The organism is Bradyrhizobium lablabi (assembly GCF_018131005.1).
Classification (GTDB): domain Bacteria; phylum Pseudomonadota; class Alphaproteobacteria; order Rhizobiales; family Xanthobacteraceae; genus Bradyrhizobium; species Bradyrhizobium lablabi_D.
On record NZ_JAFCJK010000006.1, the window covers coordinates 1 to 57,671 of the forward strand.

Sequence of the window (57,671 nt, forward strand, 5' to 3'; positions counted from 1 at the left end):
ATCGCATCGCGCCTGTCCCGCGAACGGCAGGCGCCTGAGCCGCCCGAGACCATCGCCGGTACGCTTGCCTACATGGCACCCGAACAAACCGGGCGGATGAACCGCTCGATCGACGCCCGCAGCGATCTCTACGCCCTCGGCGTCTCGCTGTACCAGATGCTCACGAGCGTTCTGCCCTTCACGGCGGCCGATCCCATGGAGTGGGTGCACTGCCATATTGCCAGAAAGCCGGTGCCGCCAGGGGAGCGGATAAAGAGTGTCCCAGCGCCCGTCTCGGCGATCATCATGAAACTGCTGGCCAAGACACCCGAGGATCGTTACCAGACCGCTGGCGGTGTCGAGCGCGATCTACGGCGTTGCCTTGCTGAATGGGAAGCGCGCCGCCGCATCGATGACTTCCCGCTTGGTCTGCAGGACACGCCGAACCAGCTGCTGATCCCCGAAAAGCTGTACGGACGAGATCGTGATATCGCGACGTTGCTTTCCTGCTTCGATCGCATCATCAAGACCGGTGTGCCAGAGTTGATGCTGGTCTCAGGATATTCCGGCATCGGCAAGTCCTCAGTCGTCGACGAACTGCACAAGGTGCTGGTGCCGCCGCGCGGCCTGTTCGCGTCCGGCAAGTTCGACCAGTACAAGCGCGATATCCCCTACGCGACACTGGTGCAGGCTTTTCAAAGTCTCGTCCGGCCTCTCCTCGGCAAAAGCGACACCGAGTTGGCAAGCTGGCGCCAGGCGCTTCTAGAGGCGCTGGGATCGAACGGGCGGCTCATGATCGACCTCATACCCGAACTCAAGCTAGTCATCGGAGACCAGCCACCGGTTCCTGAGTTGCCGCCACAGCAGGCACAAAACCGTTTTCAACTCGTATTTCGGCGCTTCATTGGTGCATTTGCCCGACCGAACCAGCCACTGGCGCTCTTCCTCGACGACCTGCAGTGGCTCGACGCGGCGACGCTTGATCTGCTGGAGGACCTGTTGCGGCCAGATTTGGAGCACCTCATGCTGATCGGTGCCTATCGCGACAACGAAGTCGCTGCGGCCCATCCGCTAATGAGAAAGCTCGACGCCATCAAGACCGCCGGCGGAAAGGTCGCGGAGATCAAGCTGTCGCCGCTCGCCCAGGAGCACCTTGGGCAGTTGGTTGCGGACGCACTTCGCTGCGAATTAGAGCGCGCTGCGCCGCTTGCGAAGCTGGTGCAAGCGAAGACTGGCGGCAATCCGCTTTTCGCCATTCAGTTCCTGTCTTCGCTCGTCGAGGAAGGATTACTCACATTCGATCATGATGGCGCGCGCTGGTCCTGGGATATCGACCGCATTCACGCCAAGGGCTACACCGATAACGTCGTTGATCTTATGGTCAGGAAGCTCACCCGCCTGCCGACCGAGGCGCAGAATGCATTGCAGCAGCTGGCTTGTCTTGGAAACATCGCCGAGAGCACAGCACTTTCGATGGTCCTCGGGATTCCGGAGGAGCAGCTCGATACGACTCTGTGGCCGGCCCGCCATCAGGAGTTGGTCGAGCGTGCGCCAGGCGCTTACCGGTTCGTCCACGATCGCGTTCAGGAGGCCGCCTATGGGCTGATCCCGGAGCAACTGCGCGGCGAGGCGCACCTTCGAATAGGGAGACTGCTCGCGGCGCGGACATCTCCGGAGAAGCGGGATGAGGCGACCTTTGAAATCGTTAATCAGCTCAACCGAGGTCTTGGTTTGATTACATCGGTCGATGAACGCGAGCAGGCCGCGGAATTGAACCTGGCAGCAGGCCGGCGCGCCAACGCATCGACTGCCTACGTTTCGGCGCTCAGCTACTTTATCACCGGTCGAGGCTTATTGGCAGAGGATTGCTGGGAGCACCGGTGGGAGCTCATCTTCGCACTCGACTTCCATCGCGCCGAGTGCGAGCTCTTGACTGGCGCGCTCTCGGACGCAGAAAACCACTTGGCTGCATTATCTGGTCGCGTCACGGATATGGCTGATCGAGCGGGTGTGGCGCGCCTTGGAATCGACCTTTACCTCACGCTCAATCGGCCCAGCCGCTCGGTCGCCGTCGGTCTCGAGTATCTAAGGTACCTCGGCATCAGCTGGTCGCCGCATCCGACGGATGAGGAGGCGCGCCGTGCGTATCAGCGTGTCTGGTCAGAGCTAGGCCGGCGCGCGACCGAGGAGCTGATCGCCCTTCCCTTGATGACCGACCCGGCATCCCTCGCCGCGCTGGATGTCCTGAACCGGCTCTGTTCGCCGGCACAATACACCGACCTCAACCTCTACACGCTTGTCGTCTGCCAAATGCTCCGTCTTACCTTGGATCGTGGCAACAGCGACGCGTCTGCCGTCGCCTATGCCCGGCTTGGAATGATCGCCGGGCTGCGGTTCGGCGAGTACGAGGGCGCGTACCGCGTCGGGCAACTCGCTTATGAGCTCGTCGAGCAGCGTGGACTATGGCGTTTCCAGGCGGGTGTGTACCTGAATTTCGGAAATATGGTTATGCCTTGGACAAGGCATATCAGAACATGCTGCGAGCTCATTGGCCGCGCATTTAATGCGGCGCAAAAAACTGGCGACCTCGTGTATGCTGGGATCTGCTCCGGGCTGAGGGTCCTGAATCTTCTTACGGTCGGTGATGCGCTTGCCGACATCGAACGTGAAGCTGAGAGGGTACATTGTGGCCACATACAGCTTGGCACCAACCTCGAAATCATCAGTGTGGCACTCGCTATAGTGCGAATGCTGCGCGGCGCGACGGCAAGATTCGGCTCCTTGGATGACGGGCAGTTTGATGAGCAACGAATCGAACGCGATTTCGCGAACACTTCGGACGTGACGGCCGGCCAATGCTTGTATTGGATCTGTAAGTTGCAAGCCCGCTTTATGGCTGGTGACTATGCGACGGCGGTTGATGCTGCATCGAGGGCGCAGCCGCTCTTGAGCATGTCCCTCACGATCATGGAGGCGGCCGACTATCACTTCTACAGCGCCTTGTCGTACGCGGCGTTCTGCGGTTCGATGCCCGCTGGCCAGCGGACGTCGACTCTGGAGGCCTTGGCCCCTCATCACCGTCAGCTCGCCAGCTGGGCCGCGGCCTGTCCGGAAAACTTCGAAGACCGCGCAGCGTTGGTTCGTGCGGAGATTGCCCGGATTGATGGCCGCGTGTTCGATGCCATGAACCTCTACGAGCAAGCCATCCGTTCGGCACAGGCAAACGGTTTTGTCCACAATGAGGCGCTTGCCAAAGAGTTGGCGGCTCGCTTTTACAACGCGTGTGGCTTCGATCAAATCGCGCACCTATATCTGCGAAACGCCCGCGACTGCTACCTGCGTTGGGGCGCGGACGGCAAGGTGCGCCAACTCGATGCGATGGATCCGCGCCTTAGAATGAAAGAGCCCGCACCTGCTCCAACAAGCACAATCGCAACGTCTGTAGAGCACCTCGACCTCGCGACCGTGATCAAGGTGTCGCAGGCCATATCGGGCGAGATCGTGCTGGAGAAGCTGCTCGAAATGCTTATGCGCACGGCGCTTGAACAGGCCGGCGCCGAACGGGGCTTGTTGATTTTTTCACGCGGGGCTGAGCAGCGGATCGCCGCCGAAGCCGCGACCGATGGCGATTTCGTAACCGTTCATCTGCGCGACGAGGACGTTGCTGCGACAATGCTGCCGAGGTCGATGTTCCACCATGTCCTGCGCACCCGAGAAAGCGTTATTCTCGACGATGCGTCATCTCACAATCCATTTTCTGCCGATCCCTACATCGTTGAGGGTCATCTCCGTTCTATTCTCTGTTTGCCGTTAATCAATCAGGGAAAGCTTACAGGCATTCTCTACCTTGAGAATAATCTTACACCCAGAGTCTTTACACCCGATCGCGTCGCTTTGTTGAAGGTGCTTGCATCGCAGGCGGCGATCTCCTTCGAAAATTCGCGGCTTTATCGCGACGTCGCGGATCGCGAAGGGAAGATTCGGCGTTTGGTCGACGCCAACATCATTGGGATCTTCATTGCCGACCGCGAAGGTCGAATTCTCGAAGCCAATGACGCGTTTCTACATATCGTGGGATATGACCGTGAGGACTTGGTTTCGGGCCGCGTGCGCTGGACCGAGTTGTCTCCGCCCGAATGGCGCCAGCGCGACATACTGACTCAGGCAGAACTGAGCTCAACTGGGACAGCTCAGCCCTTCGAGAAGGAGTATTTTCGGAAAGACGGCAGCCGCGTTCCCGTGCTTGTTGGCGCCGCGATGTTTAAGGAAAAAGGTGACAAGGGCCTTGCGTTCGTGCTCGATTTGACAGAGCGCAAGCAGGCGGAAGAGACGCTGCGGGCGAGCGAAGCGAAGTTTCGGGCGGCCATTGACGGGATAGCCGGACTCGTTGCGATCATGGCCCCGAGCGGCGAACTCGAATCCGTTAACAGCCCACTCACCGAGTATTTCGGCCGGACTGTCGAAGAGCTGAAGAGCTGGGGGACAAGCGATGCAGTACATCCTGAAGACCTTCCCCGTGTCCGTGAAGCTTATGGGACGTCGGTCGCCGCCGGTACTCCCTTCCATCACGAACTGCGCCTGAGACGCTCCGACGGCGAATATCGGTGGTTTGAAAATCGCGGCGCCCCAATTCGCGACGAGTCCGGGCGTATCACGCGTTGGTACTGTCTGCTGACAGACATCGAAGATCGCACGCAAGCGCTGGCGCGATTGCAGCAGATGCAATTAGATTTCGCCCACATGAACCGCGTGAGCATGATGGGAGAATTGGCCGCCTCGCTGTCTCACGAAATTCTGCATCCGATCGCTACCGCCCGTAACAATGCCCGTGCAGGGATGCGCTTTTTGGAAATGAATCCGCCAAATCTGGATGAAACCAGGGAAGCGCTCGCTTGCGTTGTCAGGGACACGGACCGAGCCAAGGATATTGTCGGACGGATGCGTGATCACATCAAGAAAGCGCCTTTGCGAAAGGAGAGTTTTGATCTCAATTCGGCTACCAACGAAGTGATTTTGCTAGCACAAAGCGCGATCCGCAGGAACGGCGTTTCGGTCCAAACTCGGCTTGCAGATGGACTGCTTCCGGTTATGGGGGATTGCGTTCAGCTGCAACAGGTCTTGCTGAACTTGATTCTGAACGCGGCTGAAGCAATGGGCTCGGTTGAAGAAGGGGCAAGAGAGTTGTTGATCAGCACCGAGGAAGATCAGACAAGCGCCCTCGTAGCCGTACGCGATTCGGGGCCGGGTATTGATGCGAAGCATCTCGATCGAGTCTTCGACGCCTTTTACACCACGAAGTCCGGTGGAACCGGGATGGGGTTGTCGATATGCCGCTCCATCATCCACGCACATGGGGGCAAGTTGTGGGCGGAAGCGAACGAACCTCGCGGCGTAGTATTTCAGTTCACCCTGCCGGCGGCGTAAGGTCAGGCTTGGCGCAAGGATCGCGATCCGGTATGCCCCCGACCCACCCGGGCTTAAGCCCGGCTGCGTGGTCTCTGCGACGTCTGCATCGCTGCCCGCTCAGCGAGCCCCGAGTTCAGTTCGCGCGGCGACGTTCGGGAGACCCATTGCCGAGGCAGGCCAAGTGCCATCAACGCGGCGGCCACCGCGAGCGCCGCCGTGGCCTTCATCACGCGCCGGTCCGTCTCGACAACCGCATCTGCCAGCGGTCGATACGCTCAGGTAGCTCCACGGCGTCACCGACGAGTGCGGCGTTGAGCTCGCCATCCAAAAGCATCGCAACCAGCCCGTTGGCATCCGCCTCGCGCAGATCGACTCGCAGCTCAGGGATGATCCTGGCGAGCTCCAAGAGCGAGCAATTCAGCGATAAGTGCGGCCGAGACTGACGGCACTAGCCCGATCTTGAGCGGGGCGATTGTTTCCTTTTGACTGCCTCGCGGCAGTACCGCGTCCGCGGCGGCAAATATTTTCTCCAGCGTGGGCAAAATCATCCTGGGGTGATGGACGGAACTCCGATTGAAGATACGGCGAGGTGGTGACGGCAGCCACGGCAGGCAAAAGCCGCCGCGATGCGATCGCATCTGAACTAAGGTCTAGGATAAATGGTTATCGGATAGATAGTCACAGGGAATTTCCCTTTATCCGCCGGCGGCGGCATCCTCCAACTAATTCGCAGTACGCGTTTAAGGCTGCTGTGCTGTGGCACACAGCCTCGGGTAGGTCGCCCGACTCCAGAGTTGGGAGCAATCCCCTGGAAAGAGCAACATGGTGAGCTCGACGTGAGGAGGCGGATGTATGCGACCCATCGCGGCGCACCGTACTGAAATAGGCGGGGCAGTGCTAGTCGGGGCTGCTACGTTCGGCTTTATCCGCGCTCGTTCGACTCACGGAATACGCTGACGTGTTTCAGAACTACGAGAGGTTCATTGGTGTCGCTCAAACATTTGAAGACACTGGCGCGGCGGCCTTCAAAGGGCAACTGCTCAGTTTGAGCGGCACGGGGAGGTGTTCACGACGGTCTTAAGATTCATTCGGTCGAGGAGGCACGCTGCCGAGGTGAGGCATCTGAGTGCCGAAAGGGCCTGGGCTGGCGCGTTCTACAAACCAATGACGAAGCAGCAAGTGCTGGCCGTGGCGAAGCCCTTCTTCGCGCATTGATTGATAACAAGCATTGGCCAGGTATGTCGGCCACACCTCAACTAAGGGCATCAAAATGCGAGCATCTGTTTATCTGGACATTGCCGAGAGAACATTCGGACCTCGTGGGTCTCTTGCCCTTCTCCGCTGGGCGCTTGCGATCGTGTTCCTTTGGTTCGGAGCAATGAAGTTTACGAGTTATGAGGCTCATGGCAATGCGCCGCTCATCGACCACAGCCCTGTTGTGAGTTGGCTTAACGTCGTGTTCGGCGTGCAGGGAGCAAGCGATGTAATCGGTGTGATTGAGCTGTCGACGGCGGTGATGCTTATACTTGGGGCTCTTAATGCAGCCGCGTCCGCGCTCGGGGCGGTGATGTCCAGCGCGACGTTTATCATTACGCTTTCGTTTTTTCTAACCACACCGCGAGTAGCGGAGCCGACCGCAGGTGGGTTCCCGGCGATATCCGCGCCGATCGGGCAGTCCCTACTTAAGGACCTTGTGCTTTTAGCGGCCTCCGTCAATCTTTTGCTCGCCTCGATCCGACGGCTACACCCGTGCGACATACTATGACGAGAGTTCAAGGCGCTTGAGGGCCGTTGTGAGGTTGGCGATGGACTTTGATCCAGTCTTGTTATCCCGATTGCAGTTTGCTTGGGTAATCGGTTGGCACATTTTGCTTCCCGCTCTCACCGTCGGTCTTGCTGCCTACATCACGTTGCTAGAGGGGCTCAACTTTGTAACGGGGCGCCAAGTCTATGTTCGCGTTTCGATGTTTTGGATCAAGATATTCTCGATTTCATTCGGGATGGGCGTCGTGACGGGTATCGTCATGCCTTTCCAATTCGGCACGAACTGGAGCCGCTACTCGGACGCCACGGCAAACGTCCTTTCGCCGCTCTTCGCCTACGAGGGCTTGACGGCGTTTTTCCTCGAGGCCGCATTTCTAGGCGTGCTTTTGTTCGGACGGAAGCTGGTGCCACAATGGGCCCATTTCGTTGCGGCGTTGATGGTGGCGCTGGGTACGTTGTTATCTTCGTTTTGGATATTGGCGGCCAACAGCTGGATGCAGACGCCGGCCGGCTACGAGATCATCGACGGGCGCTTCTTTCCGACGGACTGGCTGCAAGTCATCTTCAATCCGTCATTTCCGTCGCGGCTCGCGCACACGGTGGTGGCATTTTTTATCACCACGGGTTTCGTCGTGATGGGCGTCGGAGCCTATCTGTTGCGGCGTGATAGGTCCGCCGAAGAAGGTCGGACTATGCTCTCAATGACGCTGTGGCTCTTGACCGTCTTGGTACCGCTGCAGATATTCCTCGGTGACCATCACGGGCTCAACACCCTAAAGTACCAACCGGCCAAGCTTGCGGCGATCGAGGCGCATTGGGAAGCCGGCCGCCGCGTTCCGATCACGCTCTTTGCCATCCCCGACGAGAAGACCGAAGCGAATCATTTCTCGGTCGACGTGCCTTTCGTGGGGAGTCTTATTCTGACTCACGAGATCGACGGAGAGGTCAAGGGTCTGAAGGACTTTCCTGCGGATCAGCGGCCGCCGGTCGCGATTCCATTCTTCGCATTTCGCATTATGGTCGGATGCGGCCTCGTGATGCTTGGTATTGTACTACTTGGCGGCTGGCTCCGTTGGCGTGGCCGGCTCGATGACGCGCCGCTCTTTCTCCAACTGTGTCAGCTCGCAATTCCAATCGGCTTCATTGCCGTCATCGCCGGATGGGTCGTGACGGAAGTCGGACGCCAACCTTGGACAGTCTACGGCTTGTTGCGCACCGCGGACTCGGTATCGCCGTCGTTGACCGGCTCCGACCTACTGATCTCTCTGCTCGCCTATGTTGTCGTCTATCTGTTCATGTATCCGTCTGGTGTGCTCCTCATGTGGCGGATCGTGCGGATAGGTCCGGCAACTGAAGAGCCAGACGCGGCCATCGAGGCTGGACGACCCAAGGCCCCGGTCTTGGCCGGAGGACATGTTGGCGTGGGAGACGGCGCATGACCCAGGTCCTCGACTTCGTGCCAATCTGGACACTGATCCTCGGGATGGCGGTGTTCTTCTACGTCTTGCTCGACGGTTTCGATCTCGGTGTCGGCATGCTCTTTGGCTTCGCGCCGGACACTGCCTCCCGAAATACGATCATGAATTCGATCGCACCGATCTGGGATGGGAACGAGACGTGGCTCGTGTTCGGTGGGCTCGGCCTGCTGGCAGCCTTCCCGCTCGCCTTCGCCATCATCATTCCGGCTACTTATTTCCCGATCCTCGCGATGTTGCTTGCGCTTGTGTTCCGCGGCGTCGCCTTCGAGTTTCGCTTCCGCGATGGCGAGCGTAAAACGTTTTGGGATCACGCCTTCTCGTACGGCTCAGGTATTGCGACGTTTGCACAGGGTGTGGTGCTCGGCAGCTTCATTCAAGGATACGAGGTCACGGGGCGGGCGTTCTCAGGCAGCTCATTTTCTTTCTTGACGCCATTCTCGATCCTCACCGGCATCGCCCTCCTGTTCGGCTATGGGCTTCTCGGCGCGGGATGGCTGATCCTAAAAACCGAAGGCGACATCCAAAGCGCGGCTCGTCGGCACGGCCGTGTGTGTCTTGTGGCCGTGCTTGTAGCCATCGCCATTGTGAGCATTTGGACCCCTCTTACAAATTTGGCCGTCGCCGATCGATGGTTCGCTTGGCCAAAAACCCTCCTGTTGGCGCCGGTGCCGATCGCGACCGCCGCCGTCGCGATCGTCACGTGGCGCGCCCTCGGCAACAGCCAGGCTCAAGTCATGCCTTTCGCTGGGGCGATCCTGCTTTTTGTCTTATCCTATTCGGGCATCGCCATCAGCCTCTACCCAATGATCGTTCCGCATCATTTCACTCTGTGGGAGGCCGCCTCCTCGGATCGAACCCAGGCGTTCCTTCTGGTCGGAACACTCGTCCTGATACCCGTGATCTTGATGTACAGTAGTTGGTCCTATTGGGTATTTCGCGGCAAAGTTCGAGCGGACATCGGTTATCACTGAGAGTATCGGTTTGCCGGGTCCCCCGCCTGATCCATGCGGCCATCCACATGTACGGGTTGCGGTGCTTGACGGCTACTTTGTTCGAGTGTCGCAGTGGCGGCGTAAGGCAATGCTGCGCCGCCGGTATTGGCAGCGGTCGGCGATAGGACGCATCGGCGCATGTCCTCGATGTGCGAGCCGGTAACGCCGGTGATCAGTCGCATCCCGCGCCGCGGCGTCAGGTAGTTCCACACCCAGTTCATCGCTACGATGCTGCGATTGCGGAAGCCAACCATATAGTAGATGTGTGCAACGCTCCAGACGAGCCAGCCCAGCAGACCGCTGAGCTTTAGCCAGTGGATTTGTACAATTGCGCTCTTGCGCCCGACGGCCGCGATCGAACCGAGATGGCGGTAGCGAAATGGCGGGAACGTCTTCGACTTGTCGCGAGCAACCAGTAGCGTCGCGACATATTTGCCCTGTTGCTTGGCGACTCCCGCGTCGCCAGGCATCGGCCTGCCGTTCGCGCCGAACATCAGCGCGGCATCGCCGATGACAAAGATATTCGGATGGCCGGGCACCGAAAGGTCGGGCTCAACCTTCACGCGGCCGGCGGGATCGTGATCTGCGCCGAGCCATTGCGCAGCGGGCGTGGCCCTGACGCCAGCAGCCCAAATAATTGTACGGGACTCGATGCGTTCCAAGCCGATCGAGACGCCACTGCCATCGCATTCGGTGACGGCCGTTCTGAGACGCACCTCGACTCCGAGCCGCCCGAGTGAGCGCCGTGCCGTCTCGGAAAGTGACGGGTCAAAGGTCGTCAGCAGCCTCGGCGCCGCCTCGACCAGGACGATGTGGGCGGAACGCGGGTCGATGACTCGGAAGTCCGACGCAAGCGTCCGATTTGCGAGTTCCGCGATAGAGCCCGCCATTTCGACGCCGGTCGGGCCGCCACCCACCACGACGAAATTCAACAGCCGCCGTCGCTCGTCCGGGTCCGACTCCGTCTCGGCGAGCTCAAAGGCGAGCAGAATTCGGCGACGAATGTAGATGGCGTCGTCGATGGTCTTGAGGCCGTGTAAGAACTGCGCCCAGTCACTCCCGAAGTAGGCATGCTCGGCGCCAGTGGCGATGATCAAGTAGTCGAACGGAATGCGGCGCCCGTCGGCCACGACCTCCTGACGTGCGACATCGATGCCTGAGACCTTGGCCAGAATGACCTTGACATTGTCGACGTTGCGAAGAATGCCTCGGATGGGAGAGGCGATGTCGGCCGGTGACAGACTAGCAGTTGCCACCTGATACAGCAGCGGCTGGAACAGGTGATAATTGTGTTGATCCACGACGGTGACGTCGAGCGGCGTGTTCGCCAGCCGTTTGGCGGCGGTTAGGCCTCCAAATCCGGCTCCGACGATCACTACCCGTGAGTGAGACTCTGTCGGGGCCTGAGACATCGCTCCTCACTCACGTTCCATTGACGCCGCTATCAACTCCCTGCCCATCTCCCCATTTGGGGCGATCGCGGCAACCCTGCCATGCTGATAGCCACAGCGTTGACGCCCCTGATCTCTTCATCCGTTTTTTGGGCGAAACGAATCCAAGTGCGCGGGTGCAAGCAGGGCGAGCCGCACTTTCCTGTTTTCGTCGGCAGGCGATGCGCAGTCGACCGCTCCCGAGGGAGTGGCGCGGCCCGCTATCTGCCGGAATACACGGCGAACGGAGATCCAATTCTCCCGAAAAACTGGCGCCATTGTGTTCGTGGGATCGCCACTCACGCCGAATGTGCTCTATGACGGCAAGGCGAACTCCCCTGAGTTTGACAATGTGTACATCTAGCAGGGCTCGTTGGCGATTTACAAGACGGGGAGTTCCATTGCCGTCGACTACGGGAAACGTCCTCTGTGGGATCTGTAAAAGGTGCGTCAAGGTTCAACCTGATCGCCTGGAGGGCTCCGACCCGCGGCTAAAGGACACGCCGCGAAGAAGCCGGCGACGAGGCAGCGGAAGACGGCGTAGCGATTCCGGTGCGTACTTCTAGGCCGACATCGACCTCAACGGAATCTTGCAGAGCTCCTTGCCGTCTTCGTTAGCGACCTCGATGTAGTTGTCGTCGCCCATCATTCGAGGTCTGTCAGTACCTACGTTGCGCGCAAGCATCTTTCCGTAGGCCTCGGCGTCCTTATCGTTCGCGCATTCATGGCCGAGCAGATCACGCGCTGGAACGTTGCCCATCAGATGGAAGAAATATTTCGGCATGGTCGACAACTGCCTGTGATGGCGTGTTCTTTCAGTGTTGTCTCCTGCTTGACGGGATGCTTCGAAGACAAACCAGATGAACGCTCTGCCTCGTTGATGAAGTTATCGAGCAAGCTCTCGTTGTCGCCACGTCCTCGTATTCGTCGGACAATTCGTGCACCCTCCGCATGGCAGCAGCGACCTGCATTCATAAGTTCGCGAGGCATCGCTCGTGGAGCATCGTAGGATTCGTCGGTGTCGGTGATGGTCCGCAGCCTAGCGATCTGTCCAACCGAGCGGATCGTGACGCCGCTAATCTCGCGCACGCGCTCGGCAAGCCGGTCCGTGGTCGCGAGGATTGCGTCGGCCTGCTCGTCCAGCAGCAAATGACGATCGCGAAAATGGCGTCCGCTCATGTGCCCATGAAAGTTCCTGGTTTTCAGGAAGAGCGCGAAGTTGTCCGCAAGAAGACCGTTGATGGCGGCCGAGACCGCATTCACGCCGGCCGTCGACATGCTGCTGAGCGCGTCGAAATCGGCGGCGAAGTCGATGGCTTTGTTCATACCGGGCACCTCCGGGCTTGCGCTTCTACGGTGAGTTGTCCCGCTGGACTCAAGTCGAATTCTCGATAAGGCGGGCGCATCGAAACGATGCCGTCCGGGAATTGCGCGTTGTCTGTCCGGCAGAAGGGCTTCCGATATCGGACACATGCTGGCGTTCCCACGCACGTCTTCGGACGGTGCACCGACGAGGAGATTCTGGCGGAGGCGGCGCAGGAATTTCCGAGCAGCCGGATCGCTATGGACTTGGACCGCATCACCGTCTGATTTCAGGTCGTGGGCGAGTGGCCGGCGTCGAGGCGAGATCAACCTACGACCTGAGGTCTGATATGGGTCGACTCTGGCCTCCGGACGACTGCTCTCCAAAACGTTTGTCTCTCTGAGAGGGGGGACATGCCAGCAACACCAAAGCGATCATTGCTGCTTTCGCCATCACCACGATGCCTTCGGCTGCCATTTAGGTGGCGCCTGGCGGCTTTCTCTGGAATTGTATGTCGCACTTCTTTGCGATCGAGCCTGCTCAATATGGAATAAGCTTGCCCCGCAAGCTTCCATTTTGCCGAATCGAGAGTTAGCAGAAGCCGTCTTGATTGGGCACGGATACCCAGACCGTCGCTGGATCACGTCATGGTGCAGTTCTCAAACTTATCGGCCTGATAGGTTGTCGCTATCGTCCAAGGACCGACGGCAATCGTCTGAGCCTCAGGCGGCCGTCGTGTTGGCCATCGTCTCTTTCGCCACCAGAATCGTGTCGGTTGCCCAGATTATCTACCAATTCTCTATGCGAATTGGGGGCGCGGTCTACCCTTCTCGTGTGGGCGCCGACCGGTTTGGCAATGCTCCGGTGTCTGGCTAGTTCACAGGTCGGTAACGACGGCGCCCAAAAGCAGGGCGCCCATAAGTACTCGCCATGGGGTCTTAGATACGCATTCCGATGAGGCATGGCATCTGAAATTGAAAACGCGCGTGGATCAAAGCGGGCAGGGGAGGTTCTCCGCTAAGGCGGATAGGCACAATTGCCCAACGTCAAAAGCCGGATGATTGCTTTCCAGGTCCGGGGGCGGAGTCGGGCCTGAGCGAACGCAGCGGAGCTTCGGTGAATGCATTCCTGCCCGTGGGCAATTCAGGTGGAGCAAGGCGTCGGCCATCATGTCTTGCAGACGGCGTACTGACGGGAAGGCGAAGGAGCCGAGAGCACGCCGTGCCCTCCGATCGTCTTGCAGAGCGTTTTGGTCTGGCGAGAAGCTGGGCTAGCATTCGAGCTTCATCTCGTGTGGGAGGTGATGGTGTGGTCGGAACGCGAAGCTCAAGCGCGGAAGACCGGCGGCGCGGCCACCCTGGGCGGCGATGGGTCACCGTGGACATGGACCGTGCTGGCATGGGTGGCGCTGCTGGTGGTGATCGTCGTGTCGTTCGCGCCCGCGGTCCCGGTTATCTGGGGCGACACGCCATCCTTCGTGGAATCTGCTTTTCGTACGCTCGAGGCCGCACAGCCGACCGTGGCGGGTGGACGCGACCCGGGCTACCCGGCTTTGCTGGCGGTGACGTTTGCGTTTGGGGGCGACCTCGGGACGGTGGTGCGCCTGCAACAGGCCGCGTGGATCATCCTGATGCTGGCGCTTGCAGCAACCGCCCAGGCGGCGACGCGCAACGCCAGTGGACTTGTGCCGATCATCCTCGTAGCGACGTATCCGGGCCTTCTGCTGTTCAGGAATGTCGTCACCTCAGAGCTTCTCTTTGCGGTTTTCCTCAATCTCGCAATGGCCGGATTGCTCGTTGCCACCTGCGTCGGCAGAACGGCGCGGTGCTACGCGGTCGCTGCCGCCGTCCTGTGTGCTGCGCTCGCGGCGTGCTTCAGATCGCAAGGGGTCTTGGTCCCAATCGTCGCCGTCCTGGTGGGCGCCAGCCTCGCCCGGCCAGACACGTCCGCGCGCGTTGCCGTGGTTGCCGTGTCCGTCACGGCAGCGCTGGGGCTTCTCGCCGCCGGTTCCCGGTTCGCCGCTTCCGCCTCCGATCAAGCCTCGGTCGTGTTCGTCCCCAAGACGCTGTTCTGCAATCACCTGAACATCGTGTTGGCAAGCGATGCGGCGCGACGCGAGATCGTGTCGGCGGCTGGCGCCCGCGCCGACGCCACGATGCTGCGGCTTGCCGCCGACTTCGCCGCTGAGCCGGATCGTTGGCCCATGCTCGGGTTCTTCGGCGACGCGTGCTTCTTCGACACCGCACTGGATCGAGACGTCGCCGGCGATACCGGGAATGCCGTCAGCGCGGCCGCAGGCTACCGGCGCATCTTCCTGGCTGCCGTGCGCGACCGGCCGCTGGCCTACGCGCGCAAGTTCGTCCGTCAGATGGCCTACGGGGCCGTGGTCGCATGGCCGCCCTACGGGCTCGACCCGGCCATACCGGTGTCGACCGACGACGTGCCGCACGTGTTCGACATCATGACGCGGCATGGCCGGGCGGCTCAGCCGATCGATCTGCAAGGCGGACCAGTTCGGATCGGCCTGCTGTCCGATCTCCCAGGCATTTCCGTCCATCTGTACCGGGCCTTGTCCACCGCGTTCGTCATCGCCGTCATGGTCTGGACGGTGACCGCTGTGCGGCGTCGGCGCCCCGGGTTCTTGACGCGCGCAGGTATCGTGATCGTGATGTGGGCGGCTTCGATCGCGACGGCCGCCGCTGCCCACACCCTCGACGTCTGGCGATATCTGGTTCCCTCAGTGCCGATGGTGGGTCTCTTGCTATCCCTTTTTGCCGTCGAACTGGCCGAAACTATCGCAAGCCTGCGGAGGGGCTAACCGCATCATTCGCGAACTCTCGTGCGGAGAAAAGCGCATCGCCCTGGCGCCGCAATGTTGGCGCCTCCTGAACCCGGGAGCTGTCTTGAGATGAAGGCCGTCCGTACGGAGCGAAGCTCGAGACGGGTTCAGTGACATCTCTCTTATTCCGGGGGCCGCAGGGACAAATAAGCGAGCCGTCGCAACTCGCGGCGGCCGCGCGCGACAGTGTCGAGAATCATTCCACTGAAAAAGCTAAGGAAGGCGAGTATCATGAGTCCTGTGGCAAGAAGCGCGGTGGGCAAACGCGGCACTAACCCGGTCTTAGCATACGTAATAGCAAGAGGTGCCGCGATCACGGTCGAGACGACCCCGAGCAACGTGCCAATGATGCCAAAAAAAAGCATGGGTCTTTCAGTTCGAAACAGCGTCAGGATGTTTATCAAGATGCGCCAGCCGTCGCGGAATGTAGAGAGCTTGGACGTCGAACCGTCGGGCCGTGCTTTGTAAGCAGTCACGATCTCGGCCACTGGCATGTGCAACCCCAAAGCATGGATGCTGATCTCCGTCTCTACCTCAAAACCTTCCGAGAGGGCTGGGAAGCTTTTTACGAACCGGCGCGAGAATACGCGATAACCCGATAGGACATCGCTGAACGAGCGACCGAAGATACGCGACAACATTCCGGTGAGGATCGCATTGCCGAGGCGATGGCCTGGCCTAAAAGAGGCATCAGCGACCAAACTTCGCACCCCTACCACCATGTCCAGTTGGCGCTCGATCAACTCCCGTATCATCGTCGGAGCAGCCGCCGCGTCATAGGTCGCGTCGCCATCGGCCATCACATAGACATCGGCATCAATATCTGCAAAACTCCGGCGGACGACGTTGCCCTTTCCTGGCGTCAGTTCGGTTCGAACTATCGCGCCGGCAGCACGAGCTACATCCAGGGTATTGTCAGTCGAATTGTTATCGAAGACATAAATGGCAGCGTCAGGCAAAGCCGCACGAAACGCTGTTACCGTAGCGCCGACGGCCGCTTCCTCATTGCGACAAGGTAGGATTACCGCCACACTTTGTTGCTTCATAGCCGGACCATCGAGCCTGCAGCGCGCGCTCAACCGACAGTGAATAAAAGCTGCCGAGGGCCAGTGCAGGCATCACCACATACAGCTCGGGCTGAACGCTGCTTCGTAGCTCAATTTTTTTTCAACCTGACCTTGTCCCCAGTCTTATCGAGTCTTGACTCCGCCCGGTCGCTGGATTTGCGTTAGCAGCGGAACTTGCGCGGAGCCCTAGCGGCATTCATCACATGAAACTCCTCCCCAGCGTGACGGATCCCTCGCCAGCATCTGGTTCGCTGGGGTCTCGGTAAGGGTGGGATTGGTCACATCGACCAGCAGCACCATGATGCGTGCCTCGGGAAGCAGTTGCCCACTACACGCTACCACGTCGCTGAATAGAGCGCAGCGTTTTGTATCACGGCAGGATTGGCCTCATCAGCACCACGGGCGCGGTAGCGCTGGACAGCTTGTTGCGCCAAATACAAAACGAACTGCCAGCCCTTCCCCAATCAAAGTTGCTCCCACATCCACGTCATTGACTCGGAGCGTTCCGCAGCGACGGCCAAAGTTGCACGCATCCGTGCCTTCCGCCCCCGGCGCACACGAACACGCAGTTTGCTGAAAGTCCGGACGGCCGCTGCTGACAAGTTCGCGGAGGCGCCGTTTGGCGGCTTCACCCTTCTGGCGCTCTGCGTCGCATCGCGCCCGGCTTCCTGTTTCGGGCGCGTTGAATCCCACGAGACGGATGTTCGGCTGACCATCATCCAGACTGATCGTGTCTCCGTCGACGCGTACCGAAATCGAGGAAGGGGCAGGAACCGACTCGGTTGGGACCAACTTGAGTTCAGTAGAAAGCCTCGGCCAAGCTTGGAAGGCTACGAAGCCAATAAGGGCGCAAAGAACGACCAAGCCAGAAGTGTACCGCGAGCCACGCCGCTTCGGTTTGAAGTCGGCGATCATCTTAAACCGCTTCGGATCGGCCCATTTGATTCGGCGAAATTTGTAAACGTTGTCTCGCATACTTAATGATTAGGCGCGGCGCGTTAAATTCGGATGAACCCAGAAAATCCAGGGATTTCGTTCGCCCCAACGCGCGAACCGAACCCGAGGTTTTTCGGCCTTATCGGTCCGCTATCCGTTTTGAAAACATTTTCTAGCTGCGAAAGGCCCGCGCACTCCGTTTGTCCGTACGATGCAATCGCGCCGGAAGGACCCGTTGCTTTCAAAATATTCCTGACAACACTTCAGGTCGACAAGTCGGAGACAAAACTATTTTCGAATGGAGCAGAAGGATCACAGCCAATTTCTCTTTCTCTAATCTTCAATGCGTTATTGCGCCGGTGCTTCGTGCTTCACCCCCTAGAGAGGGGGGTGAAGCGAAGCAAGACAGCACGGTGTTGCTTCAGATCTGCTCCACGTGAAGCACGTGAAAAATCAATGTGTTAGCTTCTTCTTGCTTCACCTTCGCACTCCGTCCGCGAAGCAAGCTTGCTTCACCCATCCGAAGTAGGCTCATCCGCTTCGCCGACGAGTTCTTTAGCTTTGCGGGTCAACTTGATTGGGTCTTTTTCAACGAGACCGTCCTTGAAAAGCTGCGTGATCTTGCGATGCACCTTAGAGGAAGACCAGCCGGTTTCCTCCGCCAATGATCGTTCGGTGACCGCGCCAACTGCGTCGCGAATGTAGACCAACAAGTTGGTGGCATCGTCGTAGCCATCGTTGCGCTCGGTCGCGGGCCTTTTGTCGGTAGGCACAAGCACCACCTGGTCAAGCCAGTCATCCTCCGGTGTATCGAAATCATAATTGGTGCTCGGGATCGGATAGTTGACGAGTTCGAAGACGAGCTCACGTCCATCGGGAGTGTGGCGCGACAACACCAACTCCGCAACCCGTAAGTTTCCATCGCGGCGGACGCGGATAGCAAGGTCGAGGCCGCCATCGAGTGCAACCGATCCGGCACCGCGTGTCTTGGTCCCATGACCAGAGTGGTGCACCACCCCGACCGCGGTCTTGTCTCCACGCATGAAATCGACGCCTTGAATGAACTTCGCTATTGCCTCCTGGTCGTTCATCGCGCCCGAAAAGTTACGGACCAGAGTGTCGATAACGATCATACCCCAGGGTCCGGGACCTCCTGCCAAGGCCTGCTTCACCCCCTCTGGCGAGTCGACCATCACGGAGCGGCCGATCAAACGCCAGTTGTCGGCCAGGTCTGATCGGATCTTTCGCTCGATTTCCGCCTTGTCACCGTTAGAGGCGGCGGCTTCATCGCTTGCGGTTTTTAGGATCCATGCTTCAACCCGTTCGGCGAAGCGGCGTCGTCCGCCTTCCGCAATGATGTAGAGCACGCGGCTCCTTTTCACCTTTAGCCCGGCGAAGTCCCGGCCGGTCGCGATGCAAAGGCCCACGGTCATCATCAAATAGCTCTTACCTGCCTTCGGATCGCCGAAGACTTGGAAGAACGCACCTTCCGGCACTAGTTGCTCAATGAGGTACGGCTGTTCGGGCTCCCCCATAATATCGGCGTGCGTCTCGTGCCTGTATAGGTTCACGGCTGTTTGCTTTGTTCCCGCTTTTGCCATCTTCGCGGCGCCATCAATGTAAGAGAAGTCATCTCCAAAACCCGAGTCGATCTCTGCCTTCACCTTGGCATTGATACGCGCAACTTCTTTGCGCGCGTAAGCCTCGGGATTGTCGCGTTCGAGCGCGCGTTCGCTGATGGCAAAACGGGGATCCGTGAGTATGCCTACGATTTCCTCGGATGAAACGCCGGAGCGCAGCATCCCGCGAACCGCGGCATACACCCAACTTGAGCGATCGTTACCTTCGCCTTTTTTGGGCTTGCCTGACCGACCCGTTGCAATGATCTCGTTGGTGCGTTCGTCGAGATTCAATGCATCGAGGTCGTCAACCCGCTCAATGGCGCCGATGCGATCCTCCGCCGATAGATGTCCCGCGATGTTCGTGCGAGGAAATACGTCTATGCTGTGCACGGCGCCCGTGCGCATGAGAAACTCGCTTGCGCGAACGGCCTTGAAGCCTCTCTCGCGTTTTTGTCGGTTCGGCAAATTAATGGTGCACGGGATACGCAAGAGGCGGTCGACGTTGTGCGTGTGGTCCCCGCCCAAAGCCTCTGCAAGACCCGCGCCTGCAGCCTCGGCATCACTTTTCGACACCGATGCGTTGAGTAGCCAAAGTGCTGCGAGCCCATTGCCGCTTGACCAGACGAATGACGGCGTAGCCACAGCTCCAGACTTCAAGCTTGCCAAGTGCCGATTGCGTGCGTCATCGGCCGACTCTCCTTCGGTACGATCAAGGTCGGCGTGAAGGTAGACAATCTTGGCAATGTCTTCCTTCCTCGATTTTCTGGGCGTCGAGGAGCGGGGAATATTCGGCTCGAAATAGAGGTTCGTGGACCCATCGTTTGCCTGGATCCACCGCTTCAGTTGCGGTTTATCGGCGGGCATGTTGAACACGCGAAAGCTTGGCGCGGCGCCCTCGCGGATGGCAGCAACCTTCAGCAGCCCAGTTGGGCGGATCTCCGCCAGGGCATTCGCCGCCAGTGCAGCGTTCGCTTCTCCGCTTGGCGAAGGGAATGGTTCAGCGCCAGGGGCTTCACTTAACACCTTCATGAAGCGATCTCCGCAATTTCTTTGTCGTATTGCAAAATCAGAGATACTTGCTCTTTGCTCCACGCCACATACCGTGACCAAATGTCAGCGAGCAACGCGGCATCGAGGTGGTGATGCCCGAAATAAGTAATGAACTGGCAAAACGATACGAAAAGCTCCGGCATTGCCCGATAGCGCTTGTCCGATGCGACGCATCGCAGATAGTCGAGCGCGTGCTGGCACGTCTCATCGGGTGAGCGGGCCTCTTTGAGGAATTGGCGAAAGCTCGGCGCTTCGTTCGCGTGGACCGAGAAAGGGGAGCTCGCCTCCTCCTGCTCTGGCAGCCATCGCACAGGAAGGCGCTGACGCGAGAAGACCAAGAATTGGCGTCGGCCTGGGTCCAAGATGCTGGCGTACGCCGCCGGGGGAGCGTTCGCGTAGAGACCCATGTCCGCGGCCAAACCCAAGAAGCCATCAAGGTAGCGGCGATCTTGAGGCAGTGGTTGTGACGCAAAGGCCACCGGCACGCCGCGTTCATCCACAAAGAGCAATGGCTCGTAGACAAGACCGCGGACTTGCTCGCCCCAACAGTTCGGGGCGACCGCCTCGAGCTCGTGCCAATGCAACCATTCTGGCTCGAATTGCCAACCATTGTAGGCAGCGAACAATTGCGCGGCAGTCTCTTTGAGGGCCTCCGAACGCCATATCGCCCCCTTGGGGAGACGTGTCGACCGGCCGCTTTGCTCAGAATTGCTCCGGAAGATCGATCGCAATATCTCCCGCTGAAGCTCTTCGTGATGATGGTTCCAGCTCATGATTTGGTTGCTCCTCGCAAGGTAAAAGCTGCTATGACGACGCTAGGTGGTGCTGGCGGCGCCATCAGAACGGTACGTTTTTCGAAAGCGCGCGGGCGGACCACTGCGGGGCCCGCATCAGCGGAATACGCCGCTGCGGTTTTGCGCCGCAGCCTCATCGTTCGGACGCAGCGACGAGCGTCACGGTCTGACATGGTTGCAAGCATTAGTTCGGGATGGAGCACCCAATCTTCGTCCTCAGTGCCCGCCAACAGAAGTAGGGTGCGCGCGATAGCCTCAGGTGCAAAGCTCCCGGGATGGCTCATCTGATAGTGTTGAAGGCCCGTGCATACCATGTACGCCAATGGCTCGGACCACTCCGATTGAGCCAAATTCAAGTGGAACGCCCACCCGTTCTCCAGCCAAAGGCGCGTAAACGCCATTGCAGTCGGTGAAAACTCCACCTCATAAAGCCAACGCAAGCGCTCGATGTCCGATTCAAAATCAGGATTGGCGCTGCGATCACGGGTGAGAGCGAAGTCTGCTTCGACGTCGGCCGCCAGCCAGCGGGAGGCGAATGCGGCGTCTCCAGTGGACGGACACTGCACGACGACGAACGGATCCTGGTCGGTGCAAATAGACATCTCAGTGACCTCGCAGTTCCTTAGAGGGGATGGTTCGCGACATCTCGATTTTCTCAATCACCGAAACGGTCCGAAATGCGCCTTCTTCCGTCATGGTCGTTAGGAGCGACTCGGGATGCATGTAGAAATCCTCGGCGCTGGCCAATCGAAGTAGTGCGTTCGCGATTGTTTTAGGTAACAGTACAGTAGGGCGTGTCATCCGATAGTGTTGGCCGAAGAGCGTGAAGAGCCCGATTCCCTCAAAATAAGCGAACGCTTCGGCCAATCCGGATTCGAATAGGTTCACCGAAAATGCGGGCCAGCCATTTGTCCAAAGCGAGACGAACTCCAAGGAGGCCCAAGAAAACTCGACAGCGTGGACGTACTCCAATCCCGCGATTGCGCGCTCGAAATCGGGGTGGGATTTGCGGTAACGCGTGAGAATGTGGTCCGCTTTGGCCGCATCGGCCAACCATCGGGACGCAAAAGCCGCGTCGCCACAAGGCGGGCACTCCACGACGAGGAAGGGGACCTTTACTGAATGCATGGACATAGCGTGCCTCAACAAGTTTCCTGCGGACCCATCGCGCAGTCCGGTTGTTCGATTGCGGTGCGAAGATGCTTGCGCAGTGCGGGCCACCGGCTTTCGATGAGCTGTGAAACTAGGTCATGCCCAAGCCGCGTATGCAGCTCGCGAGCCAGACGAAGCGTGCTTTCATCATTAGCCGTCGTCGGTGCTTCGGTAGTTTCTTTGTCGGTCTGGGACGCCGCCAGGATCAAACTGATGATTTCTAGTTCTGTGGGAACAGCGCCTGACTCGAGCATGACCAACACGCGAGCCACCACATCGGGCAGCGTTGAAGGTTTTGCCAACCGATAGAGCGCCGCGGGGTTCAAAAGCGAAACGCTTTCGCTTTTGTCGGCAAGTTCGGCTGCTCGCATGTAGTTTTGTGCCGTCCGGATCGTAAAACCGCATTCAGCGACGACCCATTCGCCGAACTTGCCATGTTCCAAATGGTCTTTTGCATCGCGAAGCGCTTCGCCGATCGCGATGATGGATTTGCTTGACGACCGCGAGTGTCTCCGCACCTGCTCAGCAAGAGCGCGCAATTGACGGTCGGTCGTCGTTTCCTCCGGACGAGGCGCAGGACGGTCCAAAAGGATGACGTTCGAGGTTTCAGGGTTGGACATCGTTTTCACTTTCAAGTTTTCCACCCTGGCGCGGTCACGATCGCACCGCGCATTCGCAATCGTACGCTTCTAGCTCGCTTTCCAGCCAAGAACGCCGACTTGAGCCGAACTTGTAGGGACGCGGAAACTTCGGATCGTTGCGAAGCTTGCGTTCAAGCCAAGTGCGGGTTCGGTCGTAACGTTCTAGAACTCTCGGTGTTGATAGATAGCGCTTTGTTTTTGTACCAATTGACATGGCAACACCTTTCGATGTTGGACGAGGTCCATTCCGCGATTTTGGGAGTCTCTCTACAAGGAAGCCCGACGAATTGCGGACGGAGAGTCCCTCACACTGAATTCAGGCCATCCGAACCTTAGCCGCTAGGGTCCTAGGACGTACCCCTAGCATTAGCCGCTAATTGTTCGGAGGCGGCAGCCCGTCGCCGATCAGGACGGGATAACGCCCAAGAACACTTTTCTTTCGTGCATTTCCAGTAACGTATCTCCCGGACGATGCGCGCATGACCTTGCCGTACATTTCCGCGAACGAAGCTCTCCAGCTTCAAGTGGAGCGGAGCGGGACCACCTTGGGGTCATCGTGGCAGTTGACGACGGACTCCACATGGTAAGCCCATCGTTCAAATGCGATCTTTGTTTCAGCCGCGAAGTCGTGCTTCTGGTAGGTCCCGACAATCCCGGCGAAAGTGCCGGACCTATGATTGATGGCCTTTTCCACGGTAGGAATCGCAATGCCGAGTCGCGCCATGCCGCTTACCATCGTGCGCCGCAAGTCGTGCAGCCGCCACGCTGGGATCGGTCCAGTGAACGCGTCAATCTTTTCTTTGCCACTGCTGTAGCCACTTGAAGGCGTCTTATTGTTCATCGTGAAGAGAAAGCCCGAATCGGTGGGAAGCTCTTCAATGATTTTCACCGCAGCGTCGGAAAGGTAAACGTCATGGGATTGGCGATTCTTGGCGCGGGCTCCGGGGATGATCCAAATCCGGCCTTCGATTTCGCCGTAGGTCATCTTCGCTACTTCGTCGCGGCGTTGCCCTGTCAGAAGCAATAGCTTGAACATGGGGCCGAACGGATACCCAACTTTACTGCACGCATTCCATACCTTGCGGATTTCGGCGTCGCTCAAAATTCGATGGCTGTTGGACTCCCGCGCTTCTGGTTCGATTAGCTCGATTCCCTCGCAAGGGGAGCTCTTGATGATGTCCCGGCCGCGCGCCCAATTGAAGAATTTGCTCAGGACTGCCTTGGCCCGGATCGCGGCGGCTGGATAGCCGGCGTTAGTGATGGTGTCGAGGATGTCCAGAATATCCCGGCGGCTGATTTCACCAATCCAACGCGCGCCCCACGGCTTCAGGTGCCGATTGTAGACCCGTTGCGCCGACTTAACCGTTGCGGGGCGGCGCAAGGCAAGATGACGTTTCGCATAGTCGGTCCAAATGGCGTCGATGCTATTGGCAACGTGTTCCGGCTCCGGCTTTTGGAATTCGGGGTCGCGGCCTTCGCTGGCGGCGCGCACAATGGCTTGGGCGGCCGTCCGGGCGGTGGGTAAGTCGATGCGCGGCCATGGTCCTATGGTTGTCTTGCGAGGCCTGCCATTAAGCCGATAACGCGCCGCCCAAGAACGCCAGCCGGACGGCTGAATCACAAGGTAAAGCCCAGGCTGGCCTTTGTCGGGCACTTCGCGGCGCTTCTCCGGATCGGGCTTGAGTTTTTCGACTGCGGCCGCCGTCAGGGTCTTCGCCATGGTGGGCTCCGGGGTAACGGGGTAACAGAAAGGGGTGTTTACGCGGCGTAACCCCTAGACTGTGCTCCAGCGTACCAAGGCGCAATAACTCTTCAGAAATAAGGATTTGACGGTTAATGAAGGCACCTGTCGTTACCCTTGGATACGTGCCATCTCATATTTCGTAATGACGGGGTCGGGGGTTCGAATCCCTCTTGCGGCACCATTAACCCCTTAAAATCCCTTGTAAATCTTTGCCTGGCCTACTGCTCGAAGACAAACCGAGCGGAATGGAACCACCACATGACCACAGGCGTGTTATGTCGCGGCAAGCGGCGGACTGATCAATCGCCGATTTGTCTCATCAATGTGCGCGAACGGCTCGCCCCGAATGATCGCGATCAGTTGCTGGTCGGTCATCGCCTCCACCGGGACATCGCTGCGGTCGATTGCCTGCACGGCCTTGCCGTCTAGCCGATGCGCGATCTCGACGGATGACCTGTACGTCGCCGTTCTCCGTCTTCTCTGCCAACTTGTCGGCGATCATCCGCAAACGGCGTCCCCGCCGCTTAGCAGCGCGACCCGAAGCGCATCAGTGAGTGGCTTCTCTCGGTTCACCGAGCCAATCGGCCTGGCGATATTCGTCTCCTGGTGGTGATCGCAATACCACCAAAGACACATCGAGTGCGCGAGCGCGCGTCGTCAGCGCACCTCTGGCTGTATCACAGCCGACACACCCGTTGGAGAAATCACGCCGCGACTATACACGCCCAGATTTTGTGCTGGCGGCCGACCGGCCGTATTGCCTACCTAAAAGAAGATTTCGAATGCCGGGGTGCGGCCATGCGGCCGACCTGCGCAAATGCGGGAAGGCAAGTTGTGGCTCGGGGCAAATCTTCCGTGTGGCGGCCCGTCGCCGCTGATGTCGTCGATCATTCGAACTCGTGTTTTGTCGATCTGCGTGCGCGGGCTTGCTGGCCTGAATCGGTTTTGCGGCCGGACGGCGCGCGGCGATCATCGCGGCTGCGCCACGCGCTGCTGGCCTCGACCCTCCTGATCTCGGGGGGCACCACTCTGAGCCTTGCGCTTGCCGGACCGGCGCTGGCGGATGGTGGCGCGGGCGGCCAGGGGTCGACCTTTGATTCGCATGGTGCTGGTGGCGCTGGCGGCACCGGCTTTAATGGCACGGCTGGCGGCGATGGCGGCGGCGGCGTCTTTTATGGCGGCGGCGGCGGGGGCGGCGGAGCCGGGGGTGGCGCCGGCGGCCTCGGCGGCCTTGGTGGCGCCCCAATTTCAAATGGCGGCGTCGGCGGTGCCGGTGGCGCGCACGGCTTCGTCGGCGCAACCATCAACAACGTCGCGCCGCTTACGGGCGGCAACGGCGGAAACGGAGGAGCCACCGGCGGCCCGGGTGGCGGTGCGGGTGGCGGTGGTGGCGGCGGTGGCGCTGGCGGTTACGGCGCAGTCATTACTGACGCAGGCGTCAACAGTAACGGCAGCACGGTCTCCGGGGGCAATGGCGGAGCCGGCGGGACCAGTGGCTTCGGGACCGACGGCAGCGGCGGCGACGGCGGAGTTGGGTTGTTTTTCAGCAATGCCGGCGGCGTCACCCTGAACAACAGCGGGAGTATTTCGGGGGGCAATGGCGGCGCGCCGGGCGCGAACTTTGGTGGTGATCCAGGCCAGGCCGGCGTCGGCGGCGCGGGCATTGTCGGCTCCGGTCTCACCATCAACAACAATGGCACGATCAGCGGCGGCCTCGGCGGAGACGGTGTGACGCGCGCCGATGCCATCATGCTCACGGGTGGGACCAACGTCATCAATTTCGGAACGGCCACGTCCGGCCTCATCGGCGACGTTGAGGTCACGGCCGGGACCGTTCAGATGAATGCGGCGTCCGGCGGCACGACGGTCGCGAACACCATCACCGGCGGCGGCGGGTTGATCCAGAACAGCGCCAACACGCTGACGCTGACCGGCATCAACACCTACACCGGCGCCACCACCGTCAGCGCCGGCACGCTGGAGTTGGGTAGTTTCAGTGCGGCCGGCACCGGCCAGCTGAACATCGGCAACGGGACCGTGCGCGTGACCGCAGCCGGAAGCGGCACGCTGGGCAATCCACGTATCCTGTTTCAGCCTGGTACGACGGGCGCCCTTGCCGCGGCGGCGGGGACAACCGTTTCCCTTGGAAACCTGGGTCTCGACGTCGGCTCGACTGCGGTGTTTGGGTCAGCGACCGACACGGGCACCCTTGTTTTGGACTGTAACTGTTCCGGCTCCTTCGTCACCGATAATTCGCGCATCATCGTCGCAGGTGGGACTCTCACAACCACAAGTGCGGTCCTGTCGTTTTTCACCGACTTTGCCGCCGAAACCCAAGTGCAAGCCGGCGCTACGCTCGATTTCAACAGCCAGACAGCTCTAATGCGCCGGCTGACCGGCGGCGGCACGGTGAAGCTCGGCAGCAGTACGCTGGAGGTTAACGAAGGCATTTTCGCCGGCGGCATCCAGGGCACCGGCGGCGTCACGGTCGGCAGCAGCCCCCTCCTCAATGCCACTTTAATCCTGAGCGGGACTGGACTGAACACCTACACGGGGGCGACGAGGGTTATCGCCAATCACACTTTGCAGGGCGGCGCTGCCAACGCATTCTCTGCGGCCAGTGCGACCACCGTGACCGGGACGCTCGATCTCGGAGGCTTCGACCAAACCATCGGCTCGCTCGCCGGAGCGGGCACCGTTACCAGCAGTGGCGCGACAAACGCGACGCTGACAGCGGGCGGCGATAATACCTCCACGCTTTTTTCGGGCGTGATCAAGGATGGCGCCGCCGCAACGGCACTGACGAAAACCGGCCTCGGCACGCTGACGCTGTCGGGTGTCAATACTTACACCGGCTCGACCATCGTCGAAGCCGGCACGCTGCAATTGTCCAACAGCGGGACGCTCGGTGCCGCGACCGCAACGACGAAGGTTTTCGGCGGCACACTCGACCTCGGCGGCACCACGCAGACGCAAGCCGCACTGATGTTGACCGGCGGCGTCGTGCAGAACGGCGCGTTGAACGCGCCGATCAATTCGAGCGGCGGCACCATCAGCGGCCTCGGCGGCACCGCGAGCCTGACCACGACAGCCGGAACGACGATCGTCGCCGGCATCGATAACTACAGCGGCGCGACGGCCGTCAATGGCGGCATCCTGCAGGTGGATGGAAAGATCACCGGCACCTCGGGCGTGACGGTGAATTCGGGCGGCACCCTCACAGGCACCGGCATCATCGATCCGCCGCTGCCGGTCATGATCAACACCGGCGGCACGTTCATGCCGGGCAATGGGACGCCTGGCACATCGACCACGATAGAAGGCAATCTCGCGTTCCAGTCCGGCGCGGTTTATGTGGTGCAGCTCAATCGATCGGCGACATCGTTCGCCAGCGTCACCGGCGGCGCGGCGCTTGGCGGCGCGACGGTGAAAGCCTCCTTCGCGCCGGACGCTTACGTCGAGAAGCAATACACGATCCTCACCGCATCCGGCGGTGTGACCGGCGCCTTCAATTCGATTGTGAATACCAACCTGCCGTCGGGCTTCCACACCAGCCTGAGTACCGATCAGAACAACGCCTATCTGAATCTGGTCTTGAACTTTGCACCGCCGCCGAACAGCGGTCTTACCATCAACCAGCAGCGCGTCGGCGACGCCATCGTCGGCTTCTTCAACGCCAATGGCGGAATTCCGATGGCGTTCGGCCGCCTGTCGCCCGCGGGCCTGACACAAGCCTCGGGCGAAATCGCGACCGGCAGTCAGCAGACCACCTTCGACGCGATGGGCCAGTTCATGGGCGTGATGACCGATCCGTTCGTCGCCGGGCGGGGCGAGGGCGGTTCCGTGAGCGGCGGCGCGCCGGGCTACGCCGACGAGCCAGCGCTCGGCTATGCGCGACAGCGCAAGCCAAACGATGCGCTGGCGGCGATCTACACCAAGGCGCCGCGAACTGCATCGTTCGAGCAACGCTGGAGCGTGTGGGCGGCGGGCTTTGGCGGCGCGCAGACCACCGATGGCAATGCCGCGACCGGATCGAACAATACCTCCAGCAGCATCTACGGCACCGCGGTCGGCGCGGACTATCATTTCGCGCCCGATACACTCGCGGGCTTCGCGCTGGCCGGCGGCGGCACCAATTTCTCCGTCGCCAACGGCGGCAGCGGACGCTCCGACCTGTTCCAGGCCGGCGCGTTCATCCGGCACAATATCGGCGCGGCGTATCTGACCGGCGCGATCGCCTATGGCTGGCAGGACGTCACCACCGATCGCACGGTGACGGTTGGCGGCGCCGATCGGCTGCGTGCCGAGTTCAACGTTAATGCGTGGTCGGGCCGGTTCGAGGGCGGCTATCGTTTTGTCGCGCCGTGGGCGGGCGGCGTCGGGATCACGCCTTATGCGGCGGGCCAGTTCACCACCTTCGAGTTGCCGGCTTATGCCGAAGGCGTACTCTCCGGCGCGAGCACCTTCGCACTCAGCTACGCCGCCAAGAGCGTCACCGACAGCCGCAGCGAGCTTGGCCTGCGCGCCGACAAATCCTTCGCGCTGCTGGACACCATCCTCACCTTGCGCGGCCGCGCCGCGTGGGCGCATGACTTCAATCCCGATCGCGCGATCGCCGCGACGTTCCAGACGCTGCCCGGCGCGTCATTCGTGGTCAACGGCGCGGCGCTGGCGCCTGACTCGGCCCTCGTCACGGCATCCGCCGAAATGAGATGGACCAACGGCTGGTCGGCGGCGGCTACCTTCGAGGGCGAATTCTCGGACGTCACCGAATCCTATGCCGGCAAGGGCGTGGTTCGCTATGCGTGGTGAGTAAGCGCCAGCGTCAGCCCGATAACGCTGCGCCTGTCTCGGTGAGCTTCACATAGGTGCCGCTCTCGTGCAGCCAGAGCCAGCCGCGCTCAATCGCGAGCTTGAGACCGGCGCCGTGCTCGTCCAGCGTGCCGCGCTCTTTGGACAGGAACGGCTCGTCGATCTTCTCGATATGGCTGCGTCCGTCTTGAATCGGCTCTACCGCCTTGGCGATCTCAAGGGGCTTGCAGGCGCTTCGTCGGGGTCGGCGTAAGGCCAGTCGATGGTCAGTTTCATGCAGAGATCTTGTCTTCCTTATCGGCGCCGCGCATGACGGCCGAAAAGAGCCATGCTTTCCGGCGATTCTTTCCGTCCCCCGGTGGGTTGGACGAGGCATGCTCGTCGGGGGGCGCGGCAGAGCCAGTTACTCCGCGAGGGCACGATAGACTGATGCGCGAGCGATCTTGAGTGCCGCCGCGCCAAGCGAACGCGCTAAGAATTCACATTTGCGACGGCTTACGACGCGGTCGAACCCCATGCGCCACGCTTACGACAAATCGTAACGGGCAGGCCCCGCGATCAAGGAGCGGTTCCATGGCGTCGCAACGTCATTGGCGCGCATGTGTCAATTGTTTTGGTTTGTTCTTTAACGGGCATCCTACCAAAGGCGTCTGTCCCGCCGACAAAGCATTCTTCTCACCACACGCAACATCGCTGGGGGCATCCGTTGATGCGAAGACCTATCGGCTGGAGTTCGCCGACACCACCAACCCGCCCAAGACGCAACGGCATTGGCGCTGATGTCCGAAGTGCGAAGGCTTGTTCTTCGAAGGCAACGGCACCAAAGGCGTGTGTCCCGCGGGCGGACCTCACTCGACCGAAGACAGTGGTGAATATCGCTTAACGTTCGGCTTCGTCCCGCCAACCCCCTTCAATGCGTTTCCGGGTCAGTTCCGCTGGTGTTCGCAGTGTCAGGGCCTATTCCGCGAATTCGACATGGCATGGGGTGTATGTCCCGCTGGTGGCGGAAAACACAATGCGTACGGAGGCGGCGGCAGCGGCCTCTACGTTCTGAAGCGGGGATTTGATGCGCCGTTCGACACGGATTAGCCCCGGCGATTTGGACGCGGAGCGGAGGCGACGAATACCTGCTCACGCGTGGATTGAGCAGCAACAATTTGGGCGCTCGTTGCTCCTGTTCATTGTCACGGCTAGCGGCGATGCGCATCGGTTCGGCATCGACCATCTAATTTGTAATGACGGGGTCGGGGGATCGAATCCCTCTTGTGGCACCACTACCCCGACTTCGGTACAGCCTTGCTGCGGCTCATGGCGAGCAGGCCTTTCAGCGTTCGGCAGACCGGGTCGGAGGACTGCCATTTGGCAAGCCTGAATGCCGTTCCGTCAGGATGTTCGAACGCATCCATGCCAAAGGCTTCCGGTCCGACCTGCAGCGCGAGCCGGCAGAGCGCAAGGGGAACGTTCGGTATCGCCACGCGGACGCGGTCAGGGCCGGACTCGATGATGGCCGAACTGTTCTCGGCCGGCTGGCCGACCTGGAAGGGAGCTGCGGAGCCGACAAAGGATGTCTTCTGAGCGGCGTTCGCCGGTACCGAAGCAACCGCCTTTTGGACATCTGCTGTCAGCCTGTTTAATTCGATCAAGGGGTCGATGAGCGCGAATCGCACCTCCATGAAGTTTTCCTGGCAAAACCGCTTCGGATCGATTTGATCGGGCGGCTTCGGCGGGTCGCCTAATGTTGTCAGATACGCGGTGCGCGCCGGATCTTCGGCCGCGCGGAGGGCAATCTCACGGCAGATCTTCTTCGGCGTATTGGTCAGTTCCACCCAGATCATGGAGTCGCGGGCTTCGATCAAGAAGATGTTCGACCATGGTCCGCGTCGCACGAGACCCAGCGCCGGCTGACCCTCGGCACCCTTCAATGTGCCTGCCAGGGCCTGCATCCTGGCCGGCAAGGCGTCGACACTGGCGATCCATGCGGTGGACAGATCGCCCTGCTGAAGGATGCGACCGCTTGTATCGCGCGGAACGCGGACGCCAATCGTCCGCAAATCGTCGAGGAATTCATTCGCGGCCGACGCACTGACGCGGTCGCGGACAAGCCAGTCACCCACGTATCCGGCAACGATCCCCACCATGAGGATCACCGCGAGGAGGCGCAGGCTACGGCGCATTGCAGTCCGAGCGGTATCGGTCATCGGTCGGTCGCTGATCCAGCCTCGGCGCGGTTGCCGGCGCCGTTTTTCTCGCCGATGGCGGCCCACGAGATCTCGTTGACCCATTGCAAGCGCACATTCTGCAACCCTGCATCTTCCATCAACTGCTGAACGGTCTCACGGCGCCAATAATGCGCAATCCGCGGCAACATCTGGTCGAACACGATGGAACGGATGTGGCGGAACGAGAAGGTCCGCAGCAGCTGGAAATAGGTGAGCCGTCCGAAGCCCAGGCGCAGCAGAAGCCACAGCAGCGTGGTTGGATAAAGCGAGAGGTGATGGACAACGCCAATCGGAAGCCGCGAGAACAGCGCCTTGCGCAACGGGTCGGCGAAGCGGACGATCCATTCATTGTTCTCGTAGCCGTAAACCCAGATCAGCACGTTCCCCCCAGGCTTTGCGGCCTTTACCATCTGCTTCAGGGCGAGCGATGGAGTTTCGAGGTGATGGATCACACCGATCGAGAAGGCGATATCGAAATGATCCTGGAATGCGATCTCATAGGCGCTTTGCCTGAACACCTTTGCGTTTGGAAACGACGACAGGTTACGGCGCGCGACCGCCAGCGATTGCTCATCGATGTCGATTGCGACTGCTTCGCGGGCGCCGAACTTCAGCGGCCACAGTGAATTGCGTCCGGTGCCGCAGCCAACGTCGAGCACGCTTTTGCCGCGCCAGTCGTCCGGTTGCAGAAACGGCGTCCACTTCAGGAACTGTGTTTCGTAATCGGCGCGGATCTCGTTGTATTTGTTCCACTCGTAGCCAAAGCGTTCGGATGAGCCGACGGGTTGAGACATGGGGCGTTCACTCGTGATCATCAGAATCTGCCGGTGGGTGCGACGCGCGCTTTCAGGCGCGCCAGGCGGTCGCGGGTTTCCGGCGACAGCAATTTCACGACGCCCTTGCGCATCCTGAACCAGCGGGGCGACAGGTCCCGGATCGGTTCGCCATCCGAAACCCGCGTCGCCTGCACGCGCTGGTTCAGCGCTGCCTGATGCGACCGATGGACGTAGAGAATACAGTTGTAGCGGTACCAGAACGAGATGCGGGCATCGTTCATGATTCTGGGCCGGACGAAGTCATAGGCGTCGAAACCGTGCGGCTTCAGGCGCATCCGCCAGTAATCATAGGGCTGCTCATTGACGTGATACTCGCCACCCTGTCCGGGCACCGCGGCCGAGAACAGGATATACTTACCGGCGTGGCTGACGAGGCTTGCGACGAAATTGTCGGCCGACGTCTCGTCGATATGTTCGGCGACTTCCAGCGATTCGACGAGATCGAATGTTCGCCCCAACTTCAGCGGCCGCGACAGGTCGGCCGACGTGAAGAGATCAGGGCCGATCTCGAGATCTTCAAGGCGTACGTAGTCGCCGTCGACGCCGCGGATGTCCGCGATGCCTTCTTGCTGCCAGACCGAGAGCCAGCCGCCACCGGCGCAGCCGATATCGACGACGCTCGCAATGTCGAGCGACGACCGTAGGATCGGGATCACCCTGGATGCAGCGTAGCGAGACGACGTAGCCGCATAGCTGATGAACTTTTCGTCGTAAGGGCGGGCCATCACACCGCACCCTTGGCGCCGGCTGCCGCGAGCGGAACAAGCCTTAGATAGGCGACGTCATGCAGCGGCCCATTCAGTACGCGCTGGCGCGCGACGTGGCCGCTGTACGAGACCACGCGCTGCAGTTCGTCGAGCCGTCGCGGGAAACGTCCGCGATCCATCCGGAAAAACCTCTCTTTGAACAACTCGCGTGGGTTCATCGGAAGGATCGCATCAATGATGTGGAAAGCGCCACCCGGCCTTACGACCCGCAGGGCTTCCGCGGTCATCGCCTGAAGCTGGGAATCATCGAGGTGATGCGTCGTCGCAATCGACATCGCCTGATCGAAGCTGTCGTCGGCAAAGATCAATTTGGTGCCGTCCATTGCCGTGAAATCGGCGTCGGCATGGTTCCTGCGCGCCGCCTCGATGTAGCTCGGGTTGATGTCGATGCCGTGGTAGCGCGCGTTGATCACGGCTCGCGATGCGCCCGTGCCGCAACCGATATCGACCACGGACATCTCCGCGCCGACAGGAATTTCCTCGGAGACGAGCTGAACGTAACGGCGCACGGTCGGCTGGCCGATCATCTGATTGAGGTTGTAGATGGCCGGGAACTCAAGCACCCGCTCCAGGGCTTTTCTCAGCATACGAATCTATCCTGCCGGGATCGGGCGACGAAATGCCTGTAGGCTCAGCCATACCCACAAGGCGATGGCGTAATTAGCGCGCTTGCGCCGGTGTTGTTGCCATAAATCGCTGATTTCCGCGAGGTTTATCCCGGTCATCTTGTCCATGGGGACGCGCTGCGGGATTTCCCTGAGCCAGAGAGCTAGAGGAATGCCAAAGCCCTTTTTGGGCCGAGACACAAGGTTGCTCGGAATTTTCCTGGCGAGCACCTTCTTCAGGAGGTATTTGCCGACGCCGTTACGATATTTGAGTGCCGTCGGCAACCGTCGGCAGAAATCAACCATGTCATTGTCGAGGAAGATGGCGCGGGTTTCCAACGAATTCAGCATGGCCGCCCGGTCGACCTTGGTCAGGATGCCGTCCTGCAGATAGTACCTGGTGTAGAATTCCATGGTCTTGTCTACCAGGTTCAGCTTTGGCGAAACGTTCCATAGCCCGATCGCCTCCTCATACAGTTCGCCGGTATCGATCTTCTCACCAAAAATCCTCTCGATGTCCGGCGGCGGCAGCGGTCCTAGCCAGGTCGGGTTCCATAGCTCAGGACCATAGGACAATCCTGTCAAGGTCCGTTTCAACTTGAAGTCCAGCCCCATATTGCGGGTCGAGACCGGCAGCCGCGAGATGAGCTTGCGCAGCATTCGGTGCAGAGGAGCTGGAACGAGGTGTTGGTAGAGCGCGGCGGGCTTCAGCGCATGAAACGGATCATAACCCGCGAAGAGCTCATCGGCGCCGTCGCCGGACAGTGCGACCGTCACCTGCTGACGGGTAAACTGACAGAGCAGATAGGTCGGCAACAGCGAGCTGTCGCCCAATGGCTCTCCAGCCTGGGCGAGGAGATCGGGGATCGTATCACGCGCCTGCTCCAGATCGAGTTTCCGAAGCGAATGTCGCGAATGGAAGATTCCTGCAACGCACTCGGCATATTCGGATTCATCAAACGAAGGCTCGTTGAAGCCGATCGTGAAGGTCCTGAGTTGATCCGCTCCGTGAAGCTCCGACGCTGCCGCAAGCACGGCGCTGGAATCGATGCCACCGCTGAGGAAGATTCCGAGCGGCACGTCGCTGATCAGCCTGCGACGTACCGCTTGGGTCAGCAGGGCATCGAGCTCGTCGGCCAGGTCCTCTTCGCTCCGCTCGAGCAAGGCGGAATCCGGCTCCAGTGCGAACTGCCAGTACTGGGCGACGCGGACGCTATCGGAGCGAAGATCGTAGCAAAGCGAACAGCCGCCCGGCAGCTTTGCTGCGTGACGATAGGGCGTGCAGGGCGCCGGAAAGAAGCCGTAGGCGAACAGTTTTTGCAGCGATCGCTTATCGAGCGCTGGATCGAACGCTGGATGGCTGGCCAAAGAAGGAAGCTCGCTGGAGAACGCGAAGAAGCCCGGTGTCTTGGAGTAGAACAGCGGCTTCTCGCCAAACCTGTCGCGGGCCAGGAACAGCTGTGACCGCGCCGTGTCCCAGATCGCGAAAGCGAACATGCCGTTGAGGCGGCGGGGCAGGTCGTGTCCCCACTCCTCGTAGCCGTGGACCAGCACCTCGGTGTCGGAATGGTCGGACTCAAAGCGGTGGCCGCATTGTTGCAGCAACGCCCTCAGCTCCAAATGATTGTAGATCTCGCCGTTGAAGATCACTGCAACGGTCTTATCCTCGTTCCACATCGGCTGGGCGCCGCCTGCGATATCGAGGATGGCAAGACGGCGATGGCCGAGGAAAACATGCCTGGCTTTGTCCACGTGGTAGCCGTGCCCGTCGGGCCCGCGATGCGCCAGCGCGTTTGTCATCGCCTCGATGTGGTCGATATCTCCAGGTCCGCAGAATCCGGCGATGCCACACATCTTGACTACGATTTCTCTGAAGGCGTTTCGGTCGGCGAGGAATCGACGAAGTTGATCAGCTCGCGCACGAGATAGGCCCGCGCACCCTGCGATTCGTAATATGTCCGTACCAGCATTTCAGCGACCAGACCGAGCAGGATGCTGATGATGCCGACCAGGAACAGCAGCGCAGCAAGTAGCGGCAACGGTGTCAGGATCAGCGAGATCCTGGCGAACAACCTCAAGGCGATCGCCAGTGTGATCGTCGCGATCGAGGCAATGATGGAAGCGATCCCGAAGCCGCCGAACAGATAGATCGGCTTGGCGAAATATCGCCTCAGGAACATGACGACGAGGAGATCGAGCACGACCTTGAAGATGCGTTCCAGGCCGTAATTCGATGCGCCGAAGCGGCGAGCGTGATGCGTGACCGGAATCTCGGTGATGCGCGCGCCCTGCCACTCGGCATAGATCGGGATAAAGCGGTGCATCTCGCCATAGAGGCGGACGCCACTGACGACGCTGCGGCGATAGGCCTTCAGCGTGCAGCCGTAATCGTGTAGCTTGACGCCCGAAACCTTGGAGATCAGCCAGTTGGCCATCCGGCTGATCCTGTTTCGCCTGAACTCCGCGTCCTTGCGATCCTTCCGCCAACCTGAAACGACATCATATCCTTCGTCGAGCCTTGTGAGCAGCCGGGGAATGTCGACGGGATCGTTCTGCAGGTCGGCGTCGATCATCACAACGATCTCGTTGGATGCATGATCGATCCCAGCCATCAGCGCTGCCGTCTGGCCGTAGTTGCGGCGGAAATCGACCACTTTGACTTCCGGATTGTCACCGCTGAGCGCACGTAGGATCGATAGCGATCTGTCCTGGCTGCCGTCATTGACGAGAATAATCTCGAACGGGTTCGGCAATTTGCGCAGCACGCTTGTCAGCTGCTCGATCAGCAGGGGTAGCGACCGTTCCTCGTTGTAGACCGGCACAACGATGGAAAGACTGGGTGCAGGAACATCACTCATCGGCAAATCATTCATAATCCAGATCGGCAAATTTCGCGGAGCTGACGGCTAAACCTCACCATCGGGGGTCAGGTGACGCCAAGAAACGTCGTAATGTCCTTGCCTCCGATGATCGCCCTGCGGAGCATCAGATAGTACCACGCGGTTTCTTCGCTGCCGAAAGATTGCAATGGTCCCGAATGCGCATTGTTTCGCACGGTCACTTCTTCGAAGCGCTGGGAACCGTTCCTCAGATTGTCCAGTGCAACCCAGCCCTTCGTCGATTGGCTCGCCGTGACGGCCAGTGCGACAATTGTGATTGCGGCCATGGCGACTTTCTGCCTGTCCACCCGGTCGCGCAGCAGTGCATCCCAAGCGGGGTAGGTCAGGCCTACGATCACGGACAGTTGGAACATGCCGATGTAGCGCGGCGAGAGCTCGGACCAGAAGTAGATCACGCGGTACCAGACGTCGTTCTTGGCAACGAAGTAACTGATCAGGAGAATTCCGAGCCAAAGGGTGATAATGACGATCGTGTCCGTCAGCGGCGCGGGCGCCTGTTCAAGCGTCGTTCGGCGCCAATCGGCGATACGTGCCGAGACACCTCCGACCGCGCGCCGTACCGCCGGCAGCAGGAGGAGGATCCCCAGGCCGAGCGCGATCAACAGAGCTGTCGTCGCCGCCGACCAGTTGAGCCCCAGGATTGCAAACATTCGCTCTCGCGCACCGATCAATACGATGGTTGATGCGATAGGCACGATGCAGGCCGCTCGTGCGAGCGACTTTGGGCGAATGGCGATATCGCAGCACAGCATGACGACAAGAAGAATAAGAGCCGTGCTTTGGTGCACGACGCTCACCAGCAGCGGTATCCAGTAAGCCAGGCCTTGCCGGCCAGACCAGCGCGTCGTGAATGCACCGAACGAAAGCATCGCGCAAAGGCAGCGGGCGAAATTCGAGAAAATACTGTTTTGAGGGGCGGGATTGAGCCAGGAGTAAAGGCTTACGCCAAGGATGTTCGACCAGTTAACGAGTCGGTCCGGCGGCGACGGTGTCGTTTGAACAAACAGCCAGTTCAGTATTGGTGGCGGGACCACAACGTAAAGCAACGCGCCTATTGCAAGCGCGGCAAGTGTCGCCACCCTGAGCGTTCCGGAAGTCATTCCGAACGAGACAACGAGACACGCCACGCCAAGCAGCAAGCCGGACAGGAGCGTGCCCCACCACATCGCGCGGGACAGAAAGGTGACATAGTCCTTGGCCGGGTCGGCGAAACCAAGCACCGTGAGCAGATTTCCGGCCGCATACATCGACAGCGACGTGAAGGGATAATTGTTGCAGTAGTTTGCCCTCAACGTCGCCCGATAGACGAACTGATCGGGCGCCGAGATTGAGACAAGTCCCTTGACCAGATCAATCTGTTGGTCATGCAGCGTGGGGTGCATGATCTCGGCTCCACAGAGGTAAACGTATAAGTAGTCCTTATCGACCGAGAGATTGCGATCCGTCATACGCGCGAACAGGACGGCCCAAAGCAGCACACAGGCAAAGATCGCAATGGCCGAAACGGCCGGAGTTCTCTGCAGGATGGTTCTGGCCGCGGAGATGGAAGCTGTCGTCACGAAACTGGCTCTCGCGTCAATTGGGCCGCGCCACAGGCCGGTGTCGGGCGACGCGCTGCGCCGCTCTTGGCACATTCATGGGTAGCGATCAATCGTGGGTACGTATGGGGAACGTCTCGGTGCGGCTGCCATCCTGGCCGCAATTGGCGTCAAGGATCGCGCCATTTCGTCGCGGCGCGCGATCGCCAGCCGAGGGGATACGCCGACGATTTCCCAGCACATGGTCGACAGCGGCGATTATCATTGCCGCATTCCATTGTGATCGCCGTGGCGCTGGTCTGATGATGTTCGGCTGTCGTCGGAACTTGGCCGCTGATCATGGCCGTTGCCATGCTTCAGGCGGCGTCCGATGCTTCCGGGAAGCTTCACGCGAACAAAATGGCACTCTCGGGTATGGCCCCGACATAGCCAACGAGGAAAACTTCCACGCCGCCAGCGCTGACCACAGTGCTACTGCCATCATGGGCAATCCAGACGTGGTTCGCGTGTCCGGCAATGCCGAAATCGAACTGGATCTGATCGCCCACGTTGAAATCCATGATGAAGTTGTTCTGCCCACTGTGGGCCCCGAACACGAACGTATCGAGACCGGCGAGTGCCGTCGGCTCCTTGTTGACCGCATCGCCCCACATGAAGTTTTCGACACTGCCGATCCAGCCGTAGTCCTGCCCGGCGAGGAGAACATCGTTGCCGCCGCGCGCCGATTCCGCAAGTGTCGTGGCGTCTCCGACCAGCACGTTGATCACATCGCCCCTACCAAAACTGTCGCCACCGCGGAGCACATCTCCCTTTGCTGACGCGTGACCTTCCATCAGTCCTGCATTGCCGATCAGCACGTTCTCAATCGATCCGGAGCCCAAGCTCGAGCCGCCAACGAGAAGATTTCCTCCGCCGCGACTGTGATCCGTCATGGTGGCGGCGTCGCCGAACAGCGCCTGCTGCATACTGCCGGAGCCATAGTTCCAGCCCCCGACGATCAGGTTTGACCCGCCGGAAGCAAAACCAGTCATAAGCGCGGCATCGCCAAAGAAGGCGTTCTGAACCCAGCCTGCTCCGAAATTGCTTCCGCCGGCCAGAATGTCGTGTCCACCCTGGGAGTGACCATCCATCCAGGCCGCGGTCCCGAAAAGCGCATTTTGCACGAAGCCGCCGCCGCGATTGTCTCCGCCGATCAGGCTGTCGTACCCACCCCTCGCATGGTCGGCGGTCGTAATGCCATCACCGTACTCCGCGTTCTGCACAAATCCGGAGCCGTAATTTGAACCACCGACAAGCCTGTCCTGACCTCCGGTCGCGTGGCCTAGCAGCTGAAGAGCGTCCCCAACCAGCGCGTTCTCGATCCCGCCAGCCCCGATGTTTCTTCCACCATTGAGCGTGTCATTGCCGCCCGCGGCGTGATCAGCGATGATGGCTGCATCGCCCAGTACGGTGTTGATTACCACTCCTGTCTTGGCGTTGTTTCCGCCATAGAGGTGATCGTTTCCACCTCGCGCATTCCCGCCAAGACCGTCGTAGTCGCCGATCGCGGCGTTAAATGTCAGTCCACCGCTGCCGTCCGTCTCATGCAGGACCTGCTTCTTTCCGACGCCAGAGGTGACATCCGCTGGCCCGTCGCCAAAGAAAGAGTAGCTGGCGACGGTGCCGTCGCCAGGCAAGCTGCCGTTGCCGTTGAAATTGCCGTTGAAGGATCCGATGTTGCCATTGCCGTTTTCAGATCCGGAATCGAAGTTTCCGTTGAAGGCGCCGATATTGTCATTTCCATTCGACGTTCCGCTGTCGAAGATGCCGTTAAAGGCGCCAATATTTGAAAGTCCGATATTTGTGCCTTGATTCCACTCGCCGTTGAATGCGCCCGCGTTCGCAGTACCCGCCGCGGGATCGGAGCCTTGCCCATTGAAGGCGCCTTTGGGATTCAGATTGAGATAGCTCAGGACAACGGCGGAACTGGATGACAATACAAACTGCTGGATACGCATGTTCCGCCCTCCATTCATCGCGCATACGCTACTGGTCGTTCGAGGCTGAAGGTCATCCCGATAAGCCAACCGATGCTTGCGGGGCCTGGATCTTGATCCGGTGCCCGCTTATGAACGCCACCATCTCATCGCGAACTTGAAGGTTGCGGTCGCGAACGAGCCCTTTGACTTTGAAATAAAATCTCCGTACCGCGCCAAAACGTGCGCGGCGCCATCCTACTAGAAAATTGGGCAACATCAACTCCAGGCAGCAACCGAAGCCGGCGCCACCTTAGGATATCAGCCGGACGCCAGGGTTCGGCGACCGCCAGCGCCGCGCTTCGAATGCGCGGCTTGAATTTCCTTCGATCATCATGGAAGAGGGGAGCGCCACGTCGGCGCCGCTGGAAAAATCCAGCGGCGCCTTTTTGCGCGCCATGGCGGAGGAGTTCGCGATGGCTTAATCCGAGACCGTCTGCACCACGCTGCTCACGGGACGACCGGCCGCCGCGGTCGGCAGTTTCTCGTTCTTCACCAGCATCGCATCATATTCGGGCAGCGTCTCGAGCGTGCCCTTGGCCTTCATCGCCACGACCTTGTAGCCGCCCGCCTTCAGCCGGCGCAACAGCGTCGGCAGCGCCTCGCCGGTGTGCTTCTGGAAGTCGTGCATCAGGATGATGCCCTTGCCGAGCTTGTCGAGCTTGGTCATCACGTTGTTGACGATCTTGTCCGGGCCATCCGCCTTGAAGTCAAAGGAGTCGACGTCGGTCGAGAACATCGCGACGTTGCGGGTGCCGAGATAGGTGACTGCGCCGGGATTGTGCTGCAGTTGCGGGAAACGGAAGAAAGGCGCGGGATTGGTGCCGAGCGCCATCTTCACCGCGGAAAAGCCCTTCTCGATCTCATCCTTCACCTGCTGCTCGTTCATCTTCTTGCTGTTGAGGTTGACGTGCGACCAGGTGTGGCTGCCGACGGTGTGGCCCGCGGCGAGCACCTGCCGCAGGATTTCCGGATGATAGGTCGCGTGCTTGCCGACCGAGAAGAACACGCCCTTGGTGCATTCGTCGGCCAGCGCCTTCAACACGGTGGGCGTATTGTTCGGCCACGGACCGTCGTCGAACGTCAGCACCACTTCCTTGTCCTGCAGGAAGTCGAGCTGCTTGAAATGTTCGAAACCGAAACCCGGTCCCCCCGCAGTGTCGACCACCACGGTGCGGCTGACGCCGAGCGCATCCGCGTTGGCGCAGGCCGACTTCAGCGCCGCGGCCACCGGTGCCGGCGCCGTCAGGGCGGGAGACGCCTCGGCGCGCTTGGATAGCGCGGCCGTGACGTCGACGTCGTTCCTGCCAGCCGCCGCCGTTTGCACAGGCAGCGGATCGGCCGGCCGGGCAGCTACGGTTTGAGGAGGAGCCGCGTCGGCGCGCGGCGAGGGGGTCCAGAACCACACTCCGGCGATCACGACCGCCGCTACAACACTGGCCACCATCAGGCCCAACGTATTACGCATCGCTACACACTTTCTGAGAAGGCGGGGCACGCCACATCCGTAACGAGCGATTAGTGCCAACAAGGTCTTAACGTGGTCCCAACACGGCGCCGGGAACCCAAGAAAAAGAGCGCCTTGCCAGCATGATTGCAGTCGCAGTCGGCTGGTCGCGCTGGCGGGCATCATCGGACCGTCAAACAATGGGTTCGCCTCTCCCGGCGAACGGGAGCCGATCATGACCCCCGCTCAAGGCAAAACCGTCGATCAGTGACAGCACGGCGAAGACGGCCGCAAGAGCCGGCGCGCAAAGGTTCAAGCTTCTTGGCTGAGCGGAAAGGCTATATGAACATCGTCACGTTCATTAAAGGCTTGAGAGATGACCAGATTTCTAATTGCTTTCATTCCGCTGGTTCTGGTGGTATCGGTAGCGTTGGCCCAGCAGGGGCGTGATGCCTGCACGCGCGACGCATCACGGTTCTGCCGCGCCCATCTCAACGAGGGTGACCAGGTCGTGCTGGCCTGCCTGAAACAGAACCGCGGCCGTCTCAGCAAGGCCTGTCAGCAGACGCTCATCGATCACGGGCAGTGATTTCGTTCCGGGCTCGCGTCCCGGAATGACCGCCCAAAACTACGTGCTGCTTCCCGCCGCGGTCGCGACCACTGGGATCACCTCGTTGGCGGCGCGGTCCGGCGTCTCGTCCTTCCAGCGCACCGACCCGAACGGACGCTCCAGCATCCGGCGCACCCGCACCGGGTCAGGTCCGAGGTGGAAGGCGATGGCGTTCTGGTGCAATTCGCGTTCGGATTGCGTGGCGCGGTTGCGCTGGCGCAGATAGTCGAGCCACGTTGGGCAGTGATAGCGCTCGGTCCACAACTCGGGATCGGCGATGTCGCGCGCGATCGACCAGCCATAGGCACCGTTGCGTTGGCGGCTGAGCTGCACCTCCTGCATCACATTGTGGAAGGCGCGGGCGTTGTCCTGCGACACCCTATATTCGATCTCTACCACCAGCGGCCCGCTGCGCCCGGTCAACTGCAACTTGACCTCGGGGTCGGCGAGCGCTTCGGTCGCGGCCTCGTTGCGGGCGCCGATCGGCGGCATCCTGAGCCAGATCCCAAGCAATGGTGACAGAAACATCAACGCGGCGGAGACCAACAGCGCCGTCTCCACACCGGCGAGGTCAGTGAGGCGGCCCCAGCCCCAGCTTCCGATCGCGATGCCGCCGGCGATCGAAGCCTGGAACGCCGCGAGCGAACGGCCCGCGACCCAGCGCGGCGCCGAGAGCTGCACGCCGATATTGAACAGCGCCACCGCGAGCATCCAGACCGCGCCGGCAATCACCAGCGCGGCGGCCGTGATCACGGGTTCCTTGCTCAGTGCGACGGCCGCGATCGCACCGGCCATCGACAGTGCGCAGGCCCGCACCGCGGCTTCGCCGCTCAAGCGGCGCCTTATCTCGCTGATATTGAGCGCGCCGACGACCGCACCCATGCCGAAGGCGCCGAGCATGATGCCATAGGTCTGCGCACCGCCATGCAAGAGGTCGCGCGCCACCAGAGGCATCAGCGCCGAGACCGCGCCGCCGATGATGCCGGTCACCATTGTACGGGTGAGCACGATCTTGATCGACGGCGAATTGGTGATGTAGCGCACGCCGGAGACGATCGCGCGGCTCAGCCGTTCGCGCGGCAGCCGCGACGGCTCGCTGACCCGCTCCCACAGAAACAACACCACCAGGAGCGGAATATAGAGCAGGGCATTCGCCGCGAACGCTGCGACCGCGCCGGCAGTTGCGACCACGATGCCGCCTATCGCGGGGCCAAAGCTGCGCGCAATGTTGTAGCTGATGCCATTGAGCGCAACTGCCGCGGGCAGCGTCTCCGACGGCACCTGTTCGCTGACCGAGGATTGCCAAGCCGGGCCGAACAGCGCCATGCCGCTGCCGACGACGAAACACAGCGCGAGCAGGATGTTTGGCGTCACGAGGTTGAGCCAGGTCAGGATGGTAAGGGTGGTGGCGCCGGCGAGTGCAATCGCCAGCGATACCATCGCGACGATGCGCCGGTCATGCATGTCGGCGATGGCGCCGGCGGGCATCGCGATCAGCATCACCGGGAGCATCAGCGCGGTCTGCACCAGCGCGATCTTGTCCGCCGCCGACGTCATCTGCGTCATCGCCCAGGCGGCGCCGACGCCCTGGATCAGGATGCCCAGATTGGAAAGCAGGCTGGCCAGCCAGATCCGCCTGAAAATCGAGTGCCGCAACGGTGCAGAGATACTGTCGGCGCGCTTCGGCGGTTGGGTCATATGCGGTTCCGTTACACTGCGATGGCTTGCCGGCGATTTCCGGCTCGCGTTCCCAGATGCCTGCGAAAACCTTGTCCTGTCCAGTCGTTACGGCACTGTTTGCAGGTGCAGGACACAGCTAAAGTATTGAAAGGATTGGGGGGAATGAATGAACCCGACCTTTGGCGGACAATCTTGGAGGCGGCAGCGCCGCCTGGCTGGCGGCAATTTCGGTATCGCGGCCTTGGCGCAGTGGCATCAGCCGCCGGCCGGCGGCATGCTGCCGCTCCTGTTCTTACGCCCGGCAAATGCCGATCAGGCGCAAAATGGTACCGATCTTGCGGAAGAATCAACTTCCAAACGAAAGATGAAGCGCGTGATGATGCGAGGAAAGGTCATCGCGCTCCAGGCGCCTTCATGGTGCCGGGATCGTATGCGTTGATCGGTTTCGCGGGAGAGGCCGGGGACCATGAGCATCGCCGAACTCGATGACATGACGGCCGGCCGGCGTCCGCTGGTGCCGCCGACCCCGCCGCGCGCCCCCGACAACATGACCGCGTTCGGGCGGATGATGGCGATCCGCAACAGCCCGATCGAAAGCTGGGGCCGGCGCGCTTACGAGGACGACGTCGTCCAGGGCTCCTTCTTCGGACACTCGAGCTTCATCCTCAACACGCCGGATGCGATCCGGCACGTGCTGGTGGACAATTACGAGAACTATACCCGCACGCCCGCGGGCTTTCGCGTGTTGCGGCCTATGCTCGGGGAAGGGCTCCTGATTGCCGAAGGTCGCGCCTGGAAGCATCAGCGCCGCACGCTTGCGCCGGCGTTCACGCCGCGCGCGGTGACGACGCTCGTGCCCTACATGACCGCGGCGATCGGCGAGACGATCGACAAGCTGCGAGCGGCGAGCCATGGACCCGTCGATCTGCGCGAAGCGATGCAGCGCATGACGCTCGAGATCGCCGGCCGCACGATGTTCTCATTCGGCATGGACCGTCATGGCGCCACGCTGCGCGACTTCGTGATGGAGTATGGCGAGACGCTGGCGCGGCCACACGTCCTGGATCTGCTGTTGCCGCTTGGCTGGCCGAGCCCGCAGGATTTTCGCCGCGCCCGCTTCCGCAAGCGCTGGACCGCGTTCGTCTCCATGCTGATCGCAGAGCGCCGCGCCGCCGGCAAGGACCACAACGCGCCCGCGCGCGATCTGTTCGACCTGATGGGGGAGGCGCGCGATCCCGAAACCGGCGATGCCTTCACCGACGCCCAGCTCGGCGACCAGGTGGCGACCATGATCCTCGCCGGCCATGAAACGACCGCGACGGCGCTGTTCTGGACGCTCTATCTGCTTGCGCTCGATTCCTCGACCCAGGAACAACTGGCGGCGGAGGTGACAGGGATGGCAGCAGCTGGCACGCCTGAGATCGAGCGGCTGAAGTTCACCCGCGCCGTGGTGGACGAGACCATGCGACTCTATCCGCCGGCATTTCTGATCGCGCGCGCGGCCGCCGGACCTGATACAATCGCGGGCCTGCGGGTCAGGAAGCGCGACGTGATCATGATTGCGCCGTGGCTGTTGCACCGGCACGAGAAGCTGTGGCGAGATCCGAACGCCTTTGTGCCTGCGCGCTTCATGACGGGAACGCCGCCGGACCGTTTTGCCTATCTGCCGTTCGGTGTCGGCGCGCGCGTCTGTATCGGGGCGCATTTCGCGCTGGTCGAGGCGACGCTGGCTCTTGCAAAGATCATCGGCGCGTTCCGCGTCGCGTTGGTGGACAAGGAGCCCGTCGTGCCGGTTGGCGTGGTGACGACGCAACCGAACCGCTCGCCGATGTTTGCCATCACGCCGCGCTGAAAGCCCTTGCGTGATTTCTCCCGAGTAATCATTTAGTAACTTACCATGAGCGACGTGCAGGCACAGTTTTCGGTATTGCGGCAGACCACGGATCCCGCGGTCGCCGACGCGATTATGCATTTGGTTGAGAAGGGCGAGGACCACGAGCTCAACAGGGTCAATGTGCTGGACTTCTCCAAGCGGAGCGGACTCGATGAAGAGAAGGTCATCTCCGGCTTTCTGCACGCGTCGCGGCTCGGCGTGTTTGAATTGACCTGGAACGTGCTGTGCCCTGGCTGCGGCGGCGTGCTCGATGCCCACTCGACACTGAAGTCATTGCGCCATGACGACTATCAGTGCGGTCTCTGCGCTTGCGGCTACGAGGCCTCGGTCGACGAGCAGGTGGAGGTCGCCTTCACCGTCAGTCCGCGCGTTCGCCGCATCGCAGCGCACGATCCGCATACACTGCCGATCTGGGAATATTTCAAGCAGATTTTCTGGAGCTCCGGCGTCGACTTCAACAAGGATTCTTTCGGGGAGCTTGTCAGCGAGGTCGTGCTGGATGCGCTCGAATTGCCGGCCGGCGACAAGGCGGTGCTGTCGCTGCAGTTGCCGAAGCAATTCATCATCGTGTTCGAGCCGGTGACGCATTCGGCGCACTTCATCGACGTCCAGGGCGAGCCGACCAAGGACCGCCAGCATTTGTCGCTCATGTACAACAAGGTCCACGCACCGGTCGGAAACATGACCCTGCGGCCCGGCCCGCTGCGGCTGTCGCTCGACAACCAGGCCGGTGTACGGGTGCTGCCGTCGGTGTTCATCGCCGCCGAGGGGCTGCATCACCTGATCGGCAAGCGAAAGCCGTTCCTCACCGCGAAGCGCATATTGAGCAACCAGACGTTTCGCGACGTCTACAAAGCCGACAACCTCAATGTCGACCAGCGGCTCAAGATCACTTCGCTGACCTTTCTCTTCACCGATCTCAAGGGCTCGACTGCTCTGTATGAGCGTGTCGGCGATCTCGCCGCCTTCGACTTGGTGCGCGCCCACTTCCACGCGCTGCTCGACATCATCGCGTCCGAGCGCGGCGCCGTGGTGAAGACCATCGGTGACGCGGTGATGGCGACGTTCATCCGCGCCGAGGATGCGCTTGCGGCGGGCTTGCGCATGCGGATGGCGATGCAGAAGCTCAACGCCGAACGCGGCAAGGAAGATTTGATCGTCAAGATCGGCATCCACGAAGGCCCTTGCCTTGCGGTGATGCTGAATGAGCGGCAGGACTATTTCGGCCAGACCGTGAATATCGCTGCGCGGGTGCAGAGCCTTTCGACGTCCCAGGAAATCCACCTCACCCAGCCGGTGATGGAATCGCCGGAGGTTGCGCGCATCCTGAATCGGGCGGAGATCAGGCCGATCCAGAAGGAAGCGGCGTTGCGTGGCATTGCCGACAAGCTCGTGGTGTACGAGATACCTTAGGCGCCCCCGGATCCGTTCGGGTTGTTTCAAATTTGTCGTCGGCCCGAAAGCGCAAATGGCAGGATCAAGCCTGGCCGCGACCAGCAGAGATTGCCAAAACATAATGCTTGCCGCAGAACCTGCGCCGATTGCACGGGCGCTGTTTCCGCGCCATATAGGCGTCACACCGGACACGTTTCAGGCTTCATTCGACAGAGACCTCGATGCTCGACGGACTTCGCCAATTCATTGCCGATATCGTCGCTCCCGACGCGCAAGTCGATCGGATGTTCGACGACAATGACTATCGGCTGGCCGCGACCGCGCTGCTGGTTCACGTCATCTCACTCGATGGCGAGCCGACAGTGGTCGAGAAGCGCAAACTGCACGGCCTGATCGAGAGCCGCTTCAAGCTCGATCCCGGCACGGCCGATCGGCTGATCGCATCGGCCATGCGGGTCGAGGGCGAGGCGGTCGACCTCTATCGTTTTACCAGCGTGATCATGCGCTCGGTGAACGAGGAGGGTCGACTGCGCATCGTCGAGATGATGTGGGAGCTCGTTTTTGCCGACGGTCAAGTCAGCGAGTTTGAGGACAATGTGGTTTGGCGCGCCGCCGATCTGCTGGGTATTTCCTCGCGCGATCGCCTCGATCTTAAGCATCGTGTCGCCCAGAGGCAGGCCGCCCTTCCCAAGGGACCCTGGGGTCCAGCCGACGCGGCAATCTGACACGTCCGCCGTGCGGAGGCCGCCACCGTCACGCCAATATCGCAGATGACGAAACTTTAATGTGCTGCGGTCATGGTGAGCGATTCGTGTGAAAATCTCGCGTTTCACTCAAAACGGCGCAGCACCGCATGCCAGCATGTGTACGCATAGGCTTGCGCGGCACCGCAAGCCTATGCTCTCGTCACCGCCATTCGTAACTCCCGGCAATTTGATCGAGAGCCTGAAACGTGACCGAGCGTGTGGCGCTGATAACTGGGGCATCGGCGGGCATCGGCGCCGAACTGGCGCGCGTATTTGCAGCGAACGGTCATCGTGTGGCCCTGGTTGCGCGGCGAGCCGAGCGGCTGAAGGCGCTCGCCGACGAACTCGGACGCAAAGGCGGCGCCGAGCCGATCGTGATCCCCTGCGATCTTCAGGAGGCCGATGCCGGCGACAGCATCGCGGAAGCCCTGGCCGCTGCCGGAGTCGAGGTCGAATATCTCGTCAACAATGCGGGCTTCGGAGTGTTCGGCCTCGCTGTCAAATGTGACCGGGCCGAGCAACTCAATATCGTCGCGGTCAATATCCGCGCGCTGACCGATCTGTCGCTGCGCTTTGCCGACCAACTGATCCGCAACCGCGGCGGCATCCTCAATCTCGGCTCAATCGCGGGATTCCTGCCGGGACCGGGCATGGCGGTTTACTACGCGACCAAGGCCTATGTGCTGTCGTTCTCAGAGGCGCTGCGCTGTGAGCTCGCCCCGCAGGGTGTACGCGTCACCGTGGTGTGCCCAGGCCCTGTGCCGTCGGAATTCCAGGCTCGTGCCGGCTTCGCGCCCGGTTTCGACGCCGCGATCCTCAATGTGTCGCCGGCCGTGGTCGCCGAGCAGGCCTATCGCGGACTCATGGCGAACAAGCGCGCGGTCTTGCCGGGCCCGCTCATCAAGCTCGTCCCGTTCCTGCTCCGTCTGTTCCCCCGCTCGTTCATCCTGCATGCGGTCGGCGGCTTCCAACTCCGCAAACGCTGAACACGTATCTCGGCCTGATTCTGGCCCGTGATTTGCTTGGAAAGTTTCGCGTGGGTGCGCTCGAACTCACACGAAATTAAGAACCACTTAGCTATGATCATTCCTAGCGTGCCCAATCCCTAGCCGAGGCAATGTCGTTACGGTCGGACCAAGCCAGTGTCGTGGTGCCCCTTCCAACGGGAAGGCCGGCTGCACCCACGCCACCTGATCCGGTTTCGCTGCGACCAGTGCTGATCGTGCTGCACCAGGAGACGTCGACGCCCGGCCGGATCGGCAACGCCTTGCGTGCGCTGGGCTATCGACTGGATATCCGCCGTCCGCGCTTCGGCGACGCGCTGCCCGGCACGCTCAACGATCACGCGGGCGCGGTGATCTTTGGCGGCCCGATGAGCGCCAACGATCCCGACAAATACGTCCGGCAAGAGATCGATTGGATCGAGGTTCCCCTACGTGAGCAGCGTCCGTTCCTGGGCATCTGCCTGGGCGCTCAGATGCTCGCGCGGCAACTCGGCGCTGCTGTCGCGCCGCATCCCGGAGGCCGTGTCGAAATCGGCTATTACCCGATCCGGCCGACCGCGCTGGGCCGGGCACTGTGTCCAAACTGGCCGGCGCGCGTCTATCATTGGCACGTCGAGGGATTCCAGCTGCCGGCTGGCGCCGAGCTGCTTGCCGAGGGCGATGATTTTCCGGTGCAGGCGTTCCAGGCCGGCAACGCATTCGGCTTCCAGTTTCACCCCGACGTGACCCAGGCGATGATGCACCGCTGGACCGTGCGCGGTTGCGCGCGCATGGATGCGCCGGGCGCGCAGCAGCGACATCTGCACTTCTCAGCCCGCGCGCAGCATGATGCGGCCGAGCGCGCCTGGCTCACTCACTTCATCGATGGCTGGCTCGCGCGCACGCCGCGCGCGCAGTTGCTGCAGGCCGCCGAATAGCCACGTGGATCGTGGCGGCATCGCCGCCGCTTCCGCAATTCGATCGGCTTTCGAAAAAAAGTCCGTCTTCGTCAGGCAGGCTTCGCCGGACACCACGCTTCGCCCTTCGGCTAGCGCGGCTGTGCCACGCGTAGCCCGAAGGGCGAAGCGTGGTGGAGCCAGGCGGGATCGAACCGCCGACCTCATCATTGCGAACGATGCGCTCTCCCAGCTGAGCTATGGCCCCGTCGCGACCGGATCATGCTGAGTATCCGGCCCACGATTGCGGCCATTTACCGTCCGCCCCAAGGGCAAGTCAAGAACGCTGAGCGCAGGGTTTTCGGCCAGATTGGCCGGGAACTTCTCTTGTTTGAGGGGGAATGAACCGATATCTAGCAGGGAAATCCCACCCGCGAGCTCCCCCATATGCGCGCCGTCCTCGACATCGTCGTCATTGTTCTTGATCTCTACGTCTGGCTCTTGATCGCCTCCGCGATCCTGTCCTGGCTGGTCGCCTTCAATGTGGTGAACACGCGCAACCAGTTCGTGTCGGCAGTCGCCGAGTTCCTTTACCGGATCACCGAGCCGGTGCTGCGGCCGATCCGCAACGTGATGCCCAACCTGGGCGGCCTCGACATTTCGCCGATCATCGTGATCCTGATCATCATGTTTATCGAACGGGTGATCATGTACTACATCTACCCCAACGTCATCTGACTGCACGCCTTGATGGACCCCTCTCGATGGACGCTTCTCGATGGATCCTTGGCGCTATTCCACCGAGGGCGTCAGCATCGCCTTGCGTGTGACACCTCGCGGTGGCCGCGACGATATTGACGGAATCGAAACGCTGGCAAATGGCCGGACGGTGGTGAAGATCCGGGTTCGCGCCATTGCCGAGGGCGGCGAGGCCAATCGCGCCGTGACCGAATTGTTGGCGAAAGCGCTCGGTGTGCCAAAGGCGCGCGTCAAGATTCTGTCCGGCACCACCTCGCGGCTCAAGCAGGTGGCGGTCGAGGGTGATCCAAGGCAGCTGGGCGACGCCTTGAAAAAACTGACCGTAGCCGAGCCGGGAAAGACAAGGGACTGACATGACCGCCCGCATCATCGATGGAAAACTCATCGCCGCCGAGCTCCGCGCCCGCGTTGCCGCCGAGGTCGCCCGCGTCAAGCGCGATCACCAGCTTACGCCCGGGCTCGCGGTGGTGTTGGTCGGCAATGATCCCGCGAGCGAAGTCTACGTCCGCAGCAAGCATACGCAGACGCAGGCCGCCGGCATGGCCTCGTTCGAGCACAAGTTGACGGCGGATGTCTCGCAGGCCGATCTGTTGGCTCTGATCGCGCGGCTCAACCGCGATCCGCTGGTTCATGGCATCCTGGTTCAGCTCCCGCTGCCGAAGACGCTCCACACCGAAACCATCATCAACGCGATCGATCCGGCCAAGGATGTTGATGGCCTGCATCCGAACAATGCCGGACGGCTGGCCGGTGGCTTTGCCGCGCTGTCGCCCTGCACGCCGCTCGGCTGCATCATCCTGACCAAGAGCGTGCATGGCTCAATCGAGGGCATGAATGCGATTGTGATCGGCCGCTCCAATCTCGTCGGCCGTCCGCTGGTGCAGCTGTTGTTGAACGAGAACGCAACGGTGACGATCGCGCATTCGCGCTCGCGTGATCTGCCGAAACTCTGCGCACAGGCAGATCTGGTCTATGCCGCGGTCGGCAAGCCGCAGATGGTGCGCGGCGACTGGCTGAAGCCCGGCGCGACCGTGATCGATGTCGGTATCAACCGCATCCCGGTGCCGGGCGGAAAGCCCAAGCTCGTCGGCGACGTCGCCTTCCAGGAGGCGGTCGACGTCGCTGGCGCGATCACGCCGGTGCCCGGTGGCGTTGGCCAGATGACGGTGGCATGCCTGCTGGTGAATACGCTGCGCGCGGCCTGCGCGATCCACGGCCTGCCGGCGCCGGGGGTGTGATCTGCGCCCTCTTTCGGGGAGAGAGGTTGCGGTGAGGAGCTCTCACTCAACCGCTGACCGTTGAGGGATCTCCGTCCCTTATTTCTTCTTCGCGCGCTCGATCCCTTCCAGAATCAGGTTGCATGCTTCGCCCGCATCGCCCCAGCGCAGCACCTTCACCCATTTGCCCTTCTCGAGATCCTTGTAGTGCTCGAAGAAGTGCTGGATCTGCTGCAGCGTGATGTCGGGGAGGTCGCTATAGTTCTTCACCTTGTCGTAGCGCTGGGTCAGCTTTGACGTCGGTACCGCGATGATCTTTTCGTCGCCGCCGGCCTCGTCCTCCATCAGCAGCACGCCGACCGGACGAACGCTCACCACCGCGCCAGGTACGATCGCGCGGGTATTGATGATCAGCACGTCGCAGGGGTCGCCGTCGCCGGAGAGCGTGTGCGGGATGAAGCCGTAATTGCCGGGATAGCGCATCGGCGTGTAGAGGAAGCGGTCCACCACGAGCGTGCCGGCTTCCTTGTCCATCTCATATTTGATCGGCTCGCCGCCCACGGGCACTTCGATGATGACGTTGACGTCGTGGGGCGGATTCTTTCCGGTCGATATGGCGTCGATACGCATGGATTGCTCCGCGTGGCCTCGTAGGTGAAACGATGTGAGTTTTTTGTTCTGGCGCTGTCGCAGCGCGAAGCGGCACATGGTCCAGGCTTGAGCCCGGGCCGACCGGCGTGCGACATGCTCAGGCTGGTTTAGCCTTGCTGCATGTGCGAGAGAAGCAGGATTTTCAGTTGGACCAGGCGAAAGCGACCTTGTCGAGCGACTTCGGCCCGAAACGCTCCGACGAACGCGCCACCATCCGGCCGCCAAGCGCCCGGTAAAACTCGGTTGCCGCCTCATTGTCGGAGAGCGCCCAGATCACCATGCTCTTCAGCCCGCTCTGCATCAGGTCGCGCCGCGCGGCGGCGAACAGACGACGGCCGAATCCGAGGCCCTGGAATTCCGGCCGCAGGTACAGTTCGTAGATTTCGCCTTCAAAGTGCAGGCTGCGGGCGCGATTGCGCCCGTAATTGGCGTAGCCCGCGATCTTGTCGCCGAACACCAGCACGCTGACGCGGCTGCCCTTGCGAATCGCGCTGTCCCACCATTGCGGGCCGCGGCGGTTGATCAGCTTTTCCAACTCTGCACCGGGGATGATGCCCTGATAGGCGGAGCGCCAAGCCTCGTCATGCGTAGACGCCACCGCGGCTGCATCCGCAGCTTTGGCCGGCCGGACCTCGATCAGGGTTGTGCTCATGGGTGCAATCAAAGCAAGTCGGACGCCCGCCTTCAAGGTCCATCGTTAATTATCGGTTAATCTGTGGATTTTTTGCATCAGTGATGTGGTCACTTGTACCGAAAAAGGACAAGAGGGCCGCCTCGCGCGGCGACTGGCATGCCTCCGGCCGCTTTGTGACAGTGCCGCTGTCGCAAGAAAATTCAGCCGCATTGATTCGCCATGGTTATTCTTGCTGGGAATTCAATCGCAGAGCGGTCGCGCCTCGGGGGCACTGATGTATTCGGCGAGAATTGTAGTCGCGGTGGCTGTTCTCGCGATAGCTGGCTTGCGGACTGCGCCGGCGCAGCCCGCTCTCGGCGCGCGGGACTTGGGGGAGGAGCCGGACCGGCGCCAGCAATGGCTGGTGCCATCGTCCGATCCCGCCATATCGGCGCACGCTCTGCTGTTTCGGCCCGCAGGCGAGGGCCCGTTTCCGCTCGCCGTGATTGCGCATGCTTCGACGCAGAACGTGCTGCACCGGGCGCAAATGCCGCAGCCGGAATATCGCGCGCTCGCCCACTGGCTGGTTGCGCGCGGCTTTGCGGTGTTGGTGCCGGAACGGCTGGGGCATGCCGCGACCGGCGGCAAATATGTCGAGGATCAGGGCGGCTGCGACGAGGCGGATTATTTCCGCGCCGGGCGTGCCACCGCCGACGAGATCGCCCTTGCCATGGACTATCTGCGCCAGCAGGCCTTCATCCGGCGGGATGGCACTGTGATTGTTGGCCATTCCGCGGGCGGATGGGGTGCGGTGGCGCTCGCAGGCGAAAACCCACGCGGCGTATCGCGCATCATCGTGTTCGCGGCCGGGCGCGGTGGCCGCGCCAATGATTTTCCAAACCAGATCTGCGCCCCGCACACGCTGATTGCGTCCGCCGCCGAATTCGGTGCGCACGCCGGCATCCCCGTGACCTGGCTGGTTGCGGCCAATGACAGTTATTATGCGCCGGCGTTTTCCCGCCGACTCGCGGATGCCTTCGCCAAGATCGGCGGAAAAGTGGATTTCCGCGTGCTTCCGGCCTATGGCAGCGAGGGGCACTGGCTGCCGGAAACGGAGAACGGCGTGAGATTGGCGGCACCCGAGCTCTCGCGCGCGCTGACGCCGCATCCGGTGGTGAGCGGAAAGCGATGATCCCGTATTTCCTAGTCAAATATTTCCATGTGCTCAGCGCCGTCGTGATTCTGGGCGCCGATACCGGGACCGCCTTCGTCAAGCTGATGACCTGTGATCGTGCCGTTGTTCGTCACCATGCAGATGCTGAATAGCCGATGACACCTTGGCCTGACGATGATGTGATCCTCTACGATGGCGTCTGCATCTTCTGCTCGCGCTGGGTCCGCTTCGTCATCGCCCGCGATACCTCCAGGCGCTTCCGTTTCACGCCGATCCAGTCGGACTACGGCGCGCGGCTGGCAAAGGCGTTTGGCATCGATCCAAACGATCCCGATACGAATGCGGTCGTCCACGACGGTGTCGCCTACATGAAATCCGATGCGGCGCTGACGGTGCTGAGCCTTCTCCCCGGATGGAGGTGGACGCGCATGCTGTTCGCTGTGCCAAAACCGCTGCGCGACGCGGTCTACAGCCTGATCGCGCACAACCGGTATCGACTCTTCGGGAAGTACGAGACGTGCTTCGTGCCGGATGCGGAGATGCGGGGGAGGGTGATGGAGTAGGCCCGCGTCATTGCGAAGAGCTCGCGACAAATTGCAAAGCACTTTTGCGCTGGAGCGACGAAGCAATCCATGCTTCAGCAAGCAGAGAGATGGATTGCTTCGCTACGCTCGCAATGACGTCGCGATTACTTCCTCAACGAACCAGCCAGCACTTCCTTCGCCGCCCTCTCCCCGGAATCCCTTGCTCCGTGCGCCGTCGAGAAAAAGTGCGGCGAGGTCGCTTCGCCTGCGAAGAACAGCCGTCCATCCACCGGCGCCGCCAGCACCGCGCGCTTGCCGGCGTGGCCGGGCAGCGCGTGCGAATAGGAGCCGCGGGCGAACGGGTCGTGCGCCCAGCGCGATTCCGTCAGCGGCTTCAGCTTGCGGCGGAAGTCATTGCCGAGGAAGGAGACGATCTCGTCGATACTATGCGCGGCGAGCGCGCCGTCGCCGGCGTCTTCGAGCTGCCGGGCGAAGCGGCCGCCGAAGAAGCCTTCGATACAGGGCTGGCCGAACGGGCGGATGTGATAGGTGCCCATCTCGGTGCGCATGGTGGCACCACGCAGGTTGCCGTCCTTCGGCAGCGCCTCCGGCTCATCGAGCGCCAGCGTCACCTTGTCGGCGAGGCCGAGCGGCAGGCCGCGCGCTGCGTCGACCTTGTCTGATCGCGCGGGGTGAAAGCGGATCGCCTCGGTGGCGATCAGATCTGTCGGCACGGTCACGATCACCCTGTCCGCCTCGATCGTGCCGCGCGAGCTCTCGATGCGGACGCGCTTGCCGGAGTGATCGATCAGCCTGACGTCGCAGTTCAGCGCGACCGGAATCTGGGTGGCGTAGGCCGCGATCAGCGCGCCGTAGCCGCGCCGCACCCGCCAATTGAGGTTGGTATCCTCATAGGCATCGAAGTCGAGGATCGAGACCTGGTCGAGCTCGCAGCCGTTCACATAGGTCGATATCGCGTCGATCATCGGGTTCCAGCGATTGCCGGGCTCGAGATAGAGATTGGCGGGACCGTCCTTGCCCGATTGCGCGGCGTCTTCGATGCGATCATAGAATTCGTCGAGCGCGCGGACAAAATCATCGCGCTCGACCTGCGGAAATGCCTTGCCGTAGGCGCGCTCGCGCCACGGCGGCAAGGTTTTGTCGAGCTCGAAATTCAGTCGCTCGGCGATGGGGACAAACGTGTTCTGGTCGGCTGAATGCAGCCAGCCGCAGCCGACATCGAACACGACGTCGGGCGCAGCCTTGATCGTATGCGCGCGCCCGCCGACGCGATCGCGGGCTTCAAGCACCAGGATTGAAAGGCCGGAATGCTTCAGCGTGTTCGCGGCGCCGAGCCCCGCGGCGCCTGCGCCGATGATGGCAACGTCGACTGTGGAGGGGAGGGGCATCAAAGAGCGAATGGTGAGTGGCGAATGGCGAACAGGGTATCGGAAAGCCCCCGATACGCAACGTCCCTATTCGCTACTCCCCATTCGCCATTCGCGGCCCTCACGCCACCGCTTCCCTGGCCTTTTCCGCGCGCTTGCGATCGTTCGGGTCGAGGTGCTTCTTGCGCAGGCGGATCGACTTTGGCGTGACCTCGACGAGTTCGTCGTCCTCGATGTAGGCGAGCGCCTTCTCCAGCGTCATCCTGATCGGCGGGGTCAGGCGCACCGCCTCGTCCTTCGAAGTGGTGCGGATGTTGGTGAGCTGCTTGCCCTTCAGCACATTGATTTCGAGATCGTTGTCGCGGGTGTGCTCGCCTACGATCATGCCCCGATAGACCTTCCAGCCCGGCTCGATCATCATCGGGCCGCGATCCTCCAGCTTGAACATCGCATAGGCGACGGCTTCACCCTGGTCGTTGGAGATCAGCACGCCGTTGCGGCGGCCCTGGATCTCGCCCTTGTAGGGGGCATAGCCGTGGAAGATGCGGTTCATGATCGCGGTGCCGCGGGTGTCGGTGAGCAGCTCGCCCTGATAGCCGATCAGGCCGCGGGTCGGCGCGTAAAACACGAGCCGCAGGCGGTTGCCGCCGGAGGGCCGCATCTCGATCATCTCGGCCTTGCGTTCGCTCATCTTCTGCACGACGACGCCGGAATGCTCCTCATCGACGTCGATCACGACCTCCTCGATCGGCTCCTGCCACGCGCCGGTCGCCTCGTCCTTCCTCAGCACGACGCGCGGGCGCGACACCGAGAGTTCAAAACCCTCGCGGCGCATGGTTTCGATCAGGATCGCGAGCTGCAATTCGCCGCGGCCTGAGACCTCCATGGAATCCTTGTCGGCTGCCTCGACGACGCGCAGCGCGACGTTGCCCTCAGCCTCGCGCATCAAGCGATCGCGGATCATACGCGAGGTCACCTTGTCGCCTTCGGTGCCGGCGAGCGGCGAGTTGTTGACGATGAACGACATCGACACCGTCGGCGGATCGATCGGCTGCGCGGTCAGCGGCGTGTCGACGGATGGATCGCAGAAAGTGTCGGCGACGGTGCCCTTGGTGAGACCCGCAATGGCGACGATGTCGCCAGCTTCGGCCTCTTCGAGCGGGGTGCGCTCGAGGCCGCGGAAGGCGAGGATCTTGGTCAGGCGGCCCTGCTCGATCAGTCTGCCGTCGGCGGACAGCACCTTCACCTGCTGATTCGGTTTGATGACGCCGGAGGTGATGCGGCCCGTGATGATGCGGCCGAGATAGGGATTGGCTTCGAGGATGGTGCCGATCATGCGGAACGGACCCTGTTCGACCTTCGGCGAGGCGACGTGCCGCACGATCAGATCGAACAGCGGTTGCATGCCGAGGTCCTTCGGTCCTTCCGGGCTGTCGGCCATCCATCCCTGCTTGGCCGATCCATAGAGAATCGGGAAATCGAGCTGCTCTTCACTCGCGTCGAGCGCCGCGAACAGATCGAACACCTCGTTGATGACTTCGGTCGGGCGCGCGTCGGGGCGGTCGACCTTGTTGATCACGACGATCGGCTTCAACCCGACCTTGAGCGCCTTCGACACAACAAATTTGGTCTGCGGCAGCGGTCCCTCGGCGGCGTCGACCAGTACCAGCGCGCCGTCCACCATGTTGAGGATGCGCTCGACCTCGCCGCCGAAATCGGCGTGGCCGGGTGTGTCGACGATGTTGATGCGGATGTCCTTCCACTGCACCGAGGCGGCTTTCGCCAGGATGGTGATGCCGCGCTCG

The 57,671-nt window shown here is 61.1% G+C and carries 46 protein-coding genes and 1 tRNA gene (1 of these 47 running past the window's edge); 19 read left to right on the plus strand and 28 right to left on the minus strand.

Annotated features, from left to right (window positions below):
* Positions 1–5,403, plus strand: a 5,403-nt coding sequence (locus JQ553_RS18740) for an AAA family ATPase (protein WP_212501495.1), incomplete at its 5' end; no start/stop codon positions are given.
* A gap of 208 nt (positions 5,404–5,611) precedes the next feature.
* On the opposite strand, the gene JQ553_RS34510 is transcribed toward JQ553_RS18740, so the two are convergent.
* On the minus strand, positions 5,612–5,791 hold the full coding sequence (locus tag JQ553_RS34510; protein WP_249144416.1) for a hypothetical protein: 180 nt from the start codon (positions 5,789–5,791) through the stop codon (positions 5,612–5,614).
* An 822-nt stretch (positions 5,792–6,613) separates the two neighbouring features.
* Between JQ553_RS34510 and JQ553_RS18750 the strand changes: the two genes are divergently transcribed.
* From JQ553_RS18750 to cydB, 3 genes are read left to right on the plus strand one after another with little or no spacing between them, the layout of a single operon-like run.
* Positions 6,614–7,150: a YkgB family protein gene (locus tag JQ553_RS18750; RefSeq protein WP_249144417.1), complete on the plus strand. Its 537-nt coding sequence runs from the start codon at positions 6,614–6,616 to the stop codon at positions 7,148–7,150.
* A 40-nt stretch (positions 7,151–7,190) separates the two neighbouring features.
* Entirely contained in the window at positions 7,191–8,588 is a 1,398-nt protein-coding gene (locus tag JQ553_RS18755) for a cytochrome ubiquinol oxidase subunit I (protein WP_212501496.1), read from the plus strand.
* Positions 8,585–9,598, plus strand: a complete 1,014-nt coding sequence (cydB, locus tag JQ553_RS18760; RefSeq protein WP_212501497.1) for a cytochrome d ubiquinol oxidase subunit II — start codon at positions 8,585–8,587, stop codon at positions 9,596–9,598. The genes JQ553_RS18755 and cydB overlap by 4 nt, the downstream gene beginning before the upstream one ends.
* On the opposite strand, the gene JQ553_RS18765 is transcribed toward cydB, so the two are convergent.
* The 3 genes from JQ553_RS18765 to JQ553_RS18775 form a co-directional block, all read right to left on the minus strand.
* Complete coding sequence (locus JQ553_RS18765) at positions 9,592–11,031, minus strand: NAD(P)/FAD-dependent oxidoreductase (protein WP_212501498.1); 1,440 nt, start codon at positions 11,029–11,031, stop codon at positions 9,592–9,594. The two genes, cydB and JQ553_RS18765, sit on opposite strands and share 7 nt — an antisense overlap.
* 580 nt (positions 11,032–11,611) lie before the next feature.
* On the minus strand, positions 11,612–11,833 hold the full coding sequence (locus JQ553_RS18770; protein ID WP_212501499.1) for a DUF6894 family protein: 222 nt from the start codon (positions 11,831–11,833) through the stop codon (positions 11,612–11,614).
* Positions 11,809–12,375, minus strand: coding sequence for a Dps family protein (locus JQ553_RS18775; RefSeq protein ID WP_212501500.1), 567 nt, complete (start codon positions 12,373–12,375; stop codon positions 11,809–11,811). The genes JQ553_RS18770 and JQ553_RS18775 overlap by 25 nt, the downstream gene beginning before the upstream one ends.
* Positions 12,376–13,658: 1,283 nt before the next feature.
* Between JQ553_RS18775 and JQ553_RS18780 the strand changes: the two genes are divergently transcribed.
* The gene (locus tag JQ553_RS18780) at positions 13,659–15,170 is read left to right on the plus strand and encodes a hypothetical protein (RefSeq protein ID WP_212501501.1); all 1,512 of its coding nucleotides are present in this window, start codon (positions 13,659–13,661) and stop codon (positions 15,168–15,170) included.
* Positions 15,171–15,313: 143 nt separating this feature from the next.
* Here the strand turns inward: JQ553_RS18780 and JQ553_RS18785 are convergent, their stop codons facing one another.
* From JQ553_RS18785 to JQ553_RS18815, 7 genes are all read right to left on the minus strand, one after another.
* Positions 15,314–16,237 (minus strand): glycosyltransferase family 2 protein, encoded by a 924-nt coding sequence (locus tag JQ553_RS18785; protein ID WP_212501502.1) that lies wholly within the window; start codon positions 16,235–16,237, stop codon positions 15,314–15,316.
* Between the two features lie 1,469 nt (positions 16,238–17,706).
* Positions 17,707–19,845, minus strand: a complete 2,139-nt coding sequence (locus JQ553_RS18790) for an AAA family ATPase (protein WP_212501503.1) — start codon at positions 19,843–19,845, stop codon at positions 17,707–17,709.
* The gene (locus JQ553_RS18795) at positions 19,842–20,639 is read right to left on the minus strand and encodes a hypothetical protein (protein WP_212501504.1); all 798 of its coding nucleotides are present in this window, start codon (positions 20,637–20,639) and stop codon (positions 19,842–19,844) included. The genes JQ553_RS18790 and JQ553_RS18795 overlap by 4 nt, the downstream gene beginning before the upstream one ends.
* Complete coding sequence (locus JQ553_RS18800; RefSeq protein ID WP_212501505.1) at positions 20,636–21,262, minus strand: hypothetical protein; 627 nt, start codon at positions 21,260–21,262, stop codon at positions 20,636–20,638. The genes JQ553_RS18795 and JQ553_RS18800 overlap by 4 nt, the downstream gene beginning before the upstream one ends.
* A gap of 1 nt (position 21,263) precedes the next feature.
* On the minus strand, positions 21,264–21,794 hold the full coding sequence (locus tag JQ553_RS18805; protein WP_212501506.1) for a hypothetical protein: 531 nt from the start codon (positions 21,792–21,794) through the stop codon (positions 21,264–21,266).
* An 8-nt stretch (positions 21,795–21,802) separates the two neighbouring features.
* A complete protein-coding gene (locus tag JQ553_RS18810; RefSeq protein ID WP_312015174.1) occupies positions 21,803–22,441 on the minus strand; it encodes a DUF3102 domain-containing protein in 639 nt (212 codons plus the stop codon).
* A gap of 532 nt (positions 22,442–22,973) precedes the next feature.
* Positions 22,974–24,173: a site-specific integrase gene (locus tag JQ553_RS18815; RefSeq protein WP_212501507.1), complete on the minus strand. Its 1,200-nt coding sequence runs from the start codon at positions 24,171–24,173 to the stop codon at positions 22,974–22,976.
* Positions 24,174–25,052: 879 nt separating this feature from the next.
* On the opposite strand from JQ553_RS18815, the gene JQ553_RS18820 reads away from it, so the two are divergent.
* A complete protein-coding gene (locus tag JQ553_RS18820) occupies positions 25,053–29,009 on the plus strand; it encodes an autotransporter domain-containing protein (protein WP_312015167.1) in 3,957 nt (1,318 codons plus the stop codon).
* 13 nt (positions 29,010–29,022) lie between these two features.
* On the opposite strand, the gene JQ553_RS18825 is transcribed toward JQ553_RS18820, so the two are convergent.
* Positions 29,023–29,385: a hypothetical protein gene (locus tag JQ553_RS18825; protein ID WP_249144419.1), complete on the minus strand. Its 363-nt coding sequence runs from the start codon at positions 29,383–29,385 to the stop codon at positions 29,023–29,025.
* Positions 29,386–29,582: 197 nt separating this feature from the next.
* Here JQ553_RS18825 and JQ553_RS18830 point away from each other — a divergent pair, with 197 nt between their 5' ends.
* On the plus strand, positions 29,583–29,789 hold the full coding sequence (locus tag JQ553_RS18830; protein ID WP_212501509.1) for a hypothetical protein: 207 nt from the start codon (positions 29,583–29,585) through the stop codon (positions 29,787–29,789).
* 494 nt (positions 29,790–30,283) lie between these two features.
* Here JQ553_RS18830 and JQ553_RS18835 read toward each other — a convergent pair whose 3' ends face one another.
* The 10 genes from JQ553_RS18835 to JQ553_RS18880 all read right to left on the minus strand — a co-directional run bounded on the left by JQ553_RS18835 (position 30,284) and on the right by JQ553_RS18880 (position 41,357).
* A complete protein-coding gene (locus JQ553_RS18835) occupies positions 30,284–30,865 on the minus strand; it encodes a hypothetical protein (RefSeq protein WP_212501510.1) in 582 nt (193 codons plus the stop codon).
* 338 nt (positions 30,866–31,203) lie between these two features.
* Positions 31,204–32,022, minus strand: coding sequence for a bifunctional 2-polyprenyl-6-hydroxyphenol methylase/3-demethylubiquinol 3-O-methyltransferase UbiG (locus JQ553_RS18840; protein WP_249144420.1), 819 nt, complete (start codon positions 32,020–32,022; stop codon positions 31,204–31,206).
* A gap of 20 nt (positions 32,023–32,042) precedes the next feature.
* Entirely contained in the window at positions 32,043–32,789 is a 747-nt protein-coding gene (locus JQ553_RS18845) for a hypothetical protein (protein WP_212501512.1), read from the minus strand.
* Complete coding sequence (locus tag JQ553_RS18850) at positions 32,789–33,418, minus strand: class I SAM-dependent methyltransferase (protein ID WP_212501513.1); 630 nt, start codon at positions 33,416–33,418, stop codon at positions 32,789–32,791. Before JQ553_RS18850 ends, JQ553_RS18845 begins: the two co-directional genes overlap by 1 nt.
* 6 nt (positions 33,419–33,424) lie before the next feature.
* The gene (asnB, locus tag JQ553_RS18855) at positions 33,425–35,290 is read right to left on the minus strand and encodes an asparagine synthase (glutamine-hydrolyzing) (RefSeq protein ID WP_212501514.1); all 1,866 of its coding nucleotides are present in this window, start codon (positions 35,288–35,290) and stop codon (positions 33,425–33,427) included.
* Positions 35,291–35,295: 5 nt separating this feature from the next.
* Complete coding sequence (locus JQ553_RS18860; RefSeq protein ID WP_212501515.1) at positions 35,296–36,294, minus strand: glycosyltransferase family 2 protein; 999 nt, start codon at positions 36,292–36,294, stop codon at positions 35,296–35,298.
* Positions 36,295–36,362: 68 nt separating this feature from the next.
* Positions 36,363–37,895 carry a hypothetical protein gene (locus JQ553_RS18865; RefSeq protein WP_212501516.1) on the minus strand — a complete coding sequence of 511 codons (1,533 nt, stop codon included), beginning with the start codon at positions 37,893–37,895 and terminating at the stop codon, positions 36,363–36,365.
* A gap of 365 nt (positions 37,896–38,260) precedes the next feature.
* Positions 38,261–39,871, minus strand: a complete 1,611-nt coding sequence (locus tag JQ553_RS18870) for a hypothetical protein (protein ID WP_212501517.1) — start codon at positions 39,869–39,871, stop codon at positions 38,261–38,263.
* 271 nt (positions 39,872–40,142) lie between these two features.
* Positions 40,143–40,289 (minus strand): hypothetical protein, encoded by a 147-nt coding sequence (locus tag JQ553_RS18875; protein WP_212501518.1) that lies wholly within the window; start codon positions 40,287–40,289, stop codon positions 40,143–40,145.
* Between the two features lie 21 nt (positions 40,290–40,310).
* On the minus strand, positions 40,311–41,357 hold the full coding sequence (locus tag JQ553_RS18880; protein ID WP_212501519.1) for a polysaccharide deacetylase family protein: 1,047 nt from the start codon (positions 41,355–41,357) through the stop codon (positions 40,311–40,313).
* A gap of 355 nt (positions 41,358–41,712) precedes the next feature.
* Here JQ553_RS18880 and JQ553_RS18885 point away from each other — a divergent pair, with 355 nt between their 5' ends.
* The gene (locus JQ553_RS18885) at positions 41,713–41,925 is read left to right on the plus strand and encodes a hypothetical protein (protein WP_212501520.1); all 213 of its coding nucleotides are present in this window, start codon (positions 41,713–41,715) and stop codon (positions 41,923–41,925) included.
* 39 nt (positions 41,926–41,964) lie between these two features.
* Here JQ553_RS18885 and JQ553_RS18890 read toward each other — a convergent pair whose 3' ends face one another.
* The gene (locus JQ553_RS18890; RefSeq protein ID WP_212501521.1) at positions 41,965–43,644 is read right to left on the minus strand and encodes an MFS transporter; all 1,680 of its coding nucleotides are present in this window, start codon (positions 43,642–43,644) and stop codon (positions 41,965–41,967) included.
* Positions 43,645–43,792: 148 nt separating this feature from the next.
* On the opposite strand from JQ553_RS18890, the gene JQ553_RS18895 reads away from it, so the two are divergent.
* From JQ553_RS18895 to JQ553_RS18920, 6 genes are all read left to right on the plus strand, one after another.
* The gene (locus JQ553_RS18895; RefSeq protein WP_212501522.1) at positions 43,793–44,065 is read left to right on the plus strand and encodes a hypothetical protein; all 273 of its coding nucleotides are present in this window, start codon (positions 43,793–43,795) and stop codon (positions 44,063–44,065) included.
* Between the two features lie 27 nt (positions 44,066–44,092).
* Positions 44,093–45,478, plus strand: a complete 1,386-nt coding sequence (locus JQ553_RS18900; protein ID WP_212501523.1) for a cytochrome P450 — start codon at positions 44,093–44,095, stop codon at positions 45,476–45,478.
* Between the two features lie 45 nt (positions 45,479–45,523).
* Positions 45,524–46,933 carry an adenylate/guanylate cyclase domain-containing protein gene (locus JQ553_RS18905; protein ID WP_212501524.1) on the plus strand — a complete coding sequence of 470 codons (1,410 nt, stop codon included), beginning with the start codon at positions 45,524–45,526 and terminating at the stop codon, positions 46,931–46,933.
* 203 nt (positions 46,934–47,136) lie between these two features.
* On the plus strand, positions 47,137–47,640 hold the full coding sequence (locus JQ553_RS18910; RefSeq protein ID WP_212501525.1) for a TerB family tellurite resistance protein: 504 nt from the start codon (positions 47,137–47,139) through the stop codon (positions 47,638–47,640).
* Positions 47,641–47,867: 227 nt separating this feature from the next.
* Positions 47,868–48,647, plus strand: a complete 780-nt coding sequence (locus tag JQ553_RS18915; protein WP_212501526.1) for an SDR family oxidoreductase — start codon at positions 47,868–47,870, stop codon at positions 48,645–48,647.
* Positions 48,648–48,778: 131 nt separating this feature from the next.
* Positions 48,779–49,582, plus strand: a complete 804-nt coding sequence (locus JQ553_RS18920; protein WP_212501527.1) for a glutamine amidotransferase — start codon at positions 48,779–48,781, stop codon at positions 49,580–49,582.
* A gap of 150 nt (positions 49,583–49,732) precedes the next feature.
* On the opposite strand, the gene JQ553_RS18925 is transcribed toward JQ553_RS18920, so the two are convergent.
* Positions 49,733–49,808 (minus strand) — tRNA-Ala (locus JQ553_RS18925).
* 179 nt (positions 49,809–49,987) lie between these two features.
* Here JQ553_RS18925 and JQ553_RS18930 point away from each other — a divergent pair.
* From JQ553_RS18930 to JQ553_RS18940, 3 genes are read left to right on the plus strand one after another with little or no spacing between them, the layout of a single operon-like run.
* Positions 49,988–50,278 (plus strand): YggT family protein, encoded by a 291-nt coding sequence (locus JQ553_RS18930; RefSeq protein WP_212501528.1) that lies wholly within the window; start codon positions 49,988–49,990, stop codon positions 50,276–50,278.
* Positions 50,279–50,318: 40 nt separating this feature from the next.
* The gene (locus JQ553_RS18935) at positions 50,319–50,651 is read left to right on the plus strand and encodes a DUF167 domain-containing protein (protein WP_212501529.1); all 333 of its coding nucleotides are present in this window, start codon (positions 50,319–50,321) and stop codon (positions 50,649–50,651) included.
* A gap of 1 nt (position 50,652) precedes the next feature.
* Positions 50,653–51,537: a bifunctional methylenetetrahydrofolate dehydrogenase/methenyltetrahydrofolate cyclohydrolase gene (locus JQ553_RS18940; RefSeq protein WP_212501530.1), complete on the plus strand. Its 885-nt coding sequence runs from the start codon at positions 50,653–50,655 to the stop codon at positions 51,535–51,537.
* A 78-nt stretch (positions 51,538–51,615) separates the two neighbouring features.
* Here the strand turns inward: JQ553_RS18940 and ppa are convergent, their stop codons facing one another.
* Together ppa and JQ553_RS18950 are read right to left on the minus strand one after the other, a co-directional pair.
* Positions 51,616–52,146, minus strand: coding sequence for an inorganic diphosphatase (gene ppa / locus JQ553_RS18945; protein ID WP_212501531.1), 531 nt, complete (start codon positions 52,144–52,146; stop codon positions 51,616–51,618).
* Between the two features lie 163 nt (positions 52,147–52,309).
* A complete protein-coding gene (locus JQ553_RS18950) occupies positions 52,310–52,819 on the minus strand; it encodes a GNAT family N-acetyltransferase (RefSeq protein ID WP_212501532.1) in 510 nt (169 codons plus the stop codon).
* 256 nt (positions 52,820–53,075) lie between these two features.
* On the opposite strand from JQ553_RS18950, the gene JQ553_RS18955 reads away from it, so the two are divergent.
* Positions 53,076–53,972, plus strand: coding sequence for a S9 family peptidase (locus JQ553_RS18955; protein WP_212501533.1), 897 nt, complete (start codon positions 53,076–53,078; stop codon positions 53,970–53,972).
* Positions 53,973–54,109: 137 nt separating this feature from the next.
* Positions 54,110–54,517 (plus strand): thiol-disulfide oxidoreductase DCC family protein, encoded by a 408-nt coding sequence (locus tag JQ553_RS18960; protein ID WP_212501534.1) that lies wholly within the window; start codon positions 54,110–54,112, stop codon positions 54,515–54,517.
* 125 nt (positions 54,518–54,642) lie between these two features.
* Here JQ553_RS18960 and JQ553_RS18965 read toward each other — a convergent pair whose 3' ends face one another.
* Positions 54,643–55,890: an NAD(P)/FAD-dependent oxidoreductase gene (locus JQ553_RS18965; protein ID WP_212501535.1), complete on the minus strand. Its 1,248-nt coding sequence runs from the start codon at positions 55,888–55,890 to the stop codon at positions 54,643–54,645.
* A 97-nt stretch (positions 55,891–55,987) separates the two neighbouring features.
* Positions 55,988–57,671, minus strand: partial view of a translational GTPase TypA gene (gene typA / locus JQ553_RS18970; RefSeq protein WP_212501536.1) — the 3' portion only. 143 nt of this gene lie beyond the right edge of the window; only the last 1,684 of its 1,827 coding nucleotides appear in the window; the start codon falls outside the window, past its right edge; it ends in the stop codon at positions 55,988–55,990.

What these genes read in the sequence shown, in the direction of transcription:
- JQ553_RS18920 (WP_212501527.1), top strand. Translation starts at nt 48,779, where the DNA reads ATGTCGTTACGGTCGGACCAAGCCAGTGTCGTGGTGCCCCTTCCAACG.
- JQ553_RS18880 (WP_212501519.1), bottom strand. Translation starts at nt 41,357, where the DNA reads ATGCGTAATACGTTGGGCCTGATGGTGGCCAGTGTTGTAGCGGCGGTC.
- JQ553_RS18830 (WP_212501509.1), top strand. Translation starts at nt 29,583, where the DNA reads ATGGCGTCGCAACGTCATTGGCGCGCATGTGTCAATTGTTTTGGTTTG.
- JQ553_RS18940 (WP_212501530.1), top strand. Translation starts at nt 50,653, where the DNA reads ATGACCGCCCGCATCATCGATGGAAAACTCATCGCCGCCGAGCTCCGC.
- asnB (WP_212501514.1), bottom strand. Translation starts at nt 35,290, where the DNA reads ATGTGTGGCATCGCCGGATTCTGCGGACCTGGAGATATCGACCACATC.
- ppa (WP_212501531.1), bottom strand. Translation starts at nt 52,146, where the DNA reads ATGCGTATCGACGCCATATCGACCGGAAAGAATCCGCCCCACGACGTC.
- JQ553_RS18770 (WP_212501499.1), bottom strand. Translation starts at nt 11,833, where the DNA reads ATGCCGAAATATTTCTTCCATCTGATGGGCAACGTTCCAGCGCGTGAT.
- cydB (WP_212501497.1), top strand. Translation starts at nt 8,585, where the DNA reads ATGACCCAGGTCCTCGACTTCGTGCCAATCTGGACACTGATCCTCGGG.
- JQ553_RS18815 (WP_212501507.1), bottom strand. Translation starts at nt 24,173, where the DNA reads ATGGCGAAGACCCTGACGGCGGCCGCAGTCGAAAAACTCAAGCCCGAT.
- JQ553_RS18775 (WP_212501500.1), bottom strand. Translation starts at nt 12,375, where the DNA reads ATGAACAAAGCCATCGACTTCGCCGCCGATTTCGACGCGCTCAGCAGC.
- JQ553_RS18785 (WP_212501502.1), bottom strand. Translation starts at nt 16,237, where the DNA reads ATGAAGCAACAAAGTGTGGCGGTAATCCTACCTTGTCGCAATGAGGAA.
- JQ553_RS18840 (WP_249144420.1), bottom strand. Translation starts at nt 32,022, where the DNA reads ATGTCTCAACCCGTCGGCTCATCCGAACGCTTTGGCTACGAGTGGAAC.
- JQ553_RS18795 (WP_212501504.1), bottom strand. Translation starts at nt 20,639, where the DNA reads ATGAGCTGGAACCATCATCACGAAGAGCTTCAGCGGGAGATATTGCGA.
- JQ553_RS18870 (WP_212501517.1), bottom strand. Translation starts at nt 39,871, where the DNA reads ATGCGTATCCAGCAGTTTGTATTGTCATCCAGTTCCGCCGTTGTCCTG.
- JQ553_RS18875 (WP_212501518.1), bottom strand. Translation starts at nt 40,289, where the DNA reads ATGGCGCGCAAAAAGGCGCCGCTGGATTTTTCCAGCGGCGCCGACGTG.
- JQ553_RS18860 (WP_212501515.1), bottom strand. Translation starts at nt 36,294, where the DNA reads ATGAGTGATGTTCCTGCACCCAGTCTTTCCATCGTTGTGCCGGTCTAC.
- JQ553_RS18805 (WP_212501506.1), bottom strand. Translation starts at nt 21,794, where the DNA reads ATGTCCATGCATTCAGTAAAGGTCCCCTTCCTCGTCGTGGAGTGCCCG.
- JQ553_RS18895 (WP_212501522.1), top strand. Translation starts at nt 43,793, where the DNA reads ATGAACCCGACCTTTGGCGGACAATCTTGGAGGCGGCAGCGCCGCCTG.
- JQ553_RS18950 (WP_212501532.1), bottom strand. Translation starts at nt 52,819, where the DNA reads ATGAGCACAACCCTGATCGAGGTCCGGCCGGCCAAAGCTGCGGATGCA.
- JQ553_RS18765 (WP_212501498.1), bottom strand. Translation starts at nt 11,031, where the DNA reads ATGTCTCAGGCCCCGACAGAGTCTCACTCACGGGTAGTGATCGTCGGA.
- JQ553_RS18790 (WP_212501503.1), bottom strand. Translation starts at nt 19,845, where the DNA reads ATGAAGGTGTTAAGTGAAGCCCCTGGCGCTGAACCATTCCCTTCGCCA.
- JQ553_RS18930 (WP_212501528.1), top strand. Translation starts at nt 49,988, where the DNA reads ATGCGCGCCGTCCTCGACATCGTCGTCATTGTTCTTGATCTCTACGTC.
- JQ553_RS18755 (WP_212501496.1), top strand. Translation starts at nt 7,191, where the DNA reads ATGGACTTTGATCCAGTCTTGTTATCCCGATTGCAGTTTGCTTGGGTA.
- JQ553_RS18910 (WP_212501525.1), top strand. Translation starts at nt 47,137, where the DNA reads ATGCTCGACGGACTTCGCCAATTCATTGCCGATATCGTCGCTCCCGAC.
- JQ553_RS18885 (WP_212501520.1), top strand. Translation starts at nt 41,713, where the DNA reads ATGACCAGATTTCTAATTGCTTTCATTCCGCTGGTTCTGGTGGTATCG.
- JQ553_RS18935 (WP_212501529.1), top strand. Translation starts at nt 50,319, where the DNA reads ATGGATCCTTGGCGCTATTCCACCGAGGGCGTCAGCATCGCCTTGCGT.
- JQ553_RS18960 (WP_212501534.1), top strand. Translation starts at nt 54,110, where the DNA reads ATGACACCTTGGCCTGACGATGATGTGATCCTCTACGATGGCGTCTGC.
- JQ553_RS18900 (WP_212501523.1), top strand. Translation starts at nt 44,093, where the DNA reads ATGAGCATCGCCGAACTCGATGACATGACGGCCGGCCGGCGTCCGCTG.
- JQ553_RS18800 (WP_212501505.1), bottom strand. Translation starts at nt 21,262, where the DNA reads ATGTCTATTTGCACCGACCAGGATCCGTTCGTCGTCGTGCAGTGTCCG.
- JQ553_RS18845 (WP_212501512.1), bottom strand. Translation starts at nt 32,789, where the DNA reads ATGGCCCGCCCTTACGACGAAAAGTTCATCAGCTATGCGGCTACGTCG.
- JQ553_RS18890 (WP_212501521.1), bottom strand. Translation starts at nt 43,644, where the DNA reads ATGACCCAACCGCCGAAGCGCGCCGACAGTATCTCTGCACCGTTGCGG.
- JQ553_RS18850 (WP_212501513.1), bottom strand. Translation starts at nt 33,418, where the DNA reads ATGCTGAGAAAAGCCCTGGAGCGGGTGCTTGAGTTCCCGGCCATCTAC.
- JQ553_RS18905 (WP_212501524.1), top strand. Translation starts at nt 45,524, where the DNA reads ATGAGCGACGTGCAGGCACAGTTTTCGGTATTGCGGCAGACCACGGAT.
- JQ553_RS18955 (WP_212501533.1), top strand. Translation starts at nt 53,076, where the DNA reads ATGTATTCGGCGAGAATTGTAGTCGCGGTGGCTGTTCTCGCGATAGCT.
- JQ553_RS18825 (WP_249144419.1), bottom strand. Translation starts at nt 29,385, where the DNA reads ATGCCTCGTCCAACCCACCGGGGGACGGAAAGAATCGCCGGAAAGCAT.